This is a genomic window from Nocardiopsis alba (assembly GCF_000710955.1).
GTDB classification, from domain to species: domain Bacteria; phylum Actinomycetota; class Actinomycetes; order Streptosporangiales; family Streptosporangiaceae; genus Nocardiopsis; species Nocardiopsis alba.
The window spans coordinates 1-56,627 of sequence record NZ_BAZE01000009.1 but is presented as its reverse complement, the minus strand read 5'-3'; the positions used below and the strand labels follow the sequence as shown (position 1 = coordinate 56,627).

Here is a 56,627-nt window from a genome sequence, read left to right as displayed (position 1 = left end):
GTCCTGTCTTGTCATGCGAGAGGCCCGAGGGAACGCCTCGGGTCTTCCCGGCGGTTCGGACCGCACGACATCCAAACGATAATCGCCCGACCGACCAGTTGACCAGCGGACGAGACGAGACACATCCAACGTCGGGGCGTGGAACCGCCGCCGGTGAGCGAGAGCGTAAGCCCCCTCTCCTCGGTCTCCTCCACCCTCCGTCGACACGGTGTCACCCGTCCGCGACAGGCCGTGGGTCACATGGGCCCCGACTCTCCCGCTGTGATTCGACGCACGATCGATGCCCTTTCGTACCTTTTTCACGACGGGTTGTCATATCCACCTTGACAGAACCGTTCGCGTAAATGACATCATGTCATGAAAATTCCTCGACGGAAGGTGGAGAGTGTCGATGAGCGTGACGACGCCGCCCCCCACGACGACCGCCCCCGACCCGTTCTCCCAGCGCCTCAAGAACGCCACCTGGAACGACCACTCCACCGCCGAACACCACGGCTTCACCAAGGCCCTGCTCGAAGGGGAGCTGCCCCTCGACGGATACACCGCCATGGTCGCCCAGCACCACTTCGCCTACGTCGCCCTGGAGGGAGTGGCCCGAGAACTGGCCGACCACCCCGTGGCCGGCGGCTTCCATCGTCCGGAACTGGAGCGTGTGCCCGCCCTGGAGAGGGACCTGGAACACCTGCTCGGCTCCGAGTGGCGCGACCGGATCTCCCCCTCACGCCCCACCCGTACCTACGTGGCGCGCATAGAGCAGATGGTCGACCACCCCGAGGGCTTCGTGGCCCACCACTACACCCGTTACATGGGCGACGTCTCCGGCGGGCAGTTCATCCGACGCGTCGCCGTCGAGACCTACAGGTTCGAGAAGGGCGTGGGCACGGCCTTCTACGACTTCGGCGCCCTGGGTTCGCTCCCCCGCTTCCGTTCCGACTACCGCGACCGTCTCGACGCCCTGGAACTCGACGAGGCCGCCGCCGGGCTCCTGATCGAGGAGACCCGCCTGGCCTACCGGCTCAACACCGAGGTCCTGGCCGATCTGGGACGGCACCACGTCTGACGTCCTCCTCTCCCCGCCTCATCGGGGGCGGGGAGAGGATCGCGCGCACCGGTGTCCCCCCTCCGGCGTGCCACCATAGGAACATGCCCAAGATCACGGCTCCGACCATCGCCGCTCACCGTGCCCGCACACGGGAACGCATCCTGGACGCCGTCGACACGCTGACCCGGGCACGGGGGATCGACCGCGTCTCCATGACCGACGTGGCCAACGCCGCGGGCATCACCCGCACCGCGTTGTACAACTACTTCCCCGACAAGCCCGCCCTGCTCCTGGCCTTCACCGAACAGGTCAACGCCGCGTTCGTCGAGCGGTACAGACGCGAACTCCCCTCGGGGGTCTCGGCCTCCCGTCGGCTCTCGGCCTTCGTGCGCCTCCAACTGGAGGGCATCGTGGCCCATCCGCACCCGCCGGCGGCCGAACTCGGCGCCAGCCTCGGCCCCGACGCCTACCAGGCCCTGGCCTCGCACGTCGCCCCGATGCAGCGCCTGCTCACCGAGATCCTCGACGAGGGCGCCGTCCTCGGGGAGTTCGATCGGCTGCCCTCGGAGCGCGTCGCCGGACTGACCCTGTCCATGGTGGGCTCCCAACGGCTGCCGATGGCGAACGGGGAGATCGATCTCGAGGAGAGCCACGCCCTGGTGACCCGCTTCGTCCTGCGCGCGCTCGGCGTGGAGACCGAGATCATCGACACGATCCTGCCTCCCCCCACCAGTGTGAACACTCAAAGTGACGGAACATGAACCCTGTGCGATAACGGTCCGGCTCTAACCGACGGTGGCCGTGTACGGCCATCGAAGAACCGCATGAAGAGGAAGAACACGGGGAACGAGACGGGTCGGCCCTCCCTCGGGCCGTTCCCTCATCCGTCCCTCGACCTCCGTAAGGCCCTCTCCGAAGTGACCCTCGCATTGATCGCCGTCGGCGCCGTCCTGGTGTCGATCGCCATGTTCAACAAGGTGCCCCGGATCGCGCCCGAGCGCCTGGACCGACCCCGCCCCGGAGGCGGTGTCGCCACCGCCCAACGCACCGTGACGGCGCTCCGGCCACGTCTGGCCGACGCCAGACTCACCGAACAGGGTCGCGCCGTGTTCACCGCCATCGGCGGCAGCGCGCTGATCGTGGCCTTCTTCCTGGGGCTGTCCGGGCTCTGAGGACCCGGCCGGGACCCGGCTCAGCCGCGAGCGGCCCCGGCCATGCGCAGCAGGAGGCCCCCCGCCACCGTGGCGGCGACCCCACCGGTCAGCCCCGCGGCCAGCGCCCACCGTTCGCGCACCAACGTCTCACGGCGGGCGGCCTGTTCGGCCGCCTCCCGTTCGGCGTCACGGAAGGCCCCGCCGCACAGGCGCGCGTCGAGCTCACGCGGTCGCCACCGCGCCGACCACGAGCCGCGGGGCGCCCACCCGCCCGCGCCCGAGGTGGTGCGCGGCTTCCAGCGCACCGGGGTCTCCTCCGGGGCGTCGCCCTGGAGGAATCGGGGCGCCGGGCCGGTGTAGCGCAGCTCGCCCGGGGCGTTCCCGATCATCTCCACGAGGAGCTTGGCGCAGGCCCGCGCGTCCCCCAAGGCGGTGTGCTGCCCGGTAGGCCAGTCACCGCTGAGCAGGTACGAGGCGCGCGGCAGCGAGTAACGGGCCAGATCCAGCTGTGAGCGCAGGGCCCGAAGCGTGCACAGACCCGACTGCCCCTCGGGGAGACCCGCGGGCACCAGTTCCGAGGCGAGGAAGCGCTCCTCGAAGTCCAGGTTGTGGCCGACCACCACCGCGCCGGAGAGCAGCCGGGCGATCCGGGGGACGATCTCCTCCGCTCGGGGAGCGCCGAGCACGTCGGACTCGCCGATCCCGTGGAACTCCCGACCACCGATCGGGGCCCGAGGGTCCACCAGGGTGCTGAACTCGTCCACGATCCGACCGTCGCCCCGCACCCGGACCACGGCGATCTCCACCAGCCGGGCCCCCTCGCGCGGATCGAGACCGGTCGTCTCGACGTCGAGGACCGCGTACTCCAGGTCCGCCGCCGGAGTCCCGACCCTTCTTCGGGTCAGCGCACCCGTCCGCAGCGTTCCCATCGTCGTCCTCACCTCTCGGGTCGTCGTACCTCACGGTCATCGGTGGTCAACCACCGGCAACGACCATACTGCCCGGTACGGACAACGGTGATCCCCGGGCTTTTCGGCCCGCCCCCGGGAAGGGCCCACCGCCTCGGGGAAGAAGCCCGACCTTGTGTACGTTTCTACGCGTGCCCGACGTCGTCCGGGGTCCGACCACCTCGGCCCCCGCCGTCTCACGGGACGCCCACCGATCGACATCAACGGCGAGGAGATCCCCTCATGACCCAGACCCCGCTGCCCGGCTACGTCCCCCTGGCGGAGGTGGTCCGCTCCGGCATGCGCGAGGGCGTCCACTATGGGGCCGTCGTCGGTCTCTCCCCCGAAGGCGAGATCTCCTACGCCCGCGGCCCCGTACACGACCCCATGTTCCCCCGCTCCTCCGCCAAGCCCTTCCAGGCCCTGGCGATGCTGCGGGCCGGGGCCCGCCTCGAAGGCACCTCCCTCGCCATCTCAGCGGGCAGCCACAACGGTGAGGACTTCCACCTCGCCGAGGCCGAGAGGATCCTGGCCGACGCCGGTCTGAGCGCGGACGACCTGCGCTGTCCGGCCGACGTCCCCGGCGGCAGGGCGGCGCGCGCGGCGTTCCTGGCCGAGGGCCGCTCCGCCTCCCCCCTGTACATGAACTGTTCCGGCAAACACGCCGGCATGCTGGCCGCCTGCGTGGCCCGGGGGTGGAGCACCGAGGACTACCTCGACCCCGAACACCCCTTCCAGCTCCTGGTGCGCGAGGCCACCGAGGACATGTGCGGTGAGCGGATCGCGCACACCGCCGTCGACGGCTGCGGCGCCCCCCAGCTCGCGGTCTCCCTCGTGGGTCTGGCCCGCGGCCTACAGAGCATGCGTCTCTCCCCCGAGGGCAGCCAGGAGCGTTCCGTCCCGGAGGCGATGAGCGCCCACCCCGAGTACGTCGCGGGTACCGATCGGATCGACACCGAGCTCATGCGCCGGATGCCCGGTCTGGTCTCCAAGATCGGCGCTGACGGCGTCCTGGTGCTGAGCGCCCCCGACGGCCGGACCGTCGCCGTCAAGATCAGCGACGGCGACGCCGAGCTCCGGGCGCGTACGCTCGTCGGCGTGACCGCCCTCGAGGCCCTGGGCCTGGACATCTCCCCGATCGCCGACCGTCTCACCACCGACATCCTCGGTGGCGGAGCGGTCGTGGGCGAGGTCCGTTCCCTGTGATCCACCCGGTCGCGGTCCTCGAGGACCGCGACCGTTCGAGTACACGTATGAGGAGGCGAACCCACGGTGTCCGACAGCCTGGACCAGATCGTCATCGCCGGCGCGGGGATGGCCGGACTGTACGCCGCCGAGGCCCTGCGCGAGCGGGGTTTCGAGGGACGGCTGACCCTGGTCGGAGAGGAACCGCACCGCCCCTACTCGCGGCCTCCGTTGTCCAAGGAGGTCCTGACCGGGATCGGCATGGGCGATCCGGACGACGCCCCCGGCACGCTGGCCGGGCACCGGGCCCTCCGCCTGCGCGAGGACGAGGAGATCGACCGTCTGGACCTGGACTTCCGCCCGGGTACCCGGGCCGTGGCCCTGGACCCGACGGCGAGGGAACTGCGGACCGAGGGTCCTGACGGCGCCGAGGCCCTACGCTACGACGGGCTGATCGTGGCCACCGGGGCACGGGCCCGACGGCCCGACACGTCCCTGCCCGGCGTGCACGTGCTGCGCACGTTGGACGACGCCGAGGCGGTCCGTTCGGCGCTCACCTCCTCCGGACGCCTGGTGGTGGTCGGCGGAGGGTTCGTCGGCGCCGAGGTCGCCGCGAGCGCCCGCTCCGTCGGCATGGAGGTGACCCTGGTCGAGGCGGCGCCGACCCCGATGACCCGGGTCCTCGACCCGAGAATCGGCGAGATCCTCGTCCGGGCGCACCTGGACAACGGCGTGGACGTGCGTCTGGGCGTGAGCGTGGTGGGTTACGAGGGCGCCGACCACGTGGAACGGGTCCGGCTGTCCGACGGCTCCACGGTCGAGGCGTCGGCGGTGGTGGTCGGAATCGGCGTCCACCTGAACACCGAGTGGCTCCGAGGGTCGGGGGTGGACCTGGCCGCGGACGGCTCGGTGCTGTGCGACGAGTACTCCGCGACCTCCGTTCCCGGTGTCTACGCCGTCGGCGACCTGGCCGACTGGCCGCACCCCCGTTACGGTGGGCGGATCCGGCTGGAGCACTGGACCAACGCGGGCGAACAGGGTGAGGCCGCCGCCAGCAACCTGCTCGCCGGCGCGGGACGGACGCCCTTCACCCCGGTGCCCTACTTCTGGTCCGACCAGTACAAGAGCAAGATCCAACTCCTGGGTCAGGGCGCTCCGGCCGACGAGGTCGCCTTCGTGCACGGCTCTCCGGAGGACCGGAAGTTCGTGGCGTTCCTGGGGCGCGGGGGGATGCTCGTCGGGGTGCTCGGACTGCGCTCCACCCCGCGCACCATGCGCTACCGGAGCCTGCTGGAGAAGCCCACCACGTGGGCGGAGGCCTTGGAGGCGGCGGGGTTCAGTCCCGTGTCGTGATGGCCTGTCGTGGGCAGAGGCGCACGGCCCGCCGGACCTTCTCGCGCAGCTCCGGCGCCGGCTCCTCGGTGAGCAGATACAGGAAGTCGTCGTCCCGGACCTCGAACACCTCGGGCGCCTCTCCCATGCACAGGGCGTTGCTCTCGCACAGGTCGAAGTCGACCTCGACACGCATGACGCTCTCCTCTCGTCCCGGGGCCCGCGGGCGCCCCGGCGGACACGTGGTGGCCACACGATAACGAAGGCCTCCGCGCCCTAGGGGATCCTCGACGATTCCCGCCCCGACGACCTTCACGGGAGAGGGCCCCTCACCGGTCGGTGAGGGGCCCTCGTGATCCTCCGTATCGAGCGCGGATCACTTCGCGAAGCGGTCGGTGGCCTCGATCAGCCGGTCGAGGATGCCCGGCTCGCTGAACGCGTGCCCGGCGTCGTCGACGACGTGGAACTCCGCCTCCGGCCAGGCCCGGTGCAGATCGTGGGCGGTACGCATCGGGGTGCACACGTCATAGCGCCCCTGCACGATCACGCCGGGGATGTGCCGGATCCGGTCGACCCCCTCGAGAAGCTGCTCGGGGGTGAGGAAGCCCTTGTTGCGGAAGTAGTGGTTCTCGATGCGGGCGAAGGCCAACGCGTAGTCCTCGCCCGCGTGGTGCTCCCGCAGGCCCGGGTCGGGCAGGAGGGTGACCGTCGACCCCTCCCACACGCTCCACGCGCGCGCGGCCTCCAACCGCACCTCCCGGTCCGGGGACTCCAGACGGCGCGCGTAGGCGGCGATCAGGTCGTCGCGCTCCTCCTCCGGGATGGGCTCCAGGTAGGACTCCCACAGGTCGGGGAAGAGCTCGGAGGCGCCCTCCTGGTAGAACCAGCGCAGTTCCCGGTCGCGCAGCGTGAAGATGCCGCGCACGATCAGCTCGGTGACGCGCTCGGGGTGCTTCTGGGCGTAGGCCAGGGCCAGGCAACTCCCCCAGGAGCCGCCGAAGACCTGCCAGGCGTCCACTCCGACCATCTCGCGCAGACGCTCGATGTCCTCGACCAGGGTCCAGGTGGTGTTGGTGGACAGGTCCACGTCCATCCGACCGGCGTGCGGCGTGGAACGACCGCAGTTGCGCTGGTCGAACAGCAGGATGCGGTACTTCTCGGGGTCGAAGAGCCTGCGGTGGGCGGGGTTGCAGCCCCCGCCGGGACCACCGTGGAGGAACACCACGGGCTTGCCGGAGGGGTTACCCGACAGCTCCCAGTAGACACGGTGACCGTCACCGACGTCGAGCATGCCCGAGTCGTACGGTTCGATGGGCGGGTACAGGGTGCGCAAGAGACGGACCTTTCATGCTGTGTTCGTTCGCTCCGCTGCGGCTCTCACTGGGTCAGAGCCGGTCCAGGAGCTGGGCCTTCTTCGTGCTGAACTCCTCGTCGGTCAGCAGACCCTCCGCGTGCAGACGGCCGAGTTCGCGGATCTTGGTGAAGATCATCTCTCCGTCGCCGCCGTCCTCGGCCTCACCGGGCGCGGCCTCCACCTCGGCGGGGGCCTTCTCCCCGTTCTCCACGGACGCGAGCAGACTGTTGACGGTCACGGCCATCAGGAGGGTCTCGTCGGCGCCCTTCGGTCCGTGCGAGACCAGGGTGAAGAAGTCGTTCTCCAGGTCGGCGGCCTCGGGGAGGGAGACCCCTCGCAGGACCACGCGCAGGAAGCCCTCCGTGAGGTCGACCGTCGGCTGCCAGGAGACGCGTTCGATGTCGGAGAAGCGGTACTCGCGGGACTTCTCCCGTTCCTTGGCGGTGCTGGCCAGCCAGCCGTCCCACTGGAGGCGCAGGCGTTCTCCGTCGAAGGAGGCGGACCCCTCCGCCGTGCGCACCTGGAGCGGTGGACGTCCCACCAGACCGCGGGAGACCTCGGCCGGGTCCAGCGGGCCGGGAAGGACGCCGGCGGCGTAGCGAGCGGACTCGATCAGCCGTTCGGAGAAGTACTCCGAGAGCAGTTCCCAATCGTGGGGGCCGGTCAACAGCAGTGGGGAGGAGGGGACCGGGATCTCCGCGCGGGCGTAGGGGTCGGCCCCGTCCATCAGACGCAGGCGCAGCGACCAACCGCGCTTGCGGTCGCCCGGGTCGAAGTCCACCTCGCGCACGGCGGCGAGCGGGAGCGAGCACTGACCCAGCAGTTTGAGCAGCCGGGGCACCTTACGACCACTGTCGAAGCGGATCCGAAGCGTCTCGTCGTCGAACCGCCATATCGCGTGGTGTCCGCGTATCTCCTCCATGGCTCACCATCCTATGGGGACGTTCTCGACTCCTTGGGAGGGCGATCGGCGTGAGCGCCGCCGATCCCGGGTAGAAGCAGGGGCACACCCCGTCCCACCGGCCGCACGGTGGTGGGAGGCCCGCGGGCGGTGCGCGGCGCGCCGCTCCGATCCGGAGGTCGTCGACGATGTCGAAAGAGATGTCCGAGGGCGCGCGGGAGTTCCGTGACGCACGGGACCTGCTCCTGCGCCACCGAGAGGATCAGGAGACCGCCCACAGGGAGTTCTCGTGGCCCCGTCCCGAACACTTCAACTGGGCTCTCGACCACTTCGACGAGGTGGCGCGGACCCGTCCGGACCGGACCGCGCTGTGGATGGTCCATGAGGACGGCACCGAGGTCCACCACACCTATCGACAGATGTCCGAACGCTCCAACCAGGTCGCGAACTGGCTCTTGGGGCAGGGCGTCCATCCCGGCGACCGGATCATGGTCGCCTTGGGCGACCAGGTCGAGTTGTGGGAGACCACTCTGGCCGCGATCAAGATGGGCGCCGTGATCAGCCCGACCTCGCCGTCACTGTCCGAGGTCGATCTGGAGGATCGCCTGATCCGCGGCGACATCTCCCACGTGATCTGTTCGCCCGCCGACGCCGCCCGCTTCGAGAACGTCGACGGGCACTGGACACGGATCTGCGTGGGCTACATGGAGGGCTGGCTGGAATACCCCGACTCCGAGCACGCCGCCCTGGACTTCACCCCGCCGCGTCCGACCTCGCCCGACGACCCGCTGCTGCTGTACTTCACCTCGGGGACGGCCGCCCATCCCAAACTGGTCTCCCATACGCACGCCTCCTACCCCATCGGCCACCTGTCCACCATGTACTGGCTGGGGGCCCGCCCCGGGGACGTGCACATGAACGTGACCGCGCCCGGTTGGGCCAAGCACGCCTACAGCAGTGTCTTCGCCCCCTGGAACGCCGAGGCCACGGTGCTCGTGCTCGCCCGGGAACGCTTCGACCCCGAGGCCCTGATGGACACGATGGAGCGCTGTGGGGTGGCCACCCTGTGCGCTCCTCCCACGGTCTGGCGGGACATCTCCCGCGCCGACCCGGAGGCGTGGCCGGTCGCGCTGCGCGAGGCCGTCGCCGCCGGGGAGCCGCTCGACCCCGCGGTGGTCGAGAGTATCCAGCGGGCCTGGGGCATCACCATCCGCGACGGCTTCGGGCAGACCGAGACGACCCTGCTCATCGGCAACGGCCCCGGGCAGCCGGTGCTCTCCGGGTCCATGGGAAGACCGATGCCCGGGTACGACATCGTTCTCATCGACCCGGTCACCGACGAGCCGTCCGATCTCGGCGAGATCTGTGTGGATCTCTCCGACGATCCGGTGGGGACGATGCGCGGTTACGTCGACGATCCGGAACTCACCCGAGAGGCCACCCGTATGGGTCTGTACCGGACCGGGGACATCGCCTCCCGGGATTCGAGCGGTCACATTACCTATATCGGTCGTATCGAAGACGTGTTCACGGCATCGGATTACCGCATCTCACCATTCGAACTGGAAAGCGTTCTCATCGAACACGAATATGTGGAGGACGCGGCCGTGGTCCCCTCTCCCGACCCGTTGCGGCTGGCGGTGGTGAAGGCGTACGTGAGACCGGCCGAGGGCGTGGCCCTCGACGCCGAGAGCGCCCGGGCGATCATGCGTCACGCCCGAGATCGTCTGCCACCGCACAAGAGGGTGCGCCGCCTGGAGTTCGCCGAGCTGCCCATGACCGCCTCGGGTAAGATCCGAAGGGTGGAGCTGCGGCGGATCGAGGCCGAACGCGGCACGGCCACCGAGGGCGCGCGCCGTCCCCGCGAGTTCTGGGAGGAGGACCTCCCCGGGCCGGAGGAATGACCGCTCCAGGCCCGCACCGGCTCTCGACGGGAATGGCCTCGGCCCATTTCGTCTCGCACCATGAGACGCCGTTCACGCCAATGTCCGAATGTGGCCCTTCCCATCCTCGGAGAGCGGTGGAATTCCTCACGTGACCGTGTCCGAGGAAGGACGTCGCGCTACGGTTTGAGCGCAGGACGATCAATCGGACGGGATCTAGGGGAAACGATGACGAGCACCAACGACACACGTGTGGCGAGCTACAAGCCGCTCATCGCACCCCGGGACCTGCTCGCGGAGCTGCCTCTCGGCGAGGAGAGCACCGCCCTGGTGGAGAACTCCCGCGCCGAGATCAAACGGGTCCTGGACGGTGAGGACGACCGACTGCTGGTCGTCGTCGGCCCCTGCTCGGTGCACGACACCGAATCCGCGATGGACTACGCGCGACGCCTGGCCGAGCTGGTGCCCTCGGTCGGCGAGGAGCTGTGCGTGGTCATGCGCGTGTACTTCGAGAAGCCCCGCACCACGGTGGGTTGGAAGGGCCTGATCAACGACCCGGGCCTGGACGACACCTACGACGTGCACCGCGGTCTGCGCACCGCCCGCCGGCTGCTCCTCGACATCAACGCCCTGGGGCTGCCCGCCGGAACCGAGTTCCTCGACCCGATCACCCCGCAGTACATCGCCGACGTCGTCTCCTGGGGCGCCATCGGCGCCCGGACCACCGAGAGCCAGGTCCACCGCCAGTTGAGCAGTGGCCTGAGCACCCCGGTCGGGTTCAAGAACGGCACCGACGGCGACGTCCAGGTCGCGGTCGACGCCGTGGGCGCCTCCGCCGCCTCGCACACCTTCTTCGGGGTGGACCCGACCGGCGCCGGTTCGGTCGTGGTGACCGAGGGCAACCCGGACTGCCACGTCATCCTGCGCGGTGGACGCGGCGGCCCCAACCACGACCCCGTCTCCGTCGGGTCCGCCCTGGACGTCATCGGCGGCGCCGGTCTCCCCCGTCGTCTGATGATCGACGCCAGCCACGCCAACAGCGGCAAGGACCACGTCCGCCAGGTCGGGGTGGCCCGGGAGATCGCGGCCCAGGTCGCCGAGGGGCAGCAGGGCATCATCGGCGTCATGCTGGAGAGCTTCCTGGAGGAGGGCGCCCAGAAGCTGGGCGACCCCGCCGACCTCGTCTACGGACAGTCGATCACCGACAAGTGCATGGGGTGGGAGACCACCGAGGGCGTGCTGGCCGACCTGGCCGACGCCGTCCGTCGGCGCCGCAAGAACGTCGCCTGACCCCTTCCCCGCACGACACGGGCGCCCGGAGGAACCTCTCCGGGCGCCCGTCGTCTCCCCGGGTCCCGGTCAGGCGCGGGTGTCCTTGACGACCTTCCCGCCCTGGACGACCAGGACCACGTTGTCCCGGTCCCCCAGCAGGGAGATGTCGGCGAGCGGATCACCGTCGCAGACGACCAGGTCGGCCACCTTGCCCGCTTCGACGGTGCCCGCCCGGTCGGCCACGCCGACCAGCTCCGCGGCGTTCCGGGTACCCGCGACGATGGCCTGTGTCGGGGTCAGGCCCACCCGGACCAACTGCGCCAGTTCGCGCAGGTTACGGCCGTGTTCGGAGATGCCCGCGTCGGTCCCCATCGCCACGCGCACCCCGCGCGCGACCGCGTGCGAGACCCGCTCGTAGGTCTCGTCGGTCAGGGCCCGCTTGGTCTCGATCGACTTGCGGGACATCAGGTGGATCCGGTCCTCGAAGTCGAACGTGGTCAGGGTCGGCACCAGGAAGGTGCCGCGCTCGAGCATCAGGTCGATGCCCTCGTCGTCGATCAGGTAGCCGTGCTCGATGCTGGCGACCCCGCCCCTGACCGCGTTGCGGATCCCCGCCGCCCCCTGGGCGTGGGCGGCGACCGGACGACCGCCGTGCTTGGCGGTCTCCGCGACGATCGCGGCGATCTCCTCCTCTCCGATGCCCTCGTCGGTGGGCCCGTCCGAGGGGCTGGAGAGCCCACCCGTGGCGCAGACCTTGATGACGTCGGCGCCGTCGCGGATGAGGCGACGCGTGGACACGCGCGCCTCCTGCGGGGAGTCGGCGATCTCGGCGGCGGTGTGCTCGCAGTCGTGCGCGTTGAACCCGGAGGGCAGGGTGAAGTCGGCGTGCCCTCCGGTGTGGCTCATCAGGCGGAGCGCCATGCTCAGGCGCGGGCCTCGGATCAGGCCCCTCTCCTGGGCGATACGGAACCCGGCGTCGGCCCCTCCGAGGTCGCGCGCGCCGGTCACACCGGCGTCGAGGGTCACGCTCATCCGCTCCGCGGACTCGAAGGCGTGCAGGCTCCGGGAGATCTCCGCGTTGTTGGTGGCCAGGGCCCGACCGTCGGCGAACCCGAAGTGCACGTGGGTGTCGATGAAGCCGGGCAGCAGGGTGCGTCCGCCCAGGCTCTCGACGGTGTCCTCGGGGTCCGTCGCGGGGGCGTCGGCCGCGGGCCCCGCGTAGACGATCTCCCCGTCCTCCACGAGCACGGCGGCGTCCTCGACCGGGGCGGCCCCGGTGCCGTCGATCAGGGTGAGGTCCCGATACAGGGTCCTGGAGCCGGTCATGGAATTGTCTCCTTACGTCGATGCGCCGGTTCGGCGACAGGGTGCGGCCGGAGCCCGTTCGGGCCCCGGCCACGGTCGGGGATCGATGGTTCAGATGTGCGCGTACATGCCCGGTCCGATCGGCAGACCCAGGAAGTAGAACAGGGCGAGGACCGTGGTCCACAACAGCAGGAAGGCCAGGGAGAAGGGCAGGGCGCGGGCGATGACGGTCCCGATCCCGGCCTTGGGCTCGTACTGGCGCAGGAAGCCGAGGATGATCACCACGTAGGGGCTGAGCGGGGACAGCACGTTCGAGGTGGAGTCTCCGATGCGGAAGGCCGCCTGGACGAACCCGGGTTCGTAGCCCAGGAGGGCGAACATCGGCACGAACACCGCGGCGAACAGGGCCCACTGCGCGGAGCCGGAGATGATGAACAGGTTGATCAGGAACGCCAGCAGGATGAAGCAGACGATGGCCCCGAACCCCGTGAAGCCGGTGGCCTCCAGCCCCTCGGCGCCTCTGATCGCGATCCAGGTGGAGACCCCGGTCCAGTTGAAGAGCTCCAGGAACTGGGCCATCACGAAGGCCAGCACGATGAACCCGGACATCTCCTTGATGGTGTGACCCATCATCCGGGGGACGTCGGCCCCTCGGGAGATCGTCCCGGTGACCAGCCCGTAGGCCACGGCGGGGATCGCCAGGGTGAGGAAGACCAGGAAGACCACCGAGCTCAGCAACGGCGAGGTCGGCAGGAAGGCCCCGTCCTCGTTCCGCATGGGAGCTCCAGCGGGCAGTGTCACCAGCAGGACCGCCACGATGGTGATCACCAGGGCGATACCGGCCCAGCGCAGCCCCGACCGCTCGATCCGGTCGAGCTCCGGATCCATCCGCATGTCGGGGCGGTCCGCTCCCTCACGGACGTCCTCGACCACGACCTGCTCACGGGTGACCCCGCCACGCTCCATGGCGGGCTCGAGGACCCGATCGATGAGCAGGCCGCCGACGAAGGTCAGCAGGACCGCGATGGTGAAGGTGAGGAAGTGGTTGGAGACCGGAGTGACCGTGGTGCCCAACCCCACCGAGGCGCTCGCGGTCTGGGTGATGCCGGACAGCAGGGCGTCGGTGCTGGTGATGAAGGGGCTGCAACTGAACGCCGCGGTGGCCACCGCGAAACCGCCCAGCAGACCGGCGACGGGGTGCCTTCCGGCGGCTTTGAAGACCAGGGCGGCCAGTGGAGGGATCACCACCATCGCGGCGTCGCTCATGATGCTGCCGGAGACCGCGACCAAGGCGACGACGTAGGGCAGCAGCCACTTCGGCGCACGCCCGAACGCCCCTCGGACCAGAGAGTTGAGCAGACCGGTCCGCTGGGCCAGCCCCACACCGAGCAGCACCGTGAGGACCACGCCCAACGGCGGGAAACCGATGAAGTTCGAGACCAGGTTGGTGGTCAGCCAGGTCAGTCCCTGGGCGGAGAGGAAGCCCTGGATCTCCTGGGCGCCCTCCTCGCTGCCGGGCACCTCGTAGGTGGTGCCGAGCGACGCCATGATCGTGGAGGCCACGGCCACGATCACGAAGAGCAGCAGGAAAAGGATGAAGGGGTCGGGGATCCTGTTGCCGACGCGTTCGATGCCGTCCAGCATGCGGGCGAAGAGGCCGGGACGTGGTCCGGAGGATCCGTCCGTTCGGCTCCGCTTCGAGCTCTTGGTGCTCATGGTGTCACCTCGGAATGGGTCACGGGGAGGGGTCGGGGTCGGTTCGCGGGGGTCCGGCGTGCGGTGTCCTTGTGGACGACACCGTCCTTGATCACGACGGTGATGTTGTCGGGGTCGCCGGGCAGGGTGATGTCGGCGAGGGGGTCGCCCGCGCAGACGACGATGTCCGCGCGTTTGCCGGTTTCGAGGGTGCCGATCTCGTCGGCCAGCCCGAGGAGGGCGGCGGCGTCGCGGGTGCCGGCCAGTAGCGCGCCCATGGGGGTCAGCCCATGCTCGACGAGCAGCGCCAGTTCGCGCAGGTTACGGCCGTGCGGGCAGATGCCCGAGTCCGTGCCCATGGCGACGCGGACGCCCGCCCTGACGGCGGTGGTGATGTTCTCGCTCAGGTGCTCTTGGAGCTTGAGCTTCTTGGCCACGGCGTAGGCGGCCGACCTGGTCGGATCGGGCGGGGTGGTGGCGGTCGACAGGGTGGGCACCAGGTAGGCGCCGCCGTCGAGCATGGACTCGATGCCGGGCCCGTCGATCTCGTAGCCGTGTTCGATGCTGGTGACACCGGCGGCCAGGGCGTTGCGGATACTGCGCGCGCTCTGGGCGTGCGCCGCCACGGGAACGTCGTGGGCGGCGGCCTCCCGCACGATCACCGACATCTCCTCGATGTTGAGACCGTCGTGCCATGGGGTGTCCTGGGGGCTCCAGACCCCGCCACTGGCCATCACCTTGATGACCCCGGCCCCCTTGCGCATGACCTCGCGGGTGGCGCGCAGGGCCTCGGCCGGCCCATCGGTGTTGATCGAGACCGCTCCATCGGGCCCCAGGACCGTCCCGTAGTCGAACCCGCAACAGGTGCGGAAGTCGCCGTGCCCACCGGTGGGGCCCAGGGCCCGGTAGGCGGTGACGATCCGCGGACCGGCGACGATCCCCTCGTCCACCGCGCGCATGACGGCCTGATCGAGTCCGGCCAGGTCGCGGACGCTGGTGACGCCCGCGTCCAGGGTGGCCCGCAAGCGCGGGATCGCGGTGAAGTAACCGTAGTGAGGGGGCTGATCGACCAGGTCGGCGGGGTTCATCCCGTCGCCGGACATGGTCATGTGCACGTGGGTGTCGATGAACCCCGGAAGGATCGTCCCGCCGGCGGCGTCCACCTCATGGTGGGGGCCGGTCACCTCCGGAGCGTCCGCGTCCGGACCGATCCAGTCGATCCGACCCTCGCGGGCGATCACCGTCAGACCGGGACGGGGGTCGGCCCCGGTCCCGTCGATCACGGTCCCGCCACGCACCACCACGGTCTGCTCGGCCGAGATCATCGACGCCATCCTCTCCCTCACCGCCCACCGGTGCCCGCGGCTCCGTGTACGGAAGGGCGGGACACGCACGAGCTCGTCGTCCATCGAGAACACGCAGCTCACGGCTGCGTTCCGATCTTGCGAAAACCTAAGCTGTGATGTGGTTAACCCCGCGAAAACGCAGGAAACGAGTTTCGAGAAGGTGAACGATGCCGGAACCCACCGTTCCGAACGAGTTCGATCTGACGCTGATCAACGCCCTCCAACTCGCGCCGAGGGCCACCTGGGCCGAACTGGGGCCGATCCTGGGCGTGGACCCCACCACGCTCTCCCGACGTTGGAAGCGCTTGGAGGACGAGGGTCTGGCCCGTATCGCGGCGTTCCCGCGCCGACGCGTGATGGCCCGCCGCAATCTCAGCTATGTCGAGCTGAGCTGCCGCAACGGAACGGTGGAGCGGGTCGCCGCCGTACTGGCCGAGGACCGGGACACCCTCAGCATCCAGTTCGTGGCCGGCTCCCACCAGCTCATGCTCACCGTGGTGCCCGGGGCGGGCCTGGCCGACTACCTGCTCAACGGGGTGGGCGGCATCCCCGACGTGGTGTCCTACCGGGTCCACGTGGTCACGGAGGTGCCGCGGGAGGCCTACCTGTGGCAGGTGCGGGCGCTCTCCCCCGACCAGCGCAGGCGCCTGCACGCCCTCTCCCCGGCGCCCAGGGACCCGGTCGGCAACGAGCAGGTCACCGAACTCGACCAGCGGATCGTCGACCTGTTGTGCGAGGACGCGAGGCTGGGCTATCAGACCATCGCCGAGCGTCTGGACATCGCGCCCACCACGGCCGCGCGACGCCTCAACCGGCTCCTGCGCGACGGTCTGCTCGGGCTGCGCTGCGACATCTCCCGGGTGCACATGGGCTGGCCCAGCGCCGCCACCCTCTGGGGCAACGTCGACCCCGAGACCCTGGACTCCACACCCGATCTGGGCGAACGCATCCCCGAGGTTCGGCTGTGCACCAACATCGCCGGGCCGGAGAACACCCTGTTCATCCTCTGGCTCCGTGACGCCCCCGACCTGACCCGGGTGGAACGACGCCTGCTGGAGGAACTCCCCGGGCTGCGCATCGCCGACCGCAGGATGACCCTGCGGACCTTCAAGTTCATGGGCGGGGTGACCGACGCCGCCCAGCGCTTCTCCCGTTCCGTCCCGATCCAGCTCCGGTGACCGTCAGGCCTCCGCGGCCTCTCCGGGAAGCACGTCCAGTTCCACCAGGAACCCCCGGCCCAGCGACTCGCGCAGCTCGGCGTCGCCCTCCGAGCCCTCGTCCAGGCGCAGCGCGAACGTGTGCAGTTCGTCGGAGCGCTCGACCCAGCCGACCCACCAGCCGTGGGCCTCGTCGTCCTCACCGTGGCCGGTGGGGCCGAAGAGCCGGTAGTCGCTCCCCTCCTCCAACGCCACCAGCTCGCGAAGGGCCTCCTGGTGCTCCACGTCCACGGGAAGCTCGGCCCTCGCCAGCCCGGCCAGGAAGGTGGCCTGCTCCAGCGCGGAGATCTCCAACGGACCCTCGGCCCAGAAACGGCCCAGGTCGTCCTCGTCCCCGACACCGCGGTTGCCGTAGTCGAACCGGTCCACCCAGGTGGACATGCGCTCGTGTCCGATCCGCTCGGCGACCTCGTGGTGCACCGACGTCCCGGAGGCGGACAGGTCCGCGCGCAGGCTCCGCCCCTCTCCCCGATCCGGGGAGATCGTCTCGTCGACGTCGGAGACCGCTCCGGTCTGGAGGGCGATGAGCGTGTTCGGGAGTTCGAAGGTGGCCCCGGGCACGGCGCGCTCGTGGGCGCCGTCCGCCCCCACCAGCACCGCCGATCGGCCGTTGGCGTCGTAGAGCACGAACGTCCCGTCCACCCCGGCGTCCTCGAACAGGGACTCCAGGTCGCCGCGCTCCACGGCCTCCACGTCGCCCAGCTCGACGGGCTCGCCCACGGCCGAACGGTCCGGCTCGCCCTCCTCCTCGGTCCCACCGCAGGCGACGCCCGTGAAGAGGGTGAGCGCGCACCCCGCGGTCAGGGCGTATCCACGGGTCCTCCGGGACCTTCTGGGGGCGGATTCGGTGTCGGTACGCACTCGGCTCCTCCAGGCGGTGATCGAGGGGACGTCCGTCCTCCAAACTAGCCCACGGACCACCGATCACCACCCCGAAACGACACGCTCCGCACGCGCGTCGCCCCGTCCGGTCACCCGTCATCGACGACGAACGCCGACCGTCGAGCGCGAATCCGTCCCCGGACCCGCCCCACCCCTCCCACCCTCACCACCCCGTACGTGACCCATCCCTCGCGCCGTGCCCCTCCCACGACGAGGGCCCCGGCTCCCCTCGCCCCACGACCTCACGGGCCCGAACGACGGAGCCGGGCACGGAACCCCTGGTCCCACGCCCTTCGCGGCCGCGCGACGACCGTCGTCCACAACCCGTCGGGCGGTCTTGGGAGCCCCATCCCGCCGCTGCTAGGCTGAACCTGTTGCTGACCCCGTACGGGAGAGTGTCCGCGTATCCAGCGTGGGCCGCCGAAGGAGCAATCCCTCCCCACAGACAACCTCTCAGGCACAGCGGACCGTACGGGCGAGACCACTCTGGAAAGCAGGGACGCACGTCCCTCGCCGAAGGTGCAAGCCACGCCGAGCGCGGGGCGAAGCTCTCAGGCACCGATGACAGAGGGGGAGGATGGCAACGCCTCAACCGACACCGCCCATCCTCTCGGGAGTGCCCATGTCAGAGCCCACCTCCTCGCCGCGTCTCACCGCACTGCACAAGATCCACGAAGAGGCCGGGGCCACGCTCGTCGACTTCGCCGGGTGGCTCATGCCGCTCCGCTACGGCAGCGAGACCGCCGAGCACAAGGCGGTCCGCGAGGCCGCCGGGCTCTTCGACCTCTCCCACATGGGCGAGATCCGGCTGACCGGCCCCCAGGCCGACCAGGCCCTCGACCACGCCCTGGCCGGCTACCTGTCGAAACTGAAGGTGGGCCGGGCGCGCTACACCATGATCACCGCCGAGGACGGCGGTGTCCTGGACGACCTCATCGTCTACCGTCTCGGTGAGCGGGAGTACCTGGTCGTGGCCAACGCGGCCAACGTCTCCGTCGTCGCCTCCGCCCTGACCGAACGCGCCGCCGGCTTCGACGTCGAGGTCGTCGACGAGTCCCCCGAATACTCGCTCATCGCCATCCAGGGCCCGCGCGCCGTGGAGATCCTCGCCCCGCTCACCGACGCCGACCTCGACGAGATCCGCTACTTCGCCGGTTACGAGCACACCGTCGCCGGTGTCCCCGTCCTGCTCGCCCGGACCGGTTACACCGGTGAGGACGGCTTCGAGATCTTCGTCAAGCCCGCCGACCGCGCCCCCGAGATCTGGTCCGCCCTCATCTCCGGCGGCGCCGACCTCGGTCTGGTCCCCGCCGGGCTCTCCGCGCGCGACACCCTGCGCATGGAGGCGGGCATGCCGCTCTACGGCCAGGAGCTCACCTCCGACCTCACCCCCTTCGACGCCGGCCTGGGCCGCGTGGTCAGGCTCGACAAGTCCGGTGACTTCGTCGGCCGCGCCGCCCTGGAAGAGGCCTCCCGCACCGCGCGTGACAAGCGCCTGGTCGGGTTCGTCGCCCGCGGCCGCCGGCCCCTGCGCAAGGGCCAGGACGTGCTGCGCGACGGCTCCGTCGTCGGAACCATCACCAGCGGCGCCCCCTCCCCCACCCTGGGCCGCCCCATCGCCATGGCCTACGTGGACGGCGACCTCGACACCACGACCGGCACGTTCACCGTGGACGTGCGTGGCCGGGGAGAAGAGGTCGACGTGGTCGAGCTGCCGTTCTACAAGCGGCGGTCGTAGGAGGGGGTCCCACGAGGATCCTCGACGACCGGTACACGCCTCGGTGCCGTTCCCCCAGGGGGGCGGCACGGACGGGGCGTGGCCGGACATAGGCCGGGCCGGGTCGCCGTACGGGCGCACGGCAGACAAATGGAACACCTCCAAGGAGAGTTGAAGTGAGCGTTCCCACGGAGCTGGGTTACACCGCCAAACACGAGTGGGTCGCGGTAGAGGACGGGATCGCCACCGTCGGGATCACCGCGTTCGCCGCCGAATCGCTGGGCGACATCGTCTTCGTCGAGACCCCCTCGGTCGGCGACGAGGTCACCGCGGGAGAGACCGCGGGAGAGGTGGAGTCCACCAAGTCCGTCAGCGACATCTACTCCCCCGTCAGCGGCGAGGTCGTCGAGGTCAACGAGACGCTCGAGGACTCCCCCGAGACCATCAACTCCGCGCCCTTCGAGGGCGGCTGGCTGTTCAAGGTGCGCTTCTCCGAGGAGCCCGCGGACCTGCTCTCCGCCGAGGAGTACACCAAGCTGACCGAAGGCGAGAACTGATATGACCGGCGACAACCTTCTCAACCGGACCCTGAGCGAGCTGGACCCCGAGGTGGCGGCCGCGGTCGACGCCGAACTGGCGCGCCAGCGCGACACCCTGGAGATGATCGCCTCCGAGAACTTCGCCCCCCAGGCGGTTCTGGAGGCCCAGGGCACCGTCCTGACCAACAAGTACGCCGAGGGCTACCCCGGCCGCCGCTACTACGGCGGTTGCGAGCACGTCGACGTCGTCGAACAGCTCGCGATCGACCGGGCCAAGGAGCTCTTCGGCGCCGAGCACGTCAACGTGCAGCCGCACTCGGGCGCCCAGGCCAACACCGCGGTGTACTTCGCCCTGCTCAAGCCGGGCGACACCATCCTGGGCCTGGACCTGGCCCACGGCGGTCACCTGACCCACGGCATGCGGATCAACTACTCCGGCAAGATCCTCGACGCCGTGGCCTACCACGTGCGCGAGGACGACGGCACCGTCGACTACGACGAGGTCGCCGCCCTCGCCAAGGAGCACCGCCCCAAGATGATCGTGGCGGGCTGGTCGGCCTACCCGCGTCAGCTCGACTTCGAGCGCTTCCGGCAGATCGCCGACGAGGTCGGCGCCCTGCTGATGGTCGACATGGCGCACTTCGCCGGTCTGGTCGCGGCCGGACTGCACCCCAACCCGGTGCCGTTCGCCGACGTGGTCACCACCACCACGCACAAGACCCTGGGCGGTCCGCGCGGCGGGATGATCCTGTCCAAGGCCGAGCTGGGCAAGAAGATCAACTCCGCGGTCTTCCCCGGCATGCAGGGCGGCCCGCTGGAGCACGTGATCGCGGCCAAGGCGGTCTCGTTCAAGGTCGCGGCGAGCGAGGAGTTCGCCGAGCGTCAGCGCCGCACCCTCGCCGGGGCGCGGATCCTCGCCGAACGGCTCACCCGCCCGGACACGACCGAGGCGGGCGTCAAGGTCCTGTCCGGCGGCACCGACGTGCACCTGGTCCTGGTGGACCTGGTGAACTCGCCGATCAACGGCCAGGAGGCCGAGGACCTGCTCGACTCGGTGGGCATCACGGTCAACCGCAACGCGGTCCCCAACGACCCGAGGCCGCCGATGGTCACCTCGGGTCTGCGGATCGGCACCCCGGCGCTGGCCACCCGCGGCTTCGACGAGGACGACTTCACCGAGGTCGCCGACATCATCGCCGAAACGCTCAAGCCCGAGCCCGACATCGCCGCCCTGCGCGGACGTGTCGACGCGCTGACCGCCAAGCGCCCGCTCTATCCCAACCTGTAGCGGTACCCACGCCGTGCGGGTCCACGCGGGCCCGCACGGCGCCCATATCCCCCACGGCCCGACCCCTGTGCTCGATGAGGAGGACGGTCTCATGGCCATCAGCACCTTCGACCTGTTCAAGATCGGTATCGGACCGTCCAGTTCGCACACCGTCGGCCCGATGAAGGCGGCCCGGACCTTCGCCTCCGGCCTGATCGACCGAGACCTGTCATCACGAGTGACGCACGTGCGCGCCGAGCTGTACGGATCCCTGGCCCTGACCGGTAAGGGGCACGGCAGCGACACCGCGGTGATCCTGGGCCTGTCCGGGCACACCCCCGAAGGCGTGGACGTGGACTCCGTACCCTCGCTGGTGGAGGAGGTCCGTTCGTCGCGGACCCTGCGGCTGGGCGGCCCCGACGGCCCCTCGGTCTCCTTCGACCCGACCGTCGACGTGGACTTCCGCCGCAAGGAGAGCCTGCCCGACCACCCCAACGGGATGCGCTTCGTGGCCCTGGACGCCTCGGGGGTCGAGGTGGCCGCGAAGGTGTACTACTCGGTGGGCGGCGGCTTCGTCGTGGACGAGCGGGCCGCGGGCGCCGACCGGATCAAGCCCGACGACACGGTACTGCCCTACCCCTTCTCCTCCGCGGAGGAGCTGTTGGGCCTGTGCGAGCGCACCGGAATGTCGATCAGCGCCCTGATGCTCGCCAACGAGGGCGCCTTCGGCCGCACCCCGGAACAGGTCCGGGCGGAACTGCTGGAGATCTGGTCGGTGATGCGTCTGTGCGTACGCCGCGGGGTCATGACCGAGGGCACCCTGCCCGGTGGCCTGCGGGTACCGCGACGGGCGCACCGGCTGTACCGCCAGTTGGGCGGCAACTGCGACGAGCGGGGGCTGTCGGCACCGACCCGGGTGGATCCGGACCCCATGCACGGCAGTGACTGGATCACCCTGTACGCGCTGGCGGTCAACGAGGAGAACGCCGCGGGCGGCCGTGTGGTGACCGCGCCGACCAACGGCGCCGCGGGTATCGTCCCCGCGGTGCTCCACTACTACCTGCACTTCAGCCCGGGCGCGGGTGACGAGGGCGTCGTGCGGTTCATGCTGACCGCCGCGGCCATCGGCATCCTGTTCAAGCAGAACGCGTCCATCTCCGGGGCCGAGGTGGGCTGTCAGGGCGAGGTCGGCTCGGCCTCCTCGATGGCGGCGGCGGGACTGGCCGAGGTGTTGGGCGGCACCCCCGCCCAGGTGGAGAACGCGGCCGAGATCGCCATGGAGCACAACCTGGGTCTGACCTGTGACCCGATCGGCGGTCTGGTCCAGGTGCCGTGCATCGAGCGCAACGCGCTGGCCTCGGTGAAGGCGATCAGCGCCACCCGCATCGCGCTGCGCGGGGACGGCAGCCACTTCGTGAGCCTGGACAAGGTCATCAAGACCATGCGCGACACCGGGCGCGATATGCACGACAAGTACAAGGAGACCAGCCGCGGCGGCCTCGCCGTCAACGTCATCGAGTGCTGATCGGCGGGGCGGAATGTTCTGATTCGGCTTCCGGTTGTAGAGGAGGCACGACCGATGGCCGGGCTCGAGCCTCCACCCGCTCGCCCGCGTCGGCCGTCGCCCCGGGTCCGGTGGCTCGAGCTCCGCTCGCCGCCGGACCCGCCCCTTTCCGGGCGGTATCGTCCCGGGCCGGCTCCTGGGCCGGCCGGCTGTGGCCCGAGGACGAACGACGGGGCCGGCGCACCATCGGGTGCGCCGGCCCTCGTGGTCGTGTACCGCCTCAGGCGAGACTGCGGCGGGGGTTCTTGGCGGGCGCCGTCATCGACATCCGCACGACCGCGGGCACCCGCTCCAGATCCAGCGAGGTCTGGAGGTTGGCGAGCGCCTCCTCCCTGACCCGCTGCCATATCCCGGCGACGTCGGCGTCCTCGTCCAGGGTCAACGACAGCCTCAGGTGGGGGTCGTCCCCCGACTCGGTCAACCGGGCCCGGGCCCGGCGCACCCCCGGGTAGGAGGCGACCTCCTGCTCCAGGGCACCGCGCGCGACGGACTCGGACATCTCGACGTTGCCGTCGTCGGTCTGTTCCAGGTAGAGCCGGCCCACCGTGTCGTTCATGCCCTGCACCATCAGCCATCGCAGGGCGAGGAAGCCGGCGACGAGCGCCACCGCGACCACCACGTAGGGCGCCCACCGTTGAGCGAGCACCGCGTCGACCGCGCCGCCGAGGATCGGGGTACGCGAGATTCCGACCCCGAAGAGCCCCAGACCGGCGGCCAGGGCGACGCCCCCGGCCGCGAACAACACCACTCCGACGATCACCAGCCCGAGGCGGTTGCCCCGTGCCGATCGGCGATTCCTGTCCCGCGCCATCGTCACCCCTCCGCGTATCGGACGTGTGTGGTGATGCGCATGCTGCGCAGGGGGGCCAGTTCCGCGAGCCTGTGCTCCACCGACCTGGTCACCTGGGTGGGAAGCCCTCGCGCGTCGCGCATACCGGTGCGCACGTGGATGCGCAGCCTGTTGCCGCGGACCGTCACGTGCGCGTGCTCGACCCCGCTGATCTCCTGGGCCGCCGCGGAGACCGCCCTGCGCAGTGCGGGGCGGGTCAGGCCGACGACGAACGCGGGGTCGTCGGTCCGCAACGCCGTCCAACGGCCTCGACCGGGCACGAGGGCGACCACGATCAGCGCCGTCCCGATCAGCGCCAGGACGGCCGAGGCGATCAGCACGGAGGGCTCGGACCAGGTGGTGGTGGTCGCGTAGTCGGTGGCCGGCCCCACCGGGATCAACCGCAGAGGGTTTCCCGCCAGTGCCGCGATGACCTCGGCCGCGGCGATCACCGCCACCGCCAGGATGACGAGGCCGGTGATCACCGCGGGCCAGGAGCGGCGCGGTCGGAACGTGTGGACGGCGACCCGTTTGGCTCGACGGTCGACCTCTTGGACCGGGCGTCCGAGCACCTCTTCCACGGTGGTCATGTCAGCGCACCAACTCCGAGATCTCTATGTCGATGTGGTTGACCTGTTTGCCGGTGATCCGTTCGACCCGGCTCTTGACGTGTTCCCGTACCGCTCCGGCGACCCGACGGACCGGGAGCGGATAGTCCACGTCGATCCTCAGACGGAGAAGGACGACCTCGCCGCTGACGCGGGTGCGGGCGGCCCTGGAGCGGGACGAGCGCGCTCCAGGGACCTCTCCGACCGCCCGTGCCGCGATCTTCCCGATCACGGCCCCGGGGATGTCCGTGTTCCCTCCGGGGTCACGTCCGCGGACGTGCCTCCCGTCGGGCCGTTCTCGGACCCCGGGCATCCGCTGCCGAGGGACCGTGTCGCTGCGCACCCCGACCACGATCACGCTCCTTGTCTAGGCCGAACGTCGTGTGAACATCTCGGCGAGGTCGAGTTCACCCTCCATCGCCCGGCCCGCGACGAACCCGACCAGGCCCAGGACCAGAACCAACGCGAAGGCGGCGAAACCGCCGAACGCCGCCGCGAGCCCCAGCACGGTCCCGTAGGACAGTCCAACGATGGGCCACATGGCTTCCCCTCTCATCCAACGTCCTGCCTCCCGGTCGGTGTTCGACCGGTCGTGCTCGTTCGTTCGTCGATCCCGGCGACCACGTCCTCCACCGATACGTGGAGGGCGCGGCCGCCGGTCAACGGGGCCAGTTCTCGACGGATCCCGGCGGCGATCTCCGGTAGCGGTCGCCCGTATTCGACGACCACCCCCACCTCGACGTGGTCGTCCCGGACCACGACCCCTCGAATCCGACCGCCCCGCACGGGCGTGCTCAGGGTTCCGAAGGAGCCCGAGGACAGTTCCACCACCTCGGGCAGGCGGACCGCGGCCTCGGCCACGGTCCGTGCGAGCTCTTCCCGTTCGTCGCCGCCGGTCATGACTACCGGACCCTGGGCTCGGAGTCGCCGTCGTCGGCGTTGTCGTCCTCCGGCAGGTGGATGTCGTCCACCTTGATGTTGATCTCGGTGACCTCCAGGCCGGTCATCCGCTCGACCGCGGTGGTGACGTTGCGGCGCACCGCCGCGGCGAGGTCCTGGATGGCGGCCCCGTACTCGACGACCAGGTCGATGTCGACGGCGGTCTGGCGTTCTCCGACCTCGACCGAGACCCCCTGGGCCACGGAACCGGAGCCTCCGCCTCCGCTGACGGCGTCGCGGACGGCTCCGACCATGCGGGCCGCTCCACCGCCCATCGCGTGGACTCCGCCGATCTCACGTGCCGCCATTCCGGCGATCTTGGCGACCACCCCGTCGGCGATGTGAGTGGTGCCCTGGCCGTTCCCGCTCGAGGAGTCGCGTTTACCGCCCGACTCTCGCGCGCTCGGCACCGACGCTTCGGTCTTCATGTCCGACACTGGCTCCCCCTACACAGTGTTGCGCGACCTTTGCGGACCCTCTCGGGTCGCCTAGTCGCGCTTGAAGACGTCCTTGATCTTGTCGCTCGCGGACTCGAAGGCGTTCTCGGCCTTGTCCTTGAGCTCCTCGGCCTTGCCCTTGGCCTTGTCGGCCGCGTCCTTGGCGCCGGCCTTGGCCTGGTCGGCCTTGCCCTCGGCCTCGGTGCCCCGGTCTCCGGTGACCTTGCCGAAGGCCTCCTTGCCCTTGCCGGCCGCGTCGTCGAAGTGCTTACCCATTGATGCCCCCTGGTCTGAACCGTTTGGCTCTGGGTTTTCAGGCCGAAACTCTCGCCGCCCCCTCTGTGGGGCAGGCGAGGCGTTTCGACCCCATCACACCATACAAGCACTCTATGTAGCCAACAAGAAACTTAAAGCAATGCTTTGCAGGTGAGAAGGGTCATGTATACACCACCCCTGCCCCAACCCCACCCCCTGGAACCCCGGTGAGAGCAAGAAGAACGCCAGGATCTCCTTGGGAAACCCTGGCGTCCGAAAATTAATTCACCCAGAAAAAGAATGGATTGGGGATATCAGTCGAAAATGACCGTCTTGCTCCCGTTGAGGAGCACGCGACGCTGAGCGTGCCAGTTCACGGCCCGGGCCAGGGCGACCGACTCCAGATCCCGACCGATCGCGGTGAGCTGCTCCGGGCTGTGGGTGTGGTCGACCCGGGAGACCTCCTGCTCGATGATCGGCCCCTCGTCCAGGTCGGCGGTGACGTAGTGGGCGGTGGCGCCGATCAGCTTCACCCCGCGCGTGTGCGCCTGGTGGTAGGGCCGGGCCCCCTTGAAGCTGGGCAGGAAGGAGTGGTGGATGTTGATGACCCGACCGGACATCTTGGCGCACAACTGCTCGGAGAGCACCTGCATGTAGCGGGCCAGAACCACCAGGTCGACATCGTAGACGTCGACCAGCTCCAGGAGGCGCTCCTCCTGCTCCTTCTTGTTCCGCGGGGTGATCGGGAGGTGGTGGAAGTCCACCCCGTAGGAATCGGCGAGGAACTCCAGATCGGGGTGGTTGGAGACGACGGCGGCGATGTCGATGTCGAGCAGCCCGCTGCGCTGCCGGTAGAGGAGGTCGTTGAGGCAGTGCCCGAACTTGGACACCATCACGATCATGCGCGGGCGCACGTCACGTGCCTGGAGACTCCACTCGACGAACGAACCGTTCTCACCGCGCCCGAAGTCACCCGCGAGGGAGGCGAAGGCGGCGCGCAGGGTGTCCTCGTCGGCGGGACCGCGCTCTCCGGCCTCGGCCACGAACTGCATCCGCAGGAAGAACCGTCCGGTGTAGTGGTCCCCGTACTGCTGGCTCTCGGTGATGTTGCATCCGTGGTCGGACATCAGGTTGGCCACCGCGGCCACGATGCCCCGACTGTCGGGACAGGACAGGGTCAGTACGTACTCGCGCTCACTCATCGAAGGAACCACTCCCGGGGATCGTCGGCCGAACAGCCTGACGATCCAGGATATCGAGGTCATCGGCCCGGCGAGGTCGTTCCCGGGGGTATCTCCCGTCACCCGCCCACCCGAGGGCGGGAGGGTTCGGGCGCTTCAGACAATATGAAAGACATTCATGTTCTGGCATGCTCTGTGGCATGACAAGCCTGCGTGAGAAGTACGAGGCCGCCACCCGCGATCTCCAGGCGCCTTTCGCCATCGTCGACCTGGCCGCCTTCCGCGCCAACGCCGCGGCCCTGACCCGCCGCGCCCACGGCCGCCCGATCCGGGTCGCCAGCAAGTCCGTGCGCAGCCGGGAACTGCTCCGCCGGACCCTGGCGCTGCCCGGCTACTCGGGGGTCATGGCCTTCACCCTCCCCGAAGCCCTCTGGCTCGCCGCTCCGAGCCCCGACGGCCCGGTCGACGACGACATCCTCGTCGCCTACCCCACCGTCGACCTCCCCGCCCTGGACGAACTCGTCCGCTCCCCCGAGGCGGCGCGGATCATCACCCTGATGGTCGACGACACCGCCCACCTGGATCTGATCGACACCGCCGTCTCCCGGGCCGACCGGGGTCCGGACGCCCCACCCGTACGCGTGTGCCTGGACATCGACGCCAGCTGGCAACCGCTCGGCCCCTCTCTGCGCGTGGGCGCCTACCGCTCCCCCGTCCGCACCCCCCGGCAGGCCGCCGCCCTGGCCCGGGCGGTCAAGGCCCGCCCCCACCTGGAACTGGACGGGATCATGGTCTACGAGGGACAGATCGCCGGTGTGGGCGACGCGCCCCCCGGCCGTCCTCTGTACGGGCGCCTCCTCCACTCCATCCAGCGCCGCTCCGCCCTCGAACTCGCCAGACGCAGAGCGGCCATCACCAGAGCCGTGCGGGCCGTCACGGACCTGCGCTTCGTCAACGGCGGAGGCACCGGCAGCCTGCACACCACCGGACGCGAACGGGCCGTCACCGAAGTGGCCGCCGGTTCCGGGCTGTACCAGCCCCACCTGTTCGACCACTACCGTTCGTTCCAGGGCCGCCCGGCCGCACTGTTCGCCCTCCCCGTGGTCCGCCGTCCCGCTCCGGGAGTGGCCACGGTGCTGGGCGGCGGATACCCCGCCTCCGGCCCCGTCGACGCCCACCGGGCACCACGCCCCCACCTCCCCGAGGGGCTCGCCTACAGCGCCAACGAGGGCGCCGGAGAGGTCCAGACCCCCCTGCTCGGCGAGGCCGCACGCGGGCTGAGGGTCGGAGACCGGGTGTGGATGCGCCACGCCAAGGCCGGTGAACTGTGCGAACGCTTCGACACCCTGCACCTGATCGACTCCGACACCGGCACCTACGAGGGCTCGGTGCCCACCTACCGAGGAGAAGGCCGCACCTTCCTCTGAGCCCGAGCACGACGTGAGGGGGCGGGGTCCACGTGGACCCCGCCCCCTCACGTCGTCGTACCGCGGTCTCAGCCGCGCTTGCGGCGCACCGCCCAGGCCACCACTCCCACGGCGACGATCGTGCCCACACCGGCGGCCAGGATCAGCGCCTCGGTGGGCAGCCGACCACGCGACTGGTAGGTGGTCACCACCTTGTCATCGCCCTTGAGCACGATGCTGCCCTCCTCGGGCCGCACCACGCGACTCTCCACACGCACCGCCCCGCCGCCGACCACCAGGGCCCGCGCCTCGTCGAGGATCCGCGCCCCGCGCTCCTTGGCACGGCCGATCTGGCGCTTGGCGATGTTGGACGGACGGGCCTGTTCGCTGAGCTCGTCCAGGGTCTCGGCCAACCGTCGTTGTTCGCGGTCGATCTCGGCCTGAAGCTCCTCGGGGGTCTGGCGCGGTTCGGTGTCGCTTCCCGCCATAGTGTGCCTCTCTCCACTAGCGCACGGTCGTCTGGGAATCCGTGTCCGTGTCCGAGTCGGTGTCCCGACCGTGTTCTTCCGCGCCGTCGGACGGACCGGAGAATCTCAACGCGCCATCGATTCCATCGACCACACGGAAGAAGTCCCGCGTGGACAACCACAGTTTATAGATGATGGCGATCTCGAAGGCGAGCAGCAAAACACCGACGAAGGCGGTGATCCAACCGATCGCCTCGGGGGCGATCAGCGCCGCCGCGATGGGCGCTACCACGAAGACCGCCATCTGGAACTCGATGCCGCCCACCAGGTGGGTACGGATCCGTCGGGCGTTGAGCGCCGCCCAGAACCGCTGATACCAGGGGAAACGGTTCCGGAATTCCTGGTGCAGGTCGACCTTGGGCAGGGTCAGGTCCGGCTGCTTGCCGGCGGTGCGCTGATTGCGCGCCTCCCGCTCGTTCTGGCTGCGCAGTATCTGCTCCAGCACACCGATGCCGTGACGCAGCACCGCCTGCTCGCCGCCGTCGCTCATCGTCCGGCCGCCCCGACCGGTCGCGCTGCCGGTGTCGTCGCCCTCGGGCTCCAGCATCGACAGGGTCGCCCGGGCCCGCTCCAGCGCCGCGGCCAGGTGGGAACGCATCTCACGGCGCACCTTGTACACCTGGAGCGCGTTCAGGTAGCGCAGCATGTCCAGGAAGACCACGGCCAGCGCCAACCACACGAACGCCACGTGCCCGGTCTCCCGGTACTGGCCGCCCATGAGGGCGACCACGCACACCAGGACACGGAAACGATCCGACACGTAGTCCATCCACGCCCCGAAGAGCGTCTCCGAACCGGTCAGCCTGGCGAGCTTGCCGTCCATGCAGTCCACGAGGAAGCACAGGTAGTACAGCAACGCGCCCAGGATCAGGAGCTGCCAGTAGCCGAAGGCGAAGCACACGGCGGCGCCCAGGCCGAGGAAGAGCGCGACGACCGTCAACTGGTTCGGGGTGATCGACGTGCGACCGGCGATCGAGCGGACCAGCCGGACCGCGATCGGGTCCACCATGTAGACGGTCCACCAGGAATCGCGCTCCTTGAGAGTACGAGCCCGGACCTCGTCGAGTGTGAATCCAGCCATCGGCGCGAACTACTCTCCAAGCGAAACGGATGTGCTCCGGCCCGGCGGGCGGCCGGACATGCCGTCAGGTCATCGGCGACCACGCACGGTACGGCATGAGGTCGGGAAGAGGCCAACCGAGAGCGTCCGGTCAACAATAGGTGATCGAACCGCTGGTCATCCCCCGAAGCGGACGAACCGAACCGGAATCGCAACCGAAGGCCGCCCACCGGCGAGGACATCGCAGAGAAAGCGGCCACCTGCATCCCTCCCCCCACCATCTCGTACTGTGAGGCGTGAAGGAAGTGGGGTGGAACACTCTCCACCCCGCCCGAAGAAGACAGGAAGCACCACGTGAGCGAGAGCATCCGCCTGGCGACCGGCGACCAGGCCCCCGACTTCACCCTCGACGACGCCGACGGCACCCCCGTCACCCTGAGCAAGGTCCTGGCCGAGACCGGCAAGAGCGTCGTCCTGTACTTCTACCCGGCCGCCATGACCCCGGGCTGCACCACCGAGGCCTGCGACTTCCGGGACAACCTCACCGAGTTCGCGGACGCGGGCTTCACCGTCCTGGGCGTCTCCCCCGACCAGCCCGCGAAGCTGGCCGAGTTCCGGGACAAGGAGAGCCTGACCTTCACCCTGCTCGGCGACCCCTCCAAGGAGACCCTGGTCGCCTACGGGGCGTTCGGTGAGAAGCAGAACTACGGTCGCACCGTCCAGGGCGTCATCCGTTCGACCTTCATCGTCGGCACCGACGGCAGGATCCAGAAGGCCTTCTACAACGTGAAGGCCACCGGTCACGTCGACCGGATCAAGCGCGAACTGGGCGTCTGATCCTCGGCACGGTCGTCCGGTCACCCCAGGACCGGACGACCCGCCACCCCGCTACCCCGTCCTGTCCCGGCCCCGGTAGAGTGGCCCCGTCGGGGCCGTAGTCCAACGGCAGGAGACGGCAGCTTTAGGTGCTGTACAGTGCGGGTTCGAATCCCGCCGGCCCCACTCTCATCGGGACGACCCGCTCGCGTGCCCACGGCCGCGGGGTCGTCCCTTTCCCGTTCCCGCCCCAGGTGGGCTGCGGTCACAGCGCCAGCAGGGCCCACATGACCAGGGCCAGCAACGCCAGTACGCCCACGCCGACGGCGATCGCCATCGGCAGCCGACTCTTCTCCGCGTGCTTGCCCGAACTGGTCAGACCGAGGGTGTCCGTCGACTCGCGGATCGACGTCATGATCGTGTTCATCGCCTCGGGGCTGTTGCGCAGCCGCTCGCTGATGGACTCGGCCAGCACGTGCGCCCCCGCGCGGAAGTGCTCACGCGCGGATTCGCGGTCCGCGGACCGATCCCCCTCGTCGGAGTCCTCGGCCGCACCGTCCACGACCGCTTCGACGGCCTCTTTGGTGGGCATCGTCGGGGCCCACGGGGCCAACGCCGCGATCCGCAGCATCTTGGCCGCGTTCTCACCGGTCAACCGCTCGGCGGGTTCGACCTTGAGCAGCCCCGCCAGCACCGGCGCGAGCGGGCCGGCGTTGGCGGCCTCCTTCGGCTCGTCCAAGGGCTCCTGGCGCAGGATCTTGATGTAGCCCTTCCGGTCGTAGGGCGGGTAGCCCTCGACGGCGGCGTACAGGGTGGCGCCCAGGGACCACAGGTCGGACTCGGGCCCCACGGGGCCGGCCTTGGCCCGCTCCGGCGGGATGTAGGCGGGTGATCCGATGATCCTGCCGGAGGAGCTCAGCGCCGATTCGCCGTTCCAGGCGGCCAGGCCGAAGTCGGTCAGGACCACCCGGCCGGCGGCGTTGATCATCACGTTGTCGGGCTTGACGTCGCGGTGGACGATGCCCTCCTCGTGCGCCACCCGAAGGGCGTCGATCAACTGGAGCCCGATCTCGGCCACGCGCTGGTAGGGCAGAGGGCCGCCCACCTGGATGATCTCCTCCAGGGTGGAGGCCTCCACCAGCTCCATGACGATCCACGGCCGCTCGTCCTCGTCCACCACGTCCAGGACCGTGACCAGTCCGGGGTGGGTCAGCCGGCCGGCGACACGGGCCTCGCGCGTGGTGCGCTGCAACAGGGACTCGCGCTCGGAGCGACTCAGGTCCGCCGGCAGACGTAGCTCTTTGACCGCCACCTCGCGCTTGATGACCAGATCGGTGGCGCGCCAGACCGTCCCCACACCGCCTCGGGCGATCTCCGAGGTCAACTGGTAGCGCCCCTTCAGCAGCCGGCCGGCGGGCTCAGCCACCGCCGCGTCCGGACGCGCCGAATCGAGCGACGTCTCGGGCCGCTGCGTGTGAGGGTTGTCTAGGGAGGACACGGTTATCCACGGGTCCATTCACCGGCCATGGTGGCCTCCTGCGGAGCATTGCGGTCGCTGTCACCACGTAGGTGCACGGATCACTCGTTATACCAGCATGACGCCGGGGCCACCTCGAGGGTTGGCCGATGGTCGTCACATAGGTTCGCTTTCGTTATGTCCGAGCAGGAGCGACACATGCCATGACGAGGATCTCCCTTGCCGATCCTTGACTCGGACGCGGGCTTCGTGCACGCGCGTCCGCGCGTGCACGAAGCCCGTGCGCTCAGCTCCAGAGGGACTCCGGAGAACGCACCTCGACCGGACCGACCCCGGTCTCGGTCAGCGGCCCGCGCAGGCTCTCGGCGTCGCCGACCACCACCACGACCGCCTCCTCCGGGCGGAGGTACTCGACGGCGGCGGAGTTCAGGTCCTGCGCGGTGAGCTTCTCGTAACCGGCGCGGACCCGGTCGACGTTGTCGTCGGGCAGGTCGTGCACCACGATGTCCACCAGGGCCCCGGCGACCGCCCGGGCCGTGGAGTAGGCCACCGGCAGGCCCACGATGTTGGACTCGCGGACCGCGGCCAGCTCGTCCTCGGTGACCCCCGAGGCGCGCAGCTTGGCGATCTGTTCGAAGGAGGAGGTCACCGAGTGCGCGGTGGTGCTCGCCTCCACCTGGGTGCTCATGAAGAACACACCGCTGTCGCGACGCAGGTCGAAACGGCTTCCGGCACCGTAGGTGTAACCGAGGCGCTCGCGCAGCTCCATGTTGAGACGAGAGGTGAACATCCCGCCCAGCACCTCGCTGATCCCCTCGGCGCGCGGCAGTTCCACCTGCGAGCGAGAGGGGGCGCGGTGCGCGATGACCAGGGCCGACTGCACCGAACCGGGCCGGTCGACGACCAGCACGCGGGGCAGCTCGCCGGGCGGCGGGGCGGGCTCGGTGATCCGACGCTCGGGCACGGCCGCGGTGTCGCCGAAGACGCCCCGGCCCAGCTCCTCCAGGTCGACCCCGGAGAGGTCGCCGACGACCACGAGGGTGCCCGCGTAGGCCGCGATCGTGTCGGCGTGGAAGGCCGCCACCCGCTCGGGGGTGATGTCGGCCAGCTTGACGGGACCGCCCGCCAGCGGGGTGGCGTAGCGGCCGGTGAACAGCTGCCCGCCGAGGCTGCGCATGGCCAGGGTGGACGCCGAGGCGGCCTCCAGCCAGAAACGCTCCAAGAGCTGGTCGCGACGGCGGACGATGTCGTCGGCCTTCAGCGCCGGGCGACGCACGGCGTCGGAGAACAGCCCCACCGCGTCGCCGAGTCGGTTGATCGGCGCGTCCAGGCCGGTGATGAAACCGTCCCAGTTGGCGCGGGCGACCCATTCGGCGCCGTAACGCTCCAGGGCGGGGGCCAGAGAGCTGTTCCCGTCCGGCCCGTCTTCGAGGACCTCACTGGTCAGAGCGGTGACGCCCATGGCGTCCAGAGGCTCGACGGCCCCACCGAAGGGGTGGACGAGGCGGAGGGAGATCAGCTGCTGGCCGGGAAGGTCCACGGCGACGACCGTGCCGTTGCCGACACGGACGCGCTCGGGCTTGGGAAAGGAGTAGGAGGAGGCGGCGCCGAGGTCCGGGCGGGTCTGCTGCATGCTGCGGCTCTTTCTGCGGCTAGGGAACGACTGGGGCCTTCGGTGACGAGGCTCAGGCCTCGGCCTCGGGGTCGAACCGGACGACCAGCATGTTCTCGTCGACGAGGAAACGCTCGGCCGCGGCCCGCACCTCCTCGGCGGTGATGTCGGCCCAGCGCCGGGGCCAGGTGAAGGCGAGCTCCGGGTCGTCGAACAGCTGGGTGCAGCTTCCGATGGTGTCGGCCAGCCCGGAGGGACTGGAGATGTGGTGCAGGTGGTCGCGCTCCAGGACGGCGCGGGCCCGCTCCAGCTCGTCGTCGGCGATCCCGTCGGCGAGCTTGGCGACCTCCTCCCGGATGGCCTTCTCCAGGATGTCGCCGTCCACGCCCTCGCGCGCCAGCATGTTCACCAGCAGCAGGCTGTCGGTGTAGCGGAACGGCAGGATGTCGGCGCCGGCCCCGCCGTCGTCGGCGGCGATGGGGCGGTCCACGACCAGGGAGCGGTACAGCCGGCTGCCCTGCCCCTGGCCCAGGACGGCGGAGGCGAGCTGGGCGGCGTCGTGCCCGCGCTCACCGTAGGCGGGGACACGGAAGCCGATGAACACGCCGGCGGCGGGCACCGTCTCGGTCACCGAGTCGCGGACCGGGCCGCCCATGGGGACCCGCAGGACGGGGTCGGGGACCTCGGGGATGTCGTCACGGGCCGGGATGTGGCCGAAGTACTTCTCCACCCGGGCCAGGACGTCGGCGGACTCCAGGTCGCTGACGATGGTCAGGACACAGTTGTCGGGGCCGTAGTGCAGCTTGTGGAAGGACTTGACGTAGTCCAGGTCGGCCGCGTCCAGGTCGGCCATGGAGCCGATCGTGGGGTGGTGGTAGGGGTGCCCGACCGGGTAGGCCAGGCGCAGGATGCGCTCCAGGGCCGTGCCGTAGGGCTGGTTCTCGTAGCGCTGACGACGCTCGTTCTTGACCACGTCGCGCTGGTTGTCCAGGACCTCCTGGGTCATGCCCTCGCGCAGGGTGGCCAGACGGTCGGCCTCCAGCCACAGGATGAGGTCCAGGGCGTGGGTGGGGACCGTCTCGAAGTAGTTGGTGCGGTCGGTGGAGGTGGAGGCGTTGATGTCGCCGCCCAGCCGCTCGACCGCGTCGAAGTGGTCGCCCTTCTCGGTGTTCCCGGTCCCCTGGAACATCAGGTGCTCGAACAGGTGGGCGAAGCCGGTGCGTCCGGGCACCTCGTGGCGTGAACCCACCCCGTACCAGAGGTTGACCGAGGCGACCTGGCCGGTGGAGGCCGGCGCCGTCACCAGACGCAACCCGTTGTCCAGCGTGTACTGATCGACCCGTCCCGCCGTTCCCATAGTGGTCACCAGCGCATGCACCCCATCAAGTTCCGTTGGTCGCTTCGACGAGTACGACCCTACGGCCTCGACACGCCTCGGGGACACGGGTTCGGGTAAGCCGTGGGCGATTTAGCGCCGTTCACCCCTTCTAGCGACCGGCGCGGTACTCCGTGCTGTCCATGGAGGCGGCGATCTCGTCGTACACGCTGCTGTACTGGGCGTCGACGGACCAGACGTAGAGCAGGACGTCGCTTTCGGGGAGGAACCACATGCGCACCTCGAAGGTGTCCTCGTTATCGCAGGTGACGCTCCAGACCGAGTGGTGGGACTTGAGCCCGTCGGCGTGCTCGAAGACCTGGCCGTTGTCGGAGGTCAGGGTCGCCTTGTCCACTCCGATGTTGCCGGAGGCGGCGGTGTTGAGGCTGCGGCAGCTGCTGGTGTCGTCGGCCCAGCCGTCGTCGTCGTAGAAGGCGTCGTCCTTCTTGGGCCAGCTCTGAGGGTGGTTCTCGGCCTGTTCGGGGACCAGACGGATCGAGCCGTAGGCGCAGGCGCTCTGTCCGGGCGGGGTCAGGCACAGTTGGCCGCCCTCGTTCTGGACCTCCCAGTCCTCGGGGGCGTCGATCTTGACCCCGGCGACGTCGACGTTGTCGAAGCCCTCCGGGCCCGGGGGTTCGACCGCGGGCAGCATGCCGCTCTCGCCGCGTTCCAGACTGATCTCGTCGGATCCCCCGGAGGAGCAGGCGCCGAGGGTCAGCAGAGCCGCGGCCGCGACCGCGACCGAGCGGCCACCGGTCCGTACACGCAGCCGTTCCTTGTCCGTCGCGCCCGCCATGGTTCGTCCTGCCCTTCTTGGGGTTCTTCGCCCCTTACACGCCCATCCGGTTCGGAGCACAGTCGACCTTAGCGTCCCTCGCGCGTACAACGCACCGGGGAGTCGTCGGCACTACTCTGGGTCCATGGTGGACCTCGCGAAGATCACTGAGCCCTTGTCCCTCAAGCGCTTCGGGCCTCGTACCCAGGGCCCGTTGGTACTGGAACTGGATTTGACGGAGGGGGTGGTCGACGAGGCTCCGAGCGATCCGCTCAGCCAACTCATGAATCGGCGCAAACAGCACTATCTGGAGGTGCTGGAGGGGATCCGCAGAGGCGCCCGCGACCCGGAGGTGGCCGCCTTGATCGTGCGGGTGGACGCGCGCGGCCTGGGTCCGGCGAAGGTGCAGGAGCTGCGGGACACGGTCGCCGACTTCCGTGCCACCGGCAAGCCCACGGTGGCCTGGGCCGACACCTTCGGTGAGGCCGGCTCCGGCAACCTCCCCTACTACCTGGCCACCGCCTTCTCGCGGGTGGTCCTGTCCCCCACCGGCCTGGTGGGGTTGAGCGGCCTGATGTCGCGTTCCACGTTCTTCAAGGGCGCTCTGGACAAGCTCGACGTTCGTTTCGAGGGCGGGGCCCGCCACGAGTACAAGAACGCGGTCGACCCCTTCACCCGGACCGGCTACAGCGACGCCCACCGTGAGGCGACCGGTCGGATCGTGGAGTCGATGAACGACCAGATCGTCGAGGCCGTGGCCGAGAGCCGGGGACTCACCGCCGAGCGTGTGCGCGAGCTGATCGACACCGCCCCGATCCTGGCCTCCGAGGCCTTGGAGGCCGGCCTGGTCGACCGGCTCGCCTACCGGGACGAGGTCTACGCCGAACTCAACGAGCAGGTGCGCGGCAAGGCCGACAAGGCCCCGGACCCCGCGCTCCAGTTCGTCACCCGTTACCACCGCCGCCACACCTCGCCGCCCAAGCCGAGGATCGCCGACCAGGAGGCCCACGTCGCCCTGATCTCCGCGAGCGGCGGCATCTCCCTGGGCAAGAGCCGTCGTTCGCCGATGGGCGGCACCGTGATGGGCTCGGACACCGTCTGCGCCGCCTTCCGCGCCGCCCGGCAGGACCCCCGTATCAAGGCCGTGGTGTTCCGCGTGGACAGCGGCGGCGGCTCCGCCATCGCCTCGGACCTGATCCGCCGCGAGAGCCAATTGACCCGTGAGGCGGGCAAGCCGGTCGTCACATCGATGGGCGACGTCGCCGGCTCCGGCGGCTACTACGTGGCGTTGGGTTCCGACGCGATCGTGGCCGAGCCCGCCACCATCACCGGTTCCATCGGCGTGCTCACCGGCAAGCTGGTCCTGGGCCCGCTCAAGGAACGCTTCGGGATCACCTCGGACTCGGTGAGCGAGGGCGCGCACGCGGGCATGTTCGACTCCGAGGAGGGTTTCGACGAGTCCGAGTGGGAGCGGATCAACACCCTTCTGGACGACATCTACCAGGACTTCGTCTCGAAGGTCGCCGCCGCGCGCGGCCGGACCTGGGACGAGATCCACGAGGTCGCCAAGGGCCGGATCTGGACCGGGGCCGACGCCCGCGAGCGCGGTCTGGTGGACGAGCTGGGCGGGATCGAGACGGCCGTGCGGATCGCCAGGGCCAAGGCCGACGTCGGTCCGCTGCCGCTGCGCATCTTCCCGCGGCCACATCCTCTGGACCGCCTCCGTCAGCACGAGTCCAGCGAGGACCTGGCCTCCTCCGACCCGCAGACCGTGCTGAGCGCCTGGGGCCCGTTGGAGCACATGGCGGCCCGTCTGGGTCTGCCCGCCGCGGGCCCGTTGACCATGCCGGGGTCGTGGGAGATCCGTTGAGCGTGGACGGCGGGGCCTACCTGGAGGCCATGGCGCTGGCTCCGACCGGGGTGACCGTGGTGACCATCTCCGACGGGCGCGACGACATCGGGGCGACCGTGAGCTCGTTCGTGTCGATCTCGGTCGATCCCCCGGTGGTGATGTTGAGCGTGGACGCCGAGGGGTACGTCGCCGAGGTCGTCGAGGAGGTCGGCGCCTTCGCGGTGAGCGTGCTCCACGCCGACCAGCTCGCCCTGGCGGGGCGTTTCGCCGCCGAGGGTCGACCCAGCGCCCGCCTGTTGGTGTCGGGGCAGCCGCACCACCGGGGCGAACGTACGAACGCGATCGTCCTGGACGAGGCGTTGACCGCCCTGGAGTGCTCGGTGCGCCAGAGGGTGGAGGTCGGCGACCACGTGGTGTTCTTCGCCGACGTGATCGGGATCCCCGTGGCGGGGTCCGGACGGAACGAGAAGGCGATGGTGCGCTGGGCCGGCCGCTACCACGCCGTGGAACGCTGAACGGGGCGGGGCCGACGTCGATCGGCCCCGCCCCGTCCCGTGCGGTACCGCTCAGGCCAGGTTCTCGCCCTCCAGCCATTCTCGGGCGACGTCGGCGGGGCTCTCGTTGTCGACCATGACCTGCTCGTTGAGCCGGGTCAGTTCCTCTGTGGTCAGCGCGGCCGAAACGGTGTCGATCTTGTCCCGGGCCCGGTCGTCGACCTGGTCGGTGTTGATCAGCGGCGTGATGTTCTGCGCGCCGAAGAGGTTCTCCGGGTCCTCCAGGACGATGAGGTCCTCGACCGCGATCAGCGGGTCGGTGGTGAAGAGGTTGGCCGCCTGGATGTCGCCGTCGGAGAGCGCCTTGGTCAGGAGCGCGGCGTCCAGGGCGCGGAACCCGCCGAACTCGACGCCGTACACCGATTCCAGCCCGGGAACGCCCTGGCGTCTGGTCTCGAACTCGGGGGGCGCGCCGAGGGTCATGTCCCCGGCGACGTCGGCGAGGTCGGCGATGGTGGTGAGGTCGTTCTCCTCCGCGGTCTCGCGGGTGACGGTCACCGAGTCCTTGTTCTCGGCGCTGGAGGAGTCGAGGATCTCCAGACCGTCGGGGAGCGCCTCGGTGATGGCCTCGTTGGTCTCCGCTCCGTCACCGATCTCGGCGTCGGGGTCGAGGTAGAAGAGGATCCCGCCGTTGTACTCGGGGAAGAGCGAGAGCGCTCCGGACTCGATCTGGTCGTAGTACACCTCGCGACTGCCGATGTTGAGCTGATACTCGACGTCCACGCCCTCGGCCTCCAGGGCGCGTCCGTAGATCTCGGCGAGCAGGGTGCTCTCGGGGAAGTCGGCGGAGCCGATGACGATGGCTCCATCACCACCGCCCCCGCCTTCGGTGTCCTGGCCCTCCTCGAAGGGGTCGCTGCCGCCACAGGAGGTCAGCAGGACGGCCGCAAGGGGGAGCCCTATGAGGGCGAACCTCGTGTTCATGTGCGTTTCCTTAACTCTGAGATCGGTCGCCGATCCGTTCAGCGCGCCGCCACGGCCTCGGCCCGCAGTCCGGGTGCGACGAGGAGTCGCCGCAACCCGGCGAACAGGAGTGTGGTGAGCACGGCCAGCCCCACCACGAGTACGGAGCCGCCCAACAGCATCGACAGGTCCTGGCGCGCCTGCCCGTCGACGATGTAGCGGCCCAGACCGCCCACGCCGACGTAGGCGGCGATGGTGGCGGTGGCGATGACCTGGACGGCGGCGGTGCGCATGCCGAGCAGGATGAGCGGGGTGGCCACCGGCAGTTCGAGCTTGAACAGCACCTCGCGTCCGCGCATCCCCATGCCCAGGGCCGCGTCCTTGAGCCGGGCGTCCACGCCCCGCACCCCTTCGTGGGTGTTGACGAGGATCGGCGGTACGGCGAGCGCGACCAGGGCGCACACGACCGGGACCAGGCCGATGCCGGCCAACAGCACGATGAGGAAGAGCACGCCGATGGTGGGCAGGGCCCGGGCGAAGTTGGCGAGGCTGGTGGTGAGGAACCCGCCGACCCCGGTGTGGCCGGTCAGCAGGCCCACGGGGACGGCGATGGCGGCCGACAGTGCCAGGGCGAGCAGGGAGTAGTAGACGTGTTCGAGGACCCTGGTCGGGATCCCCGCGGGTCCGGTCCACTGGGCGGGGTCGCTGAACCAGTCGACCAGCAGGGTCATGACGTTCACGGTGATTCCCCTTGCTCGAGGGCGGCTCCGTCTCCGGCCGCGGCGGTCTCCGCCCGTACCGCCTTCTTGCGGAACGTACGTCCCCCGCCCGTGTGCGCCCAGGGGGTGAGCAGGCGTTGGGCGATCACGAGCACGGCGTCGGTGGCCAGTGCCAGCAGGACGATGAGGACGATGCCCACCACGATGGGCGCGTCGAACTGGCGGCGGAAGCCCTCACTGACGATGAGCTGTCCCAGACCGCCCAGGCCGACCAGCGAGGCGACGCTGACCATGCTGATGGTGGCGACCGACGCCACCCGCAGTCCGGCGATGATCACCGGTACCGCCACGGGCGTCTCCACGAACACCAGGCGGCGCAGTGGGCCGAAGCCCATGGCGACGGCGGCCTGACGAACGTGTTCGGGGACCTGGCGCAGACCGTCCACCACGTTGGGCAGCAGGATCACCAGTGTGTAGAGCGCGAGCGGTACGACCGCGGTCCAGTCGCTGAAGCCGGTGTAGGGCAGCATCAGGAAGAACAGGGCGATGGAGGGCACCGCGTAGAGCACGTTGACGCCGGTCAGGACCGGTGGGTAGACCGGTCTCCAGCGCACGCAGGCCAGCCCCAGCGGCAGCGCGATGATCAGCCCGATGAGAATGGACCCGTAGGCGAGCCGCATGTGCTCCAGTAGTCGGGGCAGGATGCCGCGGTTCGGGTCGCCCGGGTGGCTCCAGTCGGCCACCGCCCAGTCGACCACTCTCAGCACCCAGTCGAGGACTCCCGCTCCCCCGGACGCGTCCGCGGCGATCACTCGGACACCGACCAGATCGCGGCGCCCAGGTCCTCTTGGGAGACCACTCCGAGGACGGCGCCCTCGTCGTCGACGCCCACGGCGCGTCCCGCCGGGGAGAGCACGGCCGCGTCCAGCGCGGCGCGCAGCGAATCGGTGGCCACGTCGAAGGTGTGCCCGTAGGGGGCCATCTCCAGCGTTCCGAGTGTGAGGCCGGCGGGCTTGTCGATGAGCTGGGCGGCGTCGACCCATCCCAGGGGCGCGCGGTTCTCGTCGACGACGAGCACCCAGGGCTCACCGTCGCCCTCGACCACGTCGCGGGCCCGTTCGACCCGGTCCTCGGTGTCGAAGACGACGTCCTGACGTAGTGAGAGCTGCCGCGCGGGGAAGAAGGACAGGCGGCGCACCCCTCGGTCGTAACCCACGAAGGACTCCACGAAGTCGTCCACGGGGCGGGCCAGGAGGTGTTCGGGCGCGTCGTACTGGGCGAGCTCGCCGCCGGGTCGGAAGACCGCGATCCGGTCGCCCAGTCGCACCGCCTCGTCGATGTCGTGGGTGACGAACACGATGGTCTTGTGCAGTTCCTGTTGGAGGCGCAGCAGCTCCTCCTGGAGTCCGGCGCGTACGACGGGGTCGACCGCGCTGAAGGGTTCGTCCATGAGCAGGACCGGGGGGTCGGCGGCCAGCGCCCGGGCGACCCCGACCCGTTGTTGTTGCCCGCCGGAGAGTTGGTGGGGGTAGCGCTTGGCCTGGGAGACCTCCAGCCCGACCAGTTCCATGAGTTCGGCGGCGCGGGCCCGCGCCCTGCGGCGGTTCCATCCCAGGAGCAGGGGGACGGTGGCGATGTTGTCCAGGATGGTGCGGTGCGGGAAGAGTCCGGCCTGCTGGATGACGTAGCCGATGGAACGGCGCAGCAGGGCCGGGTCCTGGTCTCGGATATCGGCGCCGTCGATGCGGATGGTGCCGTGCGTGGGCTCGACCATGCGGTTGATCATCCGCAGAGAGGTGGTCTTGCCACTACCGGAGGGCCCCACGAAGACCGTCGTCCGTCCGGTCTCGACGGTCAGGTCCAGGCCGGCGACGGCGACGGTTCCGTCGGGGTAGATCTTGGCGGCGCCCTCGAACGTGATCATCGGGCTCTCCTTCGGGGGCGGATGGTGCGGTGATCGCCCGGGTTACGGGGTCCGGGAACGTCGGGCGGCCGGAGACCGTTGCGACGTTACCCGAGCATGCGATGGACAAACCGTTACGACGCGGTCCGTGATGGGACCGTCCACCATTTCCTACATTATAAGTAGGGAATATGTTCGCGAGGGCGCGCGCCGCATGGGGCGGGGCGGCACCTCAGGCCGCGCTCCGAGAGATCGCCCATGCGGCGAGACGGTGCAGATCGTCCACGATCACGTCGGCCTTCTCCGCCTCCGGGAAGGCCGCGTGACGGTAACCGTAGATCCCACGACGCAACAGGGCGGCGCTCATGCCGGCGGCCCGAGCGGGCAGGACGTCGTTGTCGACACGGTCGCCGACGTAGAGGATCTCCTCCGCGGAGATCCCGGGCGTGTGCTCGACCGCCAGTTCGAGGGTCCGATCGAAGAACCCGGAGGCGGGCTTGGCCACGCCCCAGGTGTCGGAGATGCCGATGCCGGCGACGCCGAGGTTCATCGACTCCAGCTTCGGACCGGCCTCGACCGGCTGGTTGCCCGCGATGAGGAGGGTCAGACCGGCCTCACGCATCGCGGCGAAGGCGGGACGCACATCGGGGTACAGATCGGACTCGCCGAAGTGCTCGCGTTCACCGTCGGGCTCCTCCGCGCGCCAACGGGCGCTCTCCGACTCCAGGTCGAAGCCGGGGACCAGGAGCCGGAACCCGTCGGTGAGGGTGCCTCCGGTGGCGATGACGCCACCGATGGTGCCGAAGAACGCCATGTGCGGGATCGCGAAACGGTCGGCCCAGCGCGCGAAGATGCGCGTCTCGTCGACCAGCGTCTCTCCGACGTCGAACACCACAGTACGAATTGCCACGATTAGGGAGTTTACACAGCGCCCTCTTCCGGTTCCTCCGCACGAGCGCCCCATCCGCGCGGGTGTGACGAGCGCCCCGCCGTGCGCCCGCGACCTCAGTTCGGGGGGCGCAGGACGGCGAAGGCGTCCGTGATCTCCAGTTCCCTCGCCCGAAAGCGGAAGAGCGCGGCGGGCCGCCCACCGGAGCGCCCCGAGGGCACGGAGCGACCGGTCTCCTCGATCTGCCCCCGCCGGATCAGGACGCGGCGCAGATTGGTGGCGGCCACGTCGTGTCCGAGGGCCGCCCGGTAGTAGCCGGACAGCTCGGACATGGTGAATTCGGGCGGGGCCAGCGCGAAACCGACGTTGGTGTAACTGAGCTTGGCGCGAAGGCGCCTCCGTCCGGAGCGGACGAAGGTGGCGTGGTCGAAGGCCATCGGAGGCAGATCGGCGGCGGGGTGCCAGCCGGTGTCGTCGGGCACCACGGGGTCGATGTGCGCGGGGACCAGCCCCAGGTAGGCGGTGGCGAGGGTGCGCCGCTGGGGGTCGCGGTCGGGGTCGCTGCGAGTCTCCAGTTGTTCGAGATGGTTCAGGTCGCGGACGTCGACCTTCTGGGCGAGTTGACGCCGGATCGAGGAGCCCAGGCTCTCGCACGCGCCGAGTCGCCCTCCGGGCAGGGCCCAGGCCCCCTCGAAGGGCGGTAGGGCCCGGCGCCACAGGAGGACGCACAGCTCCCCCGCGCGGATCTGGAGGACGACGGCGAGCGCCTCGTGCGCCGCGAGCGAACCTCCTCCGCCTCCGGAGCCGTTCGTGGCCGCTCCTACCGCGGCGGCCTGCCCGTTTACCTCCGAGATGTCCACCCTGTCCCTTCCGTTCCATGCCATGTTAAGCTTCAGCAGGTTTGTGCCTGCCAGACGAAAACCTGGTCTCGCGCACCGGTCTCCCAGGGCGCGGCGCCCGTAAGCCGCGTCCACAGCCTCAAGGAAGTAGTCGGACATGGCATCGGTCACCGCGACGGCGGACACCATGACCAGGCAGGAGTGGGCCGCCGAGGTCCGCCGCCTGGCGGACGAACGCGACGCTGTCATCCTCGCGCACAACTACCAGCGTCCGGAAATCCAGGACGTGGCCCACCACACCGGTGACTCCCTGGCCCTGTCCCGCCTGGCCGCCACGGTCGAGGCGAGCACGATCGTCTTCTGCGGCGTGCACTTCATGGCCGAGACCGCCAAGATCCTCGCACCCGAGAAGACCATCCTGCTGCCCGATCCGAACGCGGGCTGCTCGCTGGCCGACACCATCACCGCCGAGGACGTGCGGAACTGGAAGGCCCAGCACCCCGACGCGGTCGTGGTGGCCTACGTCAACACCACCGCGGCGGTCAAGGCCGAGACCGACATCTGCTGCACCTCCTCCAACGCCGCCGACGTCATCCGCTCCATCCCGGAGGACAAGGAGATCCTCTTCCTTCCGGACCAGTTCCTGGGTGCCCACGTCAAGCGGGTCACCGGCCGCGAGAACATCCACGTCTGGATGGGCGAGTGCCACGTGCACGCCGGCATCGACGGCCACACCCTGCGCGAACGCGTGGAGTCCGAGCCCGACGCCGAGGTGTACGTGCACCCCGAGTGCGGCTGTGCCACCTCCGCCCTCTACCTGGTCGGCAGCGGCGCGGTCCCCGAGGACCGGGTCAAGGTGCTCTCCACCGGCGGCATGCTCAGCGCCGCGGAGAAGACCAGCGCCTCCAAGGTGCTCATCGCCACCGAGACCGGCATGCTGCACCAGCTGCGCAACGCCAACCCGAACACCCGGTTCGAGGCGGTCAACTCCCGCGCCGAGTGCCACTACATGAAGATGATCGACGCCGACAAGCTCCTGGAGTCGCTGCGCCACGGCACCACCGAGATCACGGTCGACGCCGAGACCTCCGAGCGCGCGCGGCGTTCGGTGGAGCGGATGATCGCGATCGGTCAGCCCTCGCGCGGCGGAGAATGACCCTCTCGACCCGATACCGGTAACAGAAGTCTCACCTTCAGGACACAGGTGCTCGATTCCCGCGCACCACGCTCCCCCTGTCGCTAGCGTCACCACAGACGGCAGGGGGAGAATCGTGACCAGGGGCGACGAAAGAGACGAACCAACGGCGGTGTCGGCCGAGGCTCTTCACGATGCCCACGCCCCCGCGCTGTACCGGTACGCGTGGTCCCTGCTCGGCGACGGAGGCTCCGGAGGATCGGAGGACCCCGTCGCCGAGTCCGTGTACGAGGGACTCGTCGCCGGAGTGGTCTCCTTCTCCTCGCTCACCGACCCCGACGACCCGGGCCCCTGGCTCTACGCCCTGGTCCGCTCGGCCTGCCAGCGTCGTGGTCTGGGCCGGACCCACCCCTACACCGGACTGGCCACCGTCGCCGCCGAGGAGCCGGTGGCCCGCATGTTCTCCCGACTGCCCGCCAGCCAACGCGAGCTGGTCGAACTGACCCTGCGCCATTCCCTGCCCACCTCGGCGATCGCGCGGATCCTGGATCTGGAGCCCGGCATCTGCGGCGAGCTGTCCCGCACGGCGATCCGCCGCGCCGCCGAGGAACTCCACCAGGGCTCCGGAACCACACCCGAGCCCGCCGACGGAGAGGACCCCGAACCGAACGGCCCACTCTGGCGCGCCCAGGTGGAAGGGGTCACCGAGGCCCTGTCCCTGTTGTGCCCGCCGGGCCCGCCGCCCGGACTGCGCGAACGCGTCCTGGACGTCTGCGGCTCCCCCACCTCCGAGGCCGCCGCCGAACGACGACGGGTCGCCGCGCTCATGCGTCCACTGGCCGCGGACGGCTACCCCGTGCACAGAGCCCGCACCGACGGCGAGGCCCCCGCCGAAGCCCTCATCACGGAGCCGGCGCCGAACGTCCCGGTCTCTCCCAAGGCCCTGCCCGAGGATCGACTGACCACGCGGGACCATCCCGCCTACGAGGGCACCCGCTCCCTGCTCCCGGGCCCCGACCACGACCCGGCGTCCGATCTCCTGGCCGAGCGACGGCGGTGGCCGCTGCCCGCCGTCTCCGGTCTGGCCATGGTCGTGATCGTCCTGCTGCTGTGGTGGTGGGCGGGTGCCATGGGCGCGCCCCGGACACTGATCGACGCCGGGCCCGACGGTTCCCCGCCGAACAGTGAGAGCGGCGAGGTGGAGGCGCTCTCCACCGCCTCCGACGGTCGCCCCGGCGGGGCGCCCGACCCGGGCACGGACCCGGAGCGCTCCTCGACGCTCCCGCCCGACGAACCCGCCGGAACCGGGGCCGACCCCGACGAGCCACCCGAGGAGGGCGAGGACCACCCGGAGGAGGGAACGGAGCCCGCCCCGGGCCGGACCCCCGGCACACCACCGGACGCCCCCGCGCCGAACCCGCCCCCCGCCGACGAGGACGAGGAGCGGCCACCCTCGAACGAGGAGCCGGTGGAGGAGGATCCCGAGGAGGAACCGGGAGAGGAGACGCCCGTGAACGGCACGGGCGGTTTCCTCGACGGCCTGCTCGGGCTGTTGTTCGGCGGCGGCTGACCGGGGCCGCGTCTCAGAAGGAGGAGAGCAGCCGCTCCGCGGCCACGTGCAGACGCCGTTCGACCTCGTCGATGTCGCGGCGACCCTTGAGCACCTCCACCAACTCGAAGATCCACACGCTGGTCAGGGAGCCGGCCAGGACGTATCCGATGCTCTCCCGGTCCACCTCGACCTCCTCCCGCGCGTCGATCTCCTCGGCGGCCTCCAGGTCCCCCGTGGCGACCCGCCACACCAGGTCGGTGATGCGCACGTCCAGCTCGATCTTGACCTCGGCCATGATCAGGGATCGGATCAGCGCGTCGGCGAGTTCGGGCTCGCGCATGAGGCCGCGGGTGGCGCGCAGCAGGACGTCGACCGCGCGGCCGGAGGCGGTGTCGGAAGTGGGAGGACGACGGACGATGCCGCCCTCCAGGAGGTCGAGCTCCTCGGTGACCACGGCCACGACGAGATCCATCTTGGAGGGGAAGTACCGGTACAGGGTGCCCAGGGCGACCCCGGCGCGCTCGGCCACCGAGCGCATCTGCATGGCCTCGACGCCTCCGCGGACCGCCAGAGCGGCCGCGGTCTGGACGATGCGCCGACGACGCTGGGTCTGATTCCTCGTCATCGTTCCGATCGGTGCAGGCACCGCCACTGGGTCTCTCCCCTTCGTCGTCGGTCCGGGCACCTTCCGGTGGCCGCGGATCGAGGGTCGGCTCATCGGGGCCGGCACACCACCACCGGCCTTCATGAGAACACGTTATCTAACGGCTTCCCTCGCTCGCAGTGCTTCGAACCCATGATCCGCGCCTCATCGCCCGACGTGGCAAAGGCAATACGAGGTCTTGGCCCGGGCTTTCGGATCACCCGCCCGACCTGAGTAGAATACGTTCTATTTGCCTGGGCCGAAGGGTCTGGAACCCGTTCGCACCGCTTTGCCACCCCTCCCCTTCCTCTCGCACGGCCCCTCCCTAGAATAGAATCAGATTCGGTTTTCGATGGAGAGGTCGACCCGGGATGCGCGACGTTCCCCCACCGGAGGACTTGGGCGAAGGGCTGTGGAGCATCCCCGTGCCCGTCCCCGACAACCCGATCGGCTTCACCCACGTCTACGCCCTCCCCACCCCCGAGGGGCCCGTCCTCATCGACACCGGATGGAACCACGACACCTCCTGGGACGCTCTGGTCTCCGGTCTGGGGAAGGCCGGGCACACCGTCGACCGGGTCGTCGGCGCCGTCATCACCCACTTCCACAACGACCACTCCGGTCTCACCGGCCGACTGCGCGAGGCCTCCGGCGCCTGGATCGCCATGCACCCGCGCGACATCGACGTCCTCGACCGACTCTCCGAACACGACCCACGAGAACGCGCCGCCTCCGTGATCGCACAGATGACACGCGCGGGCTTCCCCGACGAGGACATCGAGGCCTTCCGGGCCTCCCCCACAGTCTTTCGACCCCCGGCCCGACCGGACCTGGCCCTGAACGACGGCGAGCGCGTTCCCGTCACCGGCCTGGACCTGCGCGCCGTATGGACCCCGGGTCACACCCCCGGACACCTGTGCCTGCATCTCCCCGACCGGGCACTGCTGTTCACCGGCGACCACGTCCTGCCCCGCATCACCCCCCACGTGGGCCAGTTCCCCCTCGACTCCCCCGAAGGCGACCCGCTCGGCGACTTCCTGACCGCACAGGCCGGGATCGGAGACCTCCCCGACGCCGACCGACTGCTATGTCTTCCCTCACACGAGACCCGCTTCACCGACCTGCCCGGACGCACCCGGCGGATCATCTCCCACCACGAGGAACGACTGACGGCCATGGCGGCCCTGCTCTCCCAGGGCCCCACCACACTGTGGGAACTCACCTCCCGGCTGGAATGGCGCCGCCCCTGGGAACACATGCGGATCACGGCCCGCCACATGGCCGCCTCCGAGACCGCCGCGCACCTGCGCACCCTGGAGGAGAGGAACCTGGCCACCCGAAAGGGCCCGATGGACCTGCCCCGATGGGTCGCCGTCGATCGATCGCATCGCCCCGAATAGGATTCCCTGGACCCGAAGCCCGACGCCGCCCCCGAATGAACTCACGAGTAACATATGGGGTACGCCCACACGGCCCGGCGGCGACCACGATCGCCCACGCGACAGCGCCCACCGGGGTCCGGAACACCGGCGGCACACGACGGCGCACGGGCACGCGACCCAACGAAGAGGTGGACTCTTGACCCAGTCGGGCACAAGCACGGGACCGACCCCACGGCCGTCCGGCGACCGCCCCCTGCGCGTCGCACTCCTGTCCTACCGGAGCAAGCAGCACGTGGGCGGCCAAGGCGTGTACGTACGCCACCTCTCCCGTGAACTGGCCGCCCTCGGCCACCAGGTCACCGTGTTCTCCGGACAGCCCTACCCCGTCCTGGACGAGGGCGTCACCTTGGAGAAGATCCCCTCCCTGGACCTCTACAACGACGCCGCCCCCTTCGTCGCCCCGCCCGTACGCGAGTGGCGCGACTGGATCGACGTCCTGGAGGTCGCCACCATGTGGACCGCCGGATTCCCCGAACCCCTCACCTACTCCCTGCGCGCCAACCGCGAACTGCGCCGCCGCCTCGGCGAATTCGACGTCGTCCACGACAACCAGACCCTGGGCTGGGGACTCCTCGGCATCAAATCCGCCGGCATCCCCCTGGTCACCACCATCCACCACCCCATCAGCGTCGACCGCCGCATCGAACTCGACGAGGCCAAGGGACTCCAGAAACTCTCCAAACGCCGCTGGTACGGGTTCGTCAAGATGCAGGCCAAGGTCGCCCGCAGGCTCGACCCGATCCTGGTCCCCTCCCGCTCCTCCGCCGACGACATCGCACGCGAGTTCGGCGTCGCCCCCGAGGCCATGGAGGTCACCCCCCTGGGCGTGGACACCCGCCACTTCCACCCCCGTCCCGACGTGGAACGCGTCCCCGGACGCATCGTGTGCACCGCCAGCGCCGACAGCCCCCTCAAGGGCGTGGGCGTCCTGTTGCGCGCCGCCGCCCGACTGGCCGCCGAACGCGACGTCTCCCTCACGATCGTCAGCAGGCCCCGCCCAGGCGGCCCCACCGATCTCCTCGTCGACGAACTCGGCCTACGCGATCGCGTGGAGTTCGTCAGCGGCATCGACGACGAGGAACTGGGACGCCTCATCTCCGGCGCGCAGATCGCCGTCGTCCCCTCCTTCTACGAGGGCTTCTCGCTCCCCGCCGTGGAGGCCATGGCCTGCGGCACCCCGCTGATCGCCAGCCACGCGGGCGCCCTCCCCGAGGTCGTCGGCACCGACGGTGACGCCGGCCGCCTCATCCCCCCGGGCGACCCCGAACGACTGGCCGACGAACTCGCCGCGCTGTTCGACGACGACGCCGAACGCGAACGCATGAGCGCCGCCGCCTGGCGCCGCGTCCAGGAACGCTTCACCTGGAAGGCCGTGGCCGAACTGACCGCGCGCCGCTACGCCACCACCATCGACGCCGTCAAGGGCACCGAGGCCCACGCCGAGGACGACCGTACGCCCGCGCCCGAGCGGGCCCGCGCCAACGGCGCCTGACCCGACCGGCCTCGCACACCACGTCCCACAGCATCGTCCCTAGGGAGCCTCCACTGATCACCGTCGACTTCAACCTGTTCCCCGTCGGTCCGGGCCACCGCGTTCTCGACCTGGGCTGCGGCGGCGGCCGCCACGCCTTCGAGATCTACCGCCGCGGCGCCGACGTGGTCGCCTTCGACCAGAACGTGAGCGACCTCGCCGAGGTCGAGACCATGTTCGCCGCCATGCGTCACGAGGGAGAGGCCCCCGAGGCCGCCTCCGCCGAGACCGTCAAGGGCGACGCCCTCGACATGCCTTTCGACAACGACCACTTCGACCGTGTCGTGGCCGCGGAGATCTTCGAGCACATCCCGCACGACACCGCCGCCATGAAGGAGCTGTACCGGGTCCTCAAGCCCGGAGGCATCGCCGCCGTCACGGTCCCCGGCTTCCTGCCCGAACGCCTCTGCTGGGCCCTCTCGGAGGAGTACCACACCAACGAGGGCGGCCACATCCGCATCTACACGCGTGCCGAACTGGAGGCCAAGCTCAAGGCCACCGGCTTCGAGATCGGCCCCCACCACCACGCCCACGCCCTCCACTCCCCCTACTGGTGGATCAAGTGCGCGGTCGGCACCGACAACAACGACCACCCGCTGGCCAAGGCCTACCACGACCTGCTGGTCTGGGACATGCTCCAGGCCCCCAAGGTGACCCGGGTGGCCGAGCGGCTCCTCAACCCGGTCATCGGCAAGAGCGTCATCGTGTACGTCCGCAAGCCGCTCACCGACGCGGCCTCCTGATGTCCGCCGTGCCCGCCCCGCCGGCCTCCACACCCCTCCACCTCCCCGGGGTCCTGCGCGCCGAACAGCTCCACCGGAACGCGGACTACCTGGCCCGCGCCCAAGAGCCCGAAGGCGCCATCCCCTGGTTCCCCGGCGGGCACACCGACGTGTGGGACCACGTGGAGTGCGCCATGGCCCTGACCGTGACCGGACTGCTCCACCCCGAGCACGCCGAGGCCGCCCGACGCGCCTACCTGTGGCTGGACACCTGCCGTCACCCCGACGGCGGCTGGCCCGCCAAGTTCCGCCAAGGCGTCCCCGTCACCCGGCTGCGCGAGGCCAACCACGCCGCCTACCCCGCCGTGGGCGTGTTCCACCACCTGCTCACCACCGGCGACACCGCCTTCGCCGAACGAATGTGGCCGGTGGTGGAGAGCGGACTGGAGTTCGTCCTGGGGCTGCGAGGCGAGCACGGGGAGATCCTCTGGGCCCGCTCCGAGGACGGCTCCCCCGGCGACCACTCCCTGCTCACGGTGTGCGCCAGCGTCCACCACGCGCTCCGCTGCGGAACCGCTCTGGGGGCACGACTGGGCCGGGAGCGCCCCGAATGGCGGACGGCCGCCGACCGGCTCTCACTGCTCATCAACGAGCGCGAGGACCTGTTCTCCGACCGCGGCCGCTTCTCGATGGACTGGTTCTACCCGATCCTGGGCGGCGCCGTACGCGGGGAGGCCGCCAAGGAACGCATCGCCGAACGCTGGGACACCTTCGTCGTCCCCGGCTTGGGGGTGCGCTGCGTGAGCGACCAGCCCTGGGTGACCGCCGCCGAGTCCTCCGAACTCGTCCTGGCCCTGGCCGCCATGGGAGAGATCGACCAGGGGATTCGGATCCTCCGGGACGTACAACACCTGCGCGACGCCGATGACGGCGTCTACTGGACCGGCTACCAGTTCGCCGAACAGGTCCGATGGCCGGTGGAGCGCAGCACCTGGACCTCGGCCGCCGTCATCCTGGCCGTGGACGCTCTCACCGGCACCACACCGGGTTCCCGGGTCTTCCTGCACGGATGGGACCGGGCGCCGGACGCCGCCTGAGACACGAACCCGTCTCGCGACACCACGAAGGGCCCCGTACCGCCTGGTACGGGGCCCTTCGTGGTCATCACCCCTGGATCAGGGGCCTTCCTCACCTCGACCGGGCGGGATATCGGGGAAACCCGTCTCCGGCTCGTCCGGCGGCGGCCAGTCCGGCTCCTGCGGCTCGGTCGGCGGTTCGATCGGCTCCTGAGGTTCCTGCGGTTCCTGAGGCTCTTGCGGTTCCTGAGGTTCCTGCGGTTCCTGAGGCTCTTGCGGTTCCTGAGGTTCCTGCGGCTGCTGGGTGGCCGGGTCCGGCGCCCAGTTCTCCGTGTTCCCGCTGAACTCCGGGCTCGGGAAGGATCCGCGCTCGTACCCCTCCATCGCCCGGGTCATGTAGCGGTTCCACATCGTGGCGGGCAGTCCACCACCGGAGATGTTGTGCCCCGGGATACTGAAACTCTCGTTGTTCCCGCTGTAGACACCCACCGCCGTGGACAACTGCGGGGTGTACCCCACGAACCACGCCGCCACGCTGCCGTCGGTCGTACCGGTCTTACCCGCGACCGGGTGGTCCCACAGCCGCGCGGCCGTACCGGTACCGCTGTTGACGACCTGCTCCAGGGCGTAGGTGACGTCCGCCGCGGTGGAGTCCTTCAGGGCCCGCTCGCCCTCCACCTCGGGACGCTCGTTCTCCCCGTCCTGGTTGACGATCTCCCGGATGACGTGCGCCTCCATGTGCACGCCACCGTTGGCGAAGGTCGCGAACCCACTGGCCTGGTCGATCGGACGGACGCTGGTCGCGCCCAACGGCATGACCGGCACGAGCTGGTTGTCGTCGATGCTGCCCTCGGGCAGACCCACGTCGTAGGCGGTCTGACGGATCTCCTCGAACCCGACCTCCTGCGCCAACTCCACGAAGCCCAGGTTGTTGGAGACCTGGGTCGCCTGGGTCAGCGTCATGACGCCACCCGGAGAGTTGCCCGCGTTCTGCACCCGGGACCCCTGGATGTCGCGCGGCCCACGACCGTCCACCGTGGAGTTGAGCCCATAACCCTGCTCCAGGGCGGTGGCCAGCACGTAGGGCTTGAACGCCGAACCGGCCTGCGCGGCGCCCAGGAAGGAGCTGTCGTACTGGTTCTCGATGTAGTCGTGCCCACCGTAGAAGGCCACGACCTCACCGGTCGCCGGATCGATGGTGCTCACCCCGATGTTCACGCCCTCGGGGAGGTTCTCCTGAGGAACCATCTCCTCGACCGTCTCGTAGGCCGCGTCCATCATGTCCTCGTCGAAGGTCGTGACGATCTTGTAGCCCTGACGGTTGACGTGGTCCTCGGTGTAGCCGAGCCGGTTCAGCTCGTTCATCGCCTCCTGGAGCATGTAGCCGTTGTAACCGGACACGTCGGCGCCGGTCATGGAGCGCTCCGGCTCGGGGGCCGGGAACTCCATCTCGTCGGCCTCCTCCTGGGTGATCGCCCCGGTGGTGACCATGCCGTCGACGACGTACTGCCAACGGTTCTCCATCGCCGGCGTGGTCTCGACGTCGGCGTAGCCGAAACGGGTCGGCTGCTGAATGGCCGCGGCCAGGAAGGCCGCCTCGCCGGGGGTGATCTCCTCGACGTCCTTGTGGTAGTACGCCTGAGCGGCGGCCTGGACACCGTAGGCCTGACGACCGAAGTAGATGGTGTTGAGGTACTGCTCCATCACCCACTCCTTGTCCTCGCTCTGGTCCACCTTGATCGCGATGATGATCTCCTGGACCTTGCGGGACACGGTCTGCTCCAGCGACACCCCTTCGTAGTAGTTGCGCACCATCTGCTGGGTGACGGTCGAGCCGCCCTGGACCTGCTCACCGCTGACCGTCGACCACACCGCACGCATGGTGCCGCTCAGCGAAACACCGGGCTCGTCCCAGAAACCGCGGTCCTCGGCGGAGATGACCGCCTCGACGACGTGGTCGCCACCGGCGACCATCCGGTCGTAGTCGATCACCTCACGGTCGGTACCCCGGTAGGCGAACTCGGTCTCCCCATCGGAGAAGTAGAAGGTCGAGCCCTGCTCCACGGCGTCGGCCTTGGCCGCGTCCGGGACCTCCACGGTCATGTAGAAGAAGGCGAACACACCGCAACCGGTCACGATCATCAGACCGATCACGATGAGGACGACCCGCAGAATCCGCCACCACAGCGGCTTCTTCGCGCCCTTCCCCTTCTTCTTGCCGTTCTTTCCGCCGCCCGACCCCTGCGAGCCTTCAGGGCCGTCCTTCGGACCATCGGGCCCACCGGGTCCACCCGTGCCCGCGCCGCCGGTGGCGGCCCCGGCCACACCCGCGGCCCCCGCGGCTCCGGCGACGGCACCCACCACGCTCGTGGCATCGCCGTCGCCCTTGGACTCCTCCTCCGACACGTAATCGGACAGACGTCGAGGCTTCGGCCACAGGGATCCGTCGCCATCCGCCTCGGAGTTCGTCTCGGACTCCCCAGGGCCCGTGTCCTCGGTCTCGGCGGGGGTGGACGGCTCGGTGCCGCCCCCTTCCTCACCGGAGGCCCGGTCCGTGAGCGGACCTCCCACCGGCATGGCCTCGGTCCGCGGGGCCTCCTGCTCGGAGTCCTTCTTCGGAGGGGTGAAGGGAAGAGTGTTCGGACCGGCGTCGGCCTCGGCCGGCTCCGTGTCCTTCTCGGAGGCCTCCGCCCCCTCGTCCGTGTTCACCGAGGCCGCGGAGGCGACGGCGTCCGCCGATTCCGCGCTCCGGTCCTCGGGTCTTCCCGGTTCCTCCGCCGACACCGGTTCCGAGGTCTGCGTCCCGGAGGGCTCCGGGCCCCCCTGGGGGCTCTCATCATCAGCCGAGGACGAGGGATCCTCGTCGTCGGCCGCGGAGGCCGTCTCCGATGCCCCGGAGCCACTCGCGGAGGACTTCTCCGGGTCCTCGTCGGGCTCGCCCTTCGAAGTAGTGGGCTCGCCGTCGAGGGCCGACCCGTCGGACACGCCGTCGGCCTCCTCCACGGAGGGGGCGGAGGAGGTGGTCGTGTCGGTGTCGTCGTTCCCGGCCTCGTCGGTCCGGTCGCTCGTGTCGGTCTCGTCCTCGGCGGACGCCCCCTTGGAATCCCCGGAGGCCTCTTCCGTCGATTCTCCCCCTAGTTCGAAACCCTGTTCCGCGAGGGTCTGCGCCACCCGGTCGCGGAAGAAGGTGCCACTGGTCTTGAACGCGGAGGCACCCGCGATGAATTCGGGTTCGGGCGTCTCCCCGCCCCCCGAGTCCTCCTCTACGGATGAGTTCCCATCGGATTGATTCTCATCGGTAGCGGGTAGGTCACTCCGGGGTGTCGTCTGATTGGACAGTTCCTCGGTAGAGGTGTCTTTCGTCTCCGGCGTGTTCGACTCGGGACGCTGTCCATCCGTCCCGTCGTTGCCGCGTGTGCTCTCGCTCAGCTCCCCGCCCCCATGGCAAATCACGTCCGGCACTGTGCCGTCCTGCTATTCGACGCGCGAGTGCCCCTGATCGTTCAGTTCGAGTCAGGTCTGAAGCGGTATTCCGGGGAAAATCGCCACCATCGCTCCACCCTCACCGCCACGATACCCGCCCGTAACCGCGCTAAGGTCGAATCCGTAACCGCGCGGTGACTTCTTACCCAAGGCTTACCCTTACCCGGCGTGTTCTGCGTGACGTACTCATCACCCTGTGATCCACACCAAGGGGAACGGGGCCCGGGAGACGAGCCCCGAAGATCCTCGGAATCAGGAAGTGCGTTCGAGGACACGCATGGAACCGACCACGCGCACCTCCTCGAAACGCCCACTGTCCAAGGCCCGGCGGTAGATGTTGTACGGAGGGCGACCGCCGTCCGCGGGGTCGGGAAAGACGTCGTGGATGACCAGGGCCCCTCCGATCGCGATGTGCGGGGTCCAACCCTCGTAGTCGTTCTGGGCGGCCTCCTCGCTGTGACCACCGTCGATGAACAGCATCCCGAGCTCGGTGCCCCAGATCGCGGCCACCGCCACCGAGGCGCCCGCGATCGCGATGACCTCGTCGTCCAGCCCCGCCTCGGTGATGGTCCGCCGAAAGTGCGGGAGGGTGTCGAACCTCTTCGTCACCGGGTCGATGAGGGTGGGGTCGTGGTACTCCCAGCCCTCCTGGTGCTCCTCCGAGCCCCGATGGTGGTCGACCGTGACGACCTTGGCACCGCTCACCCGGGCGGCGGCGCCGAGGAAGACCGTGGACTTGCCACAGTAGGTACCGATCTCCACGATGGGACCGCGATCGGCGTAGGCCAGGGCCGTCTCGTACAGGGCCAGACCCTCGTCCGTGGGCATGAAGCCCTTGGCCGCCTCGGCTGCGGTCAGGAGCTCCGCGGGAATCGTCTTCGTCATGACGGAATTCTCCCACTCCCTTGAACGAGGCCTCCCACCGCACCGTTCACAAGGAACTTCCGGGCACAAAAAAAGGGGGGCACCCCAAGGCACCCCCCAACACACAAAAAAGAAAGGGACACCCCCACAACAGGGGCGCCCCTCTCTCCAAGAAAAACCGTGGCAGCGACCTACTCTCCCACCCCACCACAGGGCAGTACCATCAGCGCAAAGAGACTTAACGACCGGGTTCGGAATGAGACCGGGTGTGACCCTCCAGCAATAACCACCACGGAAACCAACCCCCACACCCCAGACCACCCACCAGGCAACCAGGACACGGGGAAAAATCCGTGAAAAATGTGCGCGAACATCCAATTATCTGCAGCGGACAAGCCCTCGGCCTATTAGTACCGGTCAGCTCCACCCCTCACAAGGCTTCCACACCCGGCCTATCAACCCCGTCGTCTACAGGGAGCCTTACCCTCTCAAAGGAGGCAGGAGACCTCATCTCGAAGCAGGCTTCCCGCTTAGATGCTTTCAGCGGTTATCCCTCCCGAACGTAGCCAACCAGCCATGCCCTTGGCAGGACAACTGGCACACCAGAGGTTCGTCCGTCCC

At 69.7% G+C, this 56,627-nt stretch carries 52 protein-coding genes, 1 tRNA gene, 2 rRNA genes, 1 pseudogene and 1 riboswitch; of the genes and pseudogenes, 23 read left to right on the top strand and 33 right to left on the bottom strand.

All coding sequences use genetic code 11. The features are described from left to right. Window positions 1-391: 391 nt before the first annotated feature. The 3 genes from TR33_RS17030 (at window position 392) to TR33_RS17020 (ending at window position 2,214) form a co-directional block, all read left to right on the top strand. Window positions 392-1,060: a biliverdin-producing heme oxygenase gene (locus TR33_RS17030; protein ID WP_199806149.1), complete on the top strand. Its 669-nt coding sequence runs from the start codon at window positions 392-394 to the stop codon at window positions 1,058-1,060. Window positions 1,061-1,143: 83 nt separating this feature from the next. After that, a complete protein-coding gene (locus TR33_RS17025) occupies window positions 1,144-1,803 on the top strand; it encodes a TetR/AcrR family transcriptional regulator (protein WP_042284087.1) in 660 nt (219 codons plus the stop codon). Between the two features lie 156 nt (window positions 1,804-1,959). Next, window positions 1,960-2,214 (top strand): hypothetical protein, encoded by a 255-nt coding sequence (locus tag TR33_RS17020; protein ID WP_026125333.1) that lies wholly within the window; start codon window positions 1,960-1,962, stop codon window positions 2,212-2,214. Between the two features lie 20 nt (window positions 2,215-2,234). Here TR33_RS17020 and TR33_RS17015 read toward each other — a convergent pair whose 3' ends face one another. After that, entirely contained in the window at window positions 2,235-3,125 is an 891-nt protein-coding gene (locus tag TR33_RS17015) for a 3'-5' exonuclease (RefSeq protein WP_014911650.1), read from the bottom strand. Between the two features lie 261 nt (window positions 3,126-3,386). Here TR33_RS17015 and TR33_RS17010 point away from each other — a divergent pair, with 261 nt between their 5' ends. Both TR33_RS17010 and TR33_RS17005 read left to right on the top strand, forming a co-directional pair. Then, the gene (locus tag TR33_RS17010; protein ID WP_014910356.1) at window positions 3,387-4,349 is read left to right on the top strand and encodes an asparaginase; all 963 of its coding nucleotides are present in this window, start codon (window positions 3,387-3,389) and stop codon (window positions 4,347-4,349) included. Between the two features lie 66 nt (window positions 4,350-4,415). Beyond that, window positions 4,416-5,681 carry an NAD(P)/FAD-dependent oxidoreductase gene (locus TR33_RS17005; RefSeq protein WP_042284084.1) on the top strand — a complete coding sequence of 422 codons (1,266 nt, stop codon included), beginning with the start codon at window positions 4,416-4,418 and terminating at the stop codon, window positions 5,679-5,681. Here the strand turns inward: TR33_RS17005 and TR33_RS17000 are convergent. From TR33_RS17000 to TR33_RS16990, 3 genes are all read right to left on the bottom strand, one after another. Then, window positions 5,665-5,856 carry a ferredoxin gene (locus TR33_RS17000; protein WP_014909814.1) on the bottom strand — a complete coding sequence of 64 codons (192 nt, stop codon included), beginning with the start codon at window positions 5,854-5,856 and terminating at the stop codon, window positions 5,665-5,667. The two genes, TR33_RS17005 and TR33_RS17000, sit on opposite strands and share 17 nt — an antisense overlap. 180 nt (window positions 5,857-6,036) lie before the next feature. Next, window positions 6,037-6,993 (bottom strand): prolyl aminopeptidase, encoded by a 957-nt coding sequence (gene pip, locus TR33_RS16995; RefSeq protein WP_014912835.1) that lies wholly within the window; start codon window positions 6,991-6,993, stop codon window positions 6,037-6,039. A 52-nt stretch (window positions 6,994-7,045) separates the two neighbouring features. Continuing rightward, complete coding sequence (locus TR33_RS16990) at window positions 7,046-7,936, bottom strand: DUF4429 domain-containing protein (RefSeq protein ID WP_042284082.1); 891 nt, start codon at window positions 7,934-7,936, stop codon at window positions 7,046-7,048. 167 nt (window positions 7,937-8,103) lie between these two features. On the opposite strand from TR33_RS16990, the gene TR33_RS16985 reads away from it, so the two are divergent. Together TR33_RS16985 and TR33_RS16980 are read left to right on the top strand one after the other, a co-directional pair. Continuing rightward, a complete protein-coding gene (locus tag TR33_RS16985; RefSeq protein ID WP_017536338.1) occupies window positions 8,104-9,819 on the top strand; it encodes an AMP-binding protein in 1,716 nt (571 codons plus the stop codon). A gap of 207 nt (window positions 9,820-10,026) precedes the next feature. Beyond that, the gene (locus tag TR33_RS16980) at window positions 10,027-11,088 is read left to right on the top strand and encodes a 3-deoxy-7-phosphoheptulonate synthase (protein ID WP_017536339.1); all 1,062 of its coding nucleotides are present in this window, start codon (window positions 10,027-10,029) and stop codon (window positions 11,086-11,088) included. A gap of 69 nt (window positions 11,089-11,157) precedes the next feature. On the opposite strand, the gene TR33_RS16975 is transcribed toward TR33_RS16980, so the two are convergent. The 3 genes from TR33_RS16975 to TR33_RS16965 form a co-directional block, all read right to left on the bottom strand. Beyond that, window positions 11,158-12,396 carry a metal-dependent hydrolase family protein gene (locus TR33_RS16975; RefSeq protein WP_014913135.1) on the bottom strand — a complete coding sequence of 413 codons (1,239 nt, stop codon included), beginning with the start codon at window positions 12,394-12,396 and terminating at the stop codon, window positions 11,158-11,160. 90 nt (window positions 12,397-12,486) lie between these two features. Continuing rightward, the gene (locus TR33_RS16970) at window positions 12,487-14,091 is read right to left on the bottom strand and encodes an AbgT family transporter (protein ID WP_042284080.1); all 1,605 of its coding nucleotides are present in this window, start codon (window positions 14,089-14,091) and stop codon (window positions 12,487-12,489) included. Further along, window positions 14,088-15,395, bottom strand: a complete 1,308-nt coding sequence (locus TR33_RS16965) for a metal-dependent hydrolase family protein (protein WP_234305881.1) — start codon at window positions 15,393-15,395, stop codon at window positions 14,088-14,090. Before TR33_RS16965 ends, TR33_RS16970 begins: the two co-directional genes overlap by 4 nt. Before the next feature lie 188 nt (window positions 15,396-15,583). On the opposite strand from TR33_RS16965, the gene TR33_RS16960 reads away from it, so the two are divergent. Next, complete coding sequence (locus TR33_RS16960; RefSeq protein WP_014911818.1) at window positions 15,584-16,594, top strand: Lrp/AsnC family transcriptional regulator; 1,011 nt, start codon at window positions 15,584-15,586, stop codon at window positions 16,592-16,594. 3 nt (window positions 16,595-16,597) lie between these two features. Here the strand turns inward: TR33_RS16960 and TR33_RS16955 are convergent, their stop codons facing one another. Next, entirely contained in the window at window positions 16,598-17,494 is an 897-nt protein-coding gene (locus TR33_RS16955) for a penicillin-binding transpeptidase domain-containing protein (protein WP_042284078.1), read from the bottom strand. Window positions 17,495-17,893: 399 nt separating this feature from the next. Then, window positions 17,894-17,995, top strand: a riboswitch (glycine riboswitch). 142 nt (window positions 17,996-18,137) lie between these two features. On the opposite strand from TR33_RS16955, the gene gcvT reads away from it, so the two are divergent. From gcvT to TR33_RS16935, 4 genes are all read left to right on the top strand, one after another. Beyond that, window positions 18,138-19,253, top strand: a complete 1,116-nt coding sequence (gene gcvT, locus TR33_RS16950; RefSeq protein WP_014909541.1) for a glycine cleavage system aminomethyltransferase GcvT — start codon at window positions 18,138-18,140, stop codon at window positions 19,251-19,253. A gap of 155 nt (window positions 19,254-19,408) precedes the next feature. After that, entirely contained in the window at window positions 19,409-19,789 is a 381-nt protein-coding gene (gcvH, locus tag TR33_RS16945; protein WP_017536344.1) for a glycine cleavage system protein GcvH, read from the top strand. A 1-nt stretch (window position 19,790) separates the two neighbouring features. After that, window positions 19,791-21,059, top strand: coding sequence for a serine hydroxymethyltransferase (locus TR33_RS16940; RefSeq protein ID WP_014910632.1), 1,269 nt, complete (start codon window positions 19,791-19,793; stop codon window positions 21,057-21,059). A gap of 91 nt (window positions 21,060-21,150) precedes the next feature. Continuing rightward, on the top strand, window positions 21,151-22,563 hold the full coding sequence (locus TR33_RS16935; RefSeq protein WP_042284076.1) for an L-serine ammonia-lyase: 1,413 nt from the start codon (window positions 21,151-21,153) through the stop codon (window positions 22,561-22,563). A 259-nt stretch (window positions 22,564-22,822) separates the two neighbouring features. On the opposite strand, the gene amaP is transcribed toward TR33_RS16935, so the two are convergent. The 8 genes from amaP to purU form a co-directional block, all read right to left on the bottom strand. Then, window positions 22,823-23,413 (bottom strand): alkaline shock response membrane anchor protein AmaP, encoded by a 591-nt coding sequence (amaP, locus tag TR33_RS16930; protein ID WP_017536346.1) that lies wholly within the window; start codon window positions 23,411-23,413, stop codon window positions 22,823-22,825. Window positions 23,414-23,415: 2 nt separating this feature from the next. Further along, a complete protein-coding gene (locus tag TR33_RS16925) occupies window positions 23,416-24,021 on the bottom strand; it encodes a DUF6286 domain-containing protein (RefSeq protein ID WP_042284074.1) in 606 nt (201 codons plus the stop codon). Between the two features lies 1 nt (window position 24,022). Beyond that, window positions 24,023-24,397: an Asp23/Gls24 family envelope stress response protein gene (locus tag TR33_RS16920; RefSeq protein WP_014912517.1), complete on the bottom strand. Its 375-nt coding sequence runs from the start codon at window positions 24,395-24,397 to the stop codon at window positions 24,023-24,025. A 9-nt stretch (window positions 24,398-24,406) separates the two neighbouring features. Next, a complete protein-coding gene (locus tag TR33_RS26935; protein WP_014913456.1) occupies window positions 24,407-24,580 on the bottom strand; it encodes a hypothetical protein in 174 nt (57 codons plus the stop codon). A gap of 11 nt (window positions 24,581-24,591) precedes the next feature. Then, on the bottom strand, window positions 24,592-24,939 hold the full coding sequence (locus TR33_RS16915; RefSeq protein WP_014911320.1) for a hypothetical protein: 348 nt from the start codon (window positions 24,937-24,939) through the stop codon (window positions 24,592-24,594). 2 nt (window positions 24,940-24,941) lie between these two features. Then, entirely contained in the window at window positions 24,942-25,406 is a 465-nt protein-coding gene (locus tag TR33_RS16910) for an Asp23/Gls24 family envelope stress response protein (RefSeq protein WP_014911106.1), read from the bottom strand. Window positions 25,407-25,466: 60 nt separating this feature from the next. Further along, window positions 25,467-25,691, bottom strand: a complete 225-nt coding sequence (locus TR33_RS16905; protein ID WP_014910551.1) for a CsbD family protein — start codon at window positions 25,689-25,691, stop codon at window positions 25,467-25,469. 293 nt (window positions 25,692-25,984) lie between these two features. Then, window positions 25,985-26,872, bottom strand: a complete 888-nt coding sequence (purU, locus tag TR33_RS16900) for a formyltetrahydrofolate deformylase (protein WP_014908219.1) — start codon at window positions 26,870-26,872, stop codon at window positions 25,985-25,987. Window positions 26,873-27,051: 179 nt separating this feature from the next. On the opposite strand from purU, the gene TR33_RS16895 reads away from it, so the two are divergent. Then, complete coding sequence (locus TR33_RS16895) at window positions 27,052-28,278, top strand: alanine racemase (protein WP_042284071.1); 1,227 nt, start codon at window positions 27,052-27,054, stop codon at window positions 28,276-28,278. A gap of 68 nt (window positions 28,279-28,346) precedes the next feature. Here the strand turns inward: TR33_RS16895 and TR33_RS16890 are convergent, their stop codons facing one another. Then, window positions 28,347-28,745, bottom strand: a complete 399-nt coding sequence (locus TR33_RS16890) for a DUF3618 domain-containing protein (RefSeq protein ID WP_014913382.1) — start codon at window positions 28,743-28,745, stop codon at window positions 28,347-28,349. Window positions 28,746-28,761: 16 nt separating this feature from the next. Further along, a complete protein-coding gene (locus TR33_RS16885) occupies window positions 28,762-29,865 on the bottom strand; it encodes a CDP-alcohol phosphatidyltransferase family protein (RefSeq protein WP_014912224.1) in 1,104 nt (367 codons plus the stop codon). A 333-nt stretch (window positions 29,866-30,198) separates the two neighbouring features. Here TR33_RS16885 and bcp point away from each other — a divergent pair, with 333 nt between their 5' ends. Both bcp and TR33_RS16875 read left to right on the top strand, forming a co-directional pair. Further along, on the top strand, window positions 30,199-30,681 hold the full coding sequence (gene bcp / locus TR33_RS16880) for a thioredoxin-dependent thiol peroxidase (protein WP_014911630.1): 483 nt from the start codon (window positions 30,199-30,201) through the stop codon (window positions 30,679-30,681). A gap of 91 nt (window positions 30,682-30,772) precedes the next feature. Next, window positions 30,773-30,846, top strand: a tRNA-Leu gene (locus tag TR33_RS16875). A gap of 79 nt (window positions 30,847-30,925) precedes the next feature. Here TR33_RS16875 and TR33_RS16870 read toward each other — a convergent pair. The 4 genes from TR33_RS16870 to TR33_RS16855 form a co-directional block, all read right to left on the bottom strand. Then, window positions 30,926-32,086 (bottom strand): serine/threonine-protein kinase, encoded by a 1,161-nt coding sequence (locus TR33_RS16870; protein WP_014910467.1) that lies wholly within the window; start codon window positions 32,084-32,086, stop codon window positions 30,926-30,928. Between the two features lie 337 nt (window positions 32,087-32,423). Next, a complete protein-coding gene (locus TR33_RS16865; protein ID WP_014909183.1) occupies window positions 32,424-33,770 on the bottom strand; it encodes a M16 family metallopeptidase in 1,347 nt (448 codons plus the stop codon). Window positions 33,771-33,822: 52 nt separating this feature from the next. Beyond that, a complete protein-coding gene (locus TR33_RS16860) occupies window positions 33,823-35,106 on the bottom strand; it encodes a M16 family metallopeptidase (RefSeq protein ID WP_014909691.1) in 1,284 nt (427 codons plus the stop codon). Window positions 35,107-35,236: 130 nt separating this feature from the next. Beyond that, window positions 35,237-35,920: a hypothetical protein gene (locus TR33_RS16855; RefSeq protein ID WP_014913566.1), complete on the bottom strand. Its 684-nt coding sequence runs from the start codon at window positions 35,918-35,920 to the stop codon at window positions 35,237-35,239. Window positions 35,921-36,044: 124 nt separating this feature from the next. Between TR33_RS16855 and sppA the strand changes: the two genes are divergently transcribed. Further along, a complete protein-coding gene (sppA, locus tag TR33_RS16850; protein ID WP_042284067.1) occupies window positions 36,045-37,769 on the top strand; it encodes a signal peptide peptidase SppA in 1,725 nt (574 codons plus the stop codon). Window positions 37,770-37,771: 2 nt separating this feature from the next. Continuing rightward, window positions 37,772-38,266 carry a flavin reductase family protein gene (locus tag TR33_RS16845; RefSeq protein WP_014910939.1) on the top strand — a complete coding sequence of 165 codons (495 nt, stop codon included), beginning with the start codon at window positions 37,772-37,774 and terminating at the stop codon, window positions 38,264-38,266. A gap of 51 nt (window positions 38,267-38,317) precedes the next feature. On the opposite strand, the gene TR33_RS16840 is transcribed toward TR33_RS16845, so the two are convergent. The 6 genes from TR33_RS16840 to TR33_RS16815 form a co-directional block, all read right to left on the bottom strand. Further along, a complete protein-coding gene (locus TR33_RS16840) occupies window positions 38,318-39,229 on the bottom strand; it encodes an ABC transporter substrate-binding protein (RefSeq protein WP_017536354.1) in 912 nt (303 codons plus the stop codon). Window positions 39,230-39,267: 38 nt separating this feature from the next. Continuing rightward, a complete protein-coding gene (locus TR33_RS16835; RefSeq protein WP_394297004.1) occupies window positions 39,268-39,939 on the bottom strand; it encodes an ABC transporter permease in 672 nt (223 codons plus the stop codon). A gap of 5 nt (window positions 39,940-39,944) precedes the next feature. Further along, complete coding sequence (locus tag TR33_RS16830; RefSeq protein WP_042284062.1) at window positions 39,945-40,739, bottom strand: ABC transporter permease; 795 nt, start codon at window positions 40,737-40,739, stop codon at window positions 39,945-39,947. Continuing rightward, window positions 40,736-41,851 carry an ATP-binding cassette domain-containing protein gene (locus TR33_RS16825; RefSeq protein ID WP_042284060.1) on the bottom strand — a complete coding sequence of 372 codons (1,116 nt, stop codon included), beginning with the start codon at window positions 41,849-41,851 and terminating at the stop codon, window positions 40,736-40,738. Before TR33_RS16825 ends, TR33_RS16830 begins: the two co-directional genes overlap by 4 nt. Before the next feature lie 211 nt (window positions 41,852-42,062). Then, a complete protein-coding gene (locus TR33_RS16820; protein ID WP_014911316.1) occupies window positions 42,063-42,725 on the bottom strand; it encodes an HAD family hydrolase in 663 nt (220 codons plus the stop codon). Window positions 42,726-42,835: 110 nt separating this feature from the next. Next, window positions 42,836-43,579 carry an NUDIX hydrolase gene (locus tag TR33_RS16815; protein ID WP_042284057.1) on the bottom strand — a complete coding sequence of 248 codons (744 nt, stop codon included), beginning with the start codon at window positions 43,577-43,579 and terminating at the stop codon, window positions 42,836-42,838. A 136-nt stretch (window positions 43,580-43,715) separates the two neighbouring features. Here TR33_RS16815 and nadA point away from each other — a divergent pair, with 136 nt between their 5' ends. Both nadA and TR33_RS16805 read left to right on the top strand, forming a co-directional pair. Beyond that, complete coding sequence (gene nadA / locus TR33_RS16810; RefSeq protein WP_042284055.1) at window positions 43,716-44,714, top strand: quinolinate synthase NadA; 999 nt, start codon at window positions 43,716-43,718, stop codon at window positions 44,712-44,714. 151 nt (window positions 44,715-44,865) lie between these two features. Next, entirely contained in the window at window positions 44,866-46,263 is a 1,398-nt protein-coding gene (locus TR33_RS16805; RefSeq protein ID WP_084570267.1) for an RNA polymerase sigma factor, read from the top strand. A gap of 13 nt (window positions 46,264-46,276) precedes the next feature. Here the strand turns inward: TR33_RS16805 and TR33_RS16800 are convergent, their stop codons facing one another. Then, window positions 46,277-46,897, bottom strand: coding sequence for a TetR family transcriptional regulator (locus TR33_RS16800; RefSeq protein ID WP_042284051.1), 621 nt, complete (start codon window positions 46,895-46,897; stop codon window positions 46,277-46,279). Window positions 46,898-47,259: 362 nt separating this feature from the next. Between TR33_RS16800 and TR33_RS27550 the strand changes: the two are divergent. The 4 genes and pseudogenes from TR33_RS27550 to TR33_RS16780 all read left to right on the top strand — a co-directional run. After that, window positions 47,260-47,901 (top strand): annotated as a pseudogene (locus TR33_RS27550) (MBL fold metallo-hydrolase); the annotation flags it as partial. Between the two features lie 565 nt (window positions 47,902-48,466). Then, window positions 48,467-49,822, top strand: a complete 1,356-nt coding sequence (locus tag TR33_RS16790) for a glycosyltransferase family 4 protein (protein WP_026125338.1) — start codon at window positions 48,467-48,469, stop codon at window positions 49,820-49,822. A gap of 53 nt (window positions 49,823-49,875) precedes the next feature. Further along, window positions 49,876-50,604 carry a class I SAM-dependent methyltransferase gene (locus tag TR33_RS16785; protein WP_042284047.1) on the top strand — a complete coding sequence of 243 codons (729 nt, stop codon included), beginning with the start codon at window positions 49,876-49,878 and terminating at the stop codon, window positions 50,602-50,604. Then, window positions 50,604-51,680: a prenyltransferase/squalene oxidase repeat-containing protein gene (locus TR33_RS16780; protein WP_017536362.1), complete on the top strand. Its 1,077-nt coding sequence runs from the start codon at window positions 50,604-50,606 to the stop codon at window positions 51,678-51,680. Before TR33_RS16785 ends, TR33_RS16780 begins: the two co-directional genes overlap by 1 nt. Window positions 51,681-51,758: 78 nt before the next feature. Here the strand turns inward: TR33_RS16780 and TR33_RS16775 are convergent, their stop codons facing one another. The 4 genes from TR33_RS16775 to TR33_RS16760 all read right to left on the bottom strand — a co-directional run. Beyond that, entirely contained in the window at window positions 51,759-55,121 is a 3,363-nt protein-coding gene (locus TR33_RS16775) for a transglycosylase domain-containing protein (RefSeq protein ID WP_042284044.1), read from the bottom strand. A gap of 273 nt (window positions 55,122-55,394) precedes the next feature. After that, window positions 55,395-56,027: a class I SAM-dependent methyltransferase gene (locus TR33_RS16770; RefSeq protein WP_014912271.1), complete on the bottom strand. Its 633-nt coding sequence runs from the start codon at window positions 56,025-56,027 to the stop codon at window positions 55,395-55,397. Between the two features lie 157 nt (window positions 56,028-56,184). Next, window positions 56,185-56,300 (bottom strand): 5S ribosomal RNA (rrf, locus tag TR33_RS16765). A 93-nt stretch (window positions 56,301-56,393) separates the two neighbouring features. Further along, window positions 56,394-56,627 (bottom strand): 23S ribosomal RNA (locus TR33_RS16760); the annotation flags it as partial.

Coding starts and splice junctions, on each gene's coding strand:
- TR33_RS16860 (WP_014909691.1), bottom strand. CDS start 35,106: ATGGGAACGGCGGGACGGGTCGATCAGTACACGCTGGACAACGGGTTG.
- TR33_RS16780 (WP_017536362.1), top strand. CDS start 50,604: ATGTCCGCCGTGCCCGCCCCGCCGGCCTCCACACCCCTCCACCTCCCC.
- TR33_RS16890 (WP_014913382.1), bottom strand. CDS start 28,745: ATGGCGGGAAGCGACACCGAACCGCGCCAGACCCCCGAGGAGCTTCAG.
- gcvT (WP_014909541.1), top strand. CDS start 18,138: ATGTCAGAGCCCACCTCCTCGCCGCGTCTCACCGCACTGCACAAGATC.
- TR33_RS16905 (WP_014910551.1), bottom strand. CDS start 25,691: ATGGGTAAGCACTTCGACGACGCGGCCGGCAAGGGCAAGGAGGCCTTC.
- amaP (WP_017536346.1), bottom strand. CDS start 23,413: ATGGCGCGGGACAGGAATCGCCGATCGGCACGGGGCAACCGCCTCGGG.
- TR33_RS16965 (WP_234305881.1), bottom strand. CDS start 15,395: ATGATCTCGGCCGAGCAGACCGTGGTGGTGCGTGGCGGGACCGTGATC.
- TR33_RS17015 (WP_014911650.1), bottom strand. CDS start 3,125: ATGGGAACGCTGCGGACGGGTGCGCTGACCCGAAGAAGGGTCGGGACT.
- TR33_RS16855 (WP_014913566.1), bottom strand. CDS start 35,920: ATGGCGGGCGCGACGGACAAGGAACGGCTGCGTGTACGGACCGGTGGC.
- TR33_RS16895 (WP_042284071.1), top strand. CDS start 27,052: ATGACAAGCCTGCGTGAGAAGTACGAGGCCGCCACCCGCGATCTCCAG.
- TR33_RS17000 (WP_014909814.1), bottom strand. CDS start 5,856: ATGCGTGTCGAGGTCGACTTCGACCTGTGCGAGAGCAACGCCCTGTGC.
- TR33_RS16980 (WP_017536339.1), top strand. CDS start 10,027: ATGACGAGCACCAACGACACACGTGTGGCGAGCTACAAGCCGCTCATC.
- TR33_RS16915 (WP_014911320.1), bottom strand. CDS start 24,939: ATGACCGGCGGCGACGAACGGGAAGAGCTCGCACGGACCGTGGCCGAG.
- TR33_RS17025 (WP_042284087.1), top strand. CDS start 1,144: ATGCCCAAGATCACGGCTCCGACCATCGCCGCTCACCGTGCCCGCACA.
- nadA (WP_042284055.1), top strand. CDS start 43,716: ATGGCATCGGTCACCGCGACGGCGGACACCATGACCAGGCAGGAGTGG.
- TR33_RS16770 (WP_014912271.1), bottom strand. CDS start 56,027: ATGACGAAGACGATTCCCGCGGAGCTCCTGACCGCAGCCGAGGCGGCC.
- TR33_RS16960 (WP_014911818.1), top strand. CDS start 15,584: ATGCCGGAACCCACCGTTCCGAACGAGTTCGATCTGACGCTGATCAAC.
- TR33_RS17010 (WP_014910356.1), top strand. CDS start 3,387: ATGACCCAGACCCCGCTGCCCGGCTACGTCCCCCTGGCGGAGGTGGTC.
- purU (WP_014908219.1), bottom strand. CDS start 26,872: ATGAGTGAGCGCGAGTACGTACTGACCCTGTCCTGTCCCGACAGTCGG.
- TR33_RS17030 (WP_199806149.1), top strand. CDS start 392: ATGAGCGTGACGACGCCGCCCCCCACGACGACCGCCCCCGACCCGTTC.
- TR33_RS16940 (WP_014910632.1), top strand. CDS start 19,791: ATGACCGGCGACAACCTTCTCAACCGGACCCTGAGCGAGCTGGACCCC.
- TR33_RS16975 (WP_014913135.1), bottom strand. CDS start 12,396: ATGACCGGCTCCAGGACCCTGTATCGGGACCTCACCCTGATCGACGGC.
- TR33_RS16970 (WP_042284080.1), bottom strand. CDS start 14,091: ATGAGCACCAAGAGCTCGAAGCGGAGCCGAACGGACGGATCCTCCGGA.
- TR33_RS16865 (WP_014909183.1), bottom strand. CDS start 33,770: ATGCAGCAGACCCGCCCGGACCTCGGCGCCGCCTCCTCCTACTCCTTT.
- TR33_RS16835 (WP_394297004.1), bottom strand. CDS start 39,939: ATGACCCTGCTGGTCGACTGGTTCAGCGACCCCGCCCAGTGGACCGGA.
- TR33_RS16910 (WP_014911106.1), bottom strand. CDS start 25,406: ATGAAGACCGAAGCGTCGGTGCCGAGCGCGCGAGAGTCGGGCGGTAAA.
- sppA (WP_042284067.1), top strand. CDS start 36,045: ATGGTGGACCTCGCGAAGATCACTGAGCCCTTGTCCCTCAAGCGCTTC.
- TR33_RS16985 (WP_017536338.1), top strand. CDS start 8,104: ATGTCGAAAGAGATGTCCGAGGGCGCGCGGGAGTTCCGTGACGCACGG.
- TR33_RS16935 (WP_042284076.1), top strand. CDS start 21,151: ATGGCCATCAGCACCTTCGACCTGTTCAAGATCGGTATCGGACCGTCC.
- TR33_RS16840 (WP_017536354.1), bottom strand. CDS start 39,229: ATGAACACGAGGTTCGCCCTCATAGGGCTCCCCCTTGCGGCCGTCCTG.
- TR33_RS26935 (WP_014913456.1), bottom strand. CDS start 24,580: ATGTGGCCCATCGTTGGACTGTCCTACGGGACCGTGCTGGGGCTCGCG.
- TR33_RS16925 (WP_042284074.1), bottom strand. CDS start 24,021: ATGACCACCGTGGAAGAGGTGCTCGGACGCCCGGTCCAAGAGGTCGAC.
- TR33_RS16990 (WP_042284082.1), bottom strand. CDS start 7,936: ATGGAGGAGATACGCGGACACCACGCGATATGGCGGTTCGACGACGAG.
- TR33_RS16825 (WP_042284060.1), bottom strand. CDS start 41,851: ATGATCACGTTCGAGGGCGCCGCCAAGATCTACCCCGACGGAACCGTC.
- TR33_RS16885 (WP_014912224.1), bottom strand. CDS start 29,865: ATGGCTGGATTCACACTCGACGAGGTCCGGGCTCGTACTCTCAAGGAG.